Annotated in this window: 61 protein-coding genes and 3 tRNA genes (2 of these 64 running past the window's edge); 34 read left to right on the top strand and 30 right to left on the bottom strand. The window is 33.9% G+C overall.

The genetic code is table 11. From position 1 onward, the window contains the following. Together IQ05_RS11130 and IQ05_RS11125 are read right to left on the bottom strand one after the other, a co-directional pair. A protein-coding gene (locus IQ05_RS11130; protein WP_144892950.1) for an N-acetylmuramoyl-L-alanine amidase family protein crosses the window boundary here: on the bottom strand, positions 1-357 show its 5' portion. Its footprint begins 264 nt before the window's first position; the window shows 357 of its 621 coding nt (coding positions 1-357); the start codon lies at positions 355-357; its stop codon lies off the left edge, out of view. Positions 358-540: 183 nt separating this feature from the next. Further along, entirely contained in the window at positions 541-1989 is a 1449-nt protein-coding gene (locus IQ05_RS11125; protein WP_144892948.1) for a S41 family peptidase, read from the bottom strand. Positions 1990-2107: 118 nt separating this feature from the next. Between IQ05_RS11125 and IQ05_RS11120 the strand changes: the two genes are divergently transcribed. Genes IQ05_RS11120 through IQ05_RS11105 form a run of 4 tightly spaced genes read left to right on the top strand, consistent with a single transcriptional unit; the run spans position 2108 to position 4261 of the window. Further along, entirely contained in the window at positions 2108-2617 is a 510-nt protein-coding gene (locus IQ05_RS11120; protein ID WP_144892946.1) for an RNA polymerase sigma factor, read from the top strand. Next, positions 2604-3074, top strand: a complete 471-nt coding sequence (locus tag IQ05_RS11115; RefSeq protein WP_144892944.1) for a hypothetical protein — start codon at positions 2604-2606, stop codon at positions 3072-3074. The genes IQ05_RS11120 and IQ05_RS11115 overlap by 14 nt, the downstream gene beginning before the upstream one ends. A 52-nt stretch (positions 3075-3126) precedes the next feature. Continuing rightward, positions 3127-3726 (top strand): DUF4252 domain-containing protein, encoded by a 600-nt coding sequence (locus IQ05_RS11110; RefSeq protein WP_144892942.1) that lies wholly within the window; start codon positions 3127-3129, stop codon positions 3724-3726. Between the two features lies 1 nt (position 3727). Then, on the top strand, positions 3728-4261 hold the full coding sequence (locus IQ05_RS11105) for a DUF4252 domain-containing protein (RefSeq protein ID WP_144892940.1): 534 nt from the start codon (positions 3728-3730) through the stop codon (positions 4259-4261). A gap of 59 nt (positions 4262-4320) precedes the next feature. Here the strand turns inward: IQ05_RS11105 and IQ05_RS11100 are convergent, their stop codons facing one another. The 5 genes from IQ05_RS11100 to IQ05_RS15520 all read right to left on the bottom strand — a co-directional run bounded on the left by IQ05_RS11100 (position 4321) and on the right by IQ05_RS15520 (position 9492). Continuing rightward, the gene (locus IQ05_RS11100; RefSeq protein ID WP_144892938.1) at positions 4321-5925 is read right to left on the bottom strand and encodes a PepSY-associated TM helix domain-containing protein; all 1605 of its coding nucleotides are present in this window, start codon (positions 5923-5925) and stop codon (positions 4321-4323) included. Between the two features lie 100 nt (positions 5926-6025). After that, positions 6026-8173 (bottom strand): TonB-dependent receptor family protein, encoded by a 2148-nt coding sequence (locus IQ05_RS11095; protein WP_144892936.1) that lies wholly within the window; start codon positions 8171-8173, stop codon positions 6026-6028. Between the two features lie 173 nt (positions 8174-8346). Then, on the bottom strand, positions 8347-8643 hold the full coding sequence (locus IQ05_RS15530; RefSeq protein ID WP_244289563.1) for a hypothetical protein: 297 nt from the start codon (positions 8641-8643) through the stop codon (positions 8347-8349). A gap of 421 nt (positions 8644-9064) precedes the next feature. Then, on the bottom strand, positions 9065-9325 hold the full coding sequence (locus tag IQ05_RS15525) for a WCX domain-containing protein (protein ID WP_394345203.1): 261 nt from the start codon (positions 9323-9325) through the stop codon (positions 9065-9067). Positions 9326-9336: 11 nt separating this feature from the next. Beyond that, entirely contained in the window at positions 9337-9492 is a 156-nt protein-coding gene (locus IQ05_RS15520) for a hypothetical protein (protein ID WP_244289562.1), read from the bottom strand. A gap of 346 nt (positions 9493-9838) precedes the next feature. Between IQ05_RS15520 and IQ05_RS11080 the strand changes: the two genes are divergently transcribed. From IQ05_RS11080 to IQ05_RS15570, 5 genes are all read left to right on the top strand, one after another. Continuing rightward, positions 9839-11626, top strand: coding sequence for an ATP-dependent nuclease (locus IQ05_RS11080; RefSeq protein ID WP_144892934.1), 1788 nt, complete (start codon positions 9839-9841; stop codon positions 11624-11626). Beyond that, positions 11616-13679: a UvrD-helicase domain-containing protein gene (locus IQ05_RS11075; protein WP_158634587.1), complete on the top strand. Its 2064-nt coding sequence runs from the start codon at positions 11616-11618 to the stop codon at positions 13677-13679. The genes IQ05_RS11080 and IQ05_RS11075 overlap by 11 nt, the downstream gene beginning before the upstream one ends. Beyond that, positions 13676-13885, top strand: coding sequence for a hypothetical protein (locus tag IQ05_RS11070; RefSeq protein ID WP_144892930.1), 210 nt, complete (start codon positions 13676-13678; stop codon positions 13883-13885). The genes IQ05_RS11075 and IQ05_RS11070 overlap by 4 nt, the downstream gene beginning before the upstream one ends. A gap of 245 nt (positions 13886-14130) precedes the next feature. Next, positions 14131-15261, top strand: a complete 1131-nt coding sequence (locus tag IQ05_RS11065) for a DUF418 domain-containing protein (RefSeq protein WP_144892928.1) — start codon at positions 14131-14133, stop codon at positions 15259-15261. 152 nt (positions 15262-15413) lie between these two features. After that, a complete protein-coding gene (locus IQ05_RS15570) occupies positions 15414-15536 on the top strand; it encodes a hypothetical protein (protein ID WP_262711539.1) in 123 nt (40 codons plus the stop codon). 262 nt (positions 15537-15798) lie between these two features. Here the strand turns inward: IQ05_RS15570 and IQ05_RS11060 are convergent. From IQ05_RS11060 to IQ05_RS11050, 3 genes are all read right to left on the bottom strand, one after another. Further along, positions 15799-15881 (bottom strand) — tRNA-Leu (locus tag IQ05_RS11060). A gap of 42 nt (positions 15882-15923) precedes the next feature. Next, positions 15924-15996: transfer RNA gene (locus tag IQ05_RS11055), tRNA-Lys, on the bottom strand. A 39-nt stretch (positions 15997-16035) separates the two neighbouring features. After that, positions 16036-16108: transfer RNA gene (locus IQ05_RS11050), tRNA-Lys, on the bottom strand. 127 nt (positions 16109-16235) lie between these two features. Between IQ05_RS11050 and IQ05_RS11045 the strand changes: the two genes are divergently transcribed. Further along, complete coding sequence (locus IQ05_RS11045) at positions 16236-16754, top strand: shikimate kinase (RefSeq protein WP_144892926.1); 519 nt, start codon at positions 16236-16238, stop codon at positions 16752-16754. Here the strand turns inward: IQ05_RS11045 and IQ05_RS11040 are convergent. Together IQ05_RS11040 and IQ05_RS11035 are read right to left on the bottom strand one after the other, a co-directional pair. Next, the gene (locus tag IQ05_RS11040) at positions 16746-17246 is read right to left on the bottom strand and encodes a phosphoribosyltransferase family protein (protein ID WP_144892924.1); all 501 of its coding nucleotides are present in this window, start codon (positions 17244-17246) and stop codon (positions 16746-16748) included. The genes IQ05_RS11045 and IQ05_RS11040 overlap by 9 nt on opposite strands. Positions 17247-17421: 175 nt before the next feature. Continuing rightward, positions 17422-17814 (bottom strand): RNA-binding S4 domain-containing protein, encoded by a 393-nt coding sequence (locus tag IQ05_RS11035; RefSeq protein ID WP_144892922.1) that lies wholly within the window; start codon positions 17812-17814, stop codon positions 17422-17424. A gap of 78 nt (positions 17815-17892) precedes the next feature. On the opposite strand from IQ05_RS11035, the gene IQ05_RS11030 reads away from it, so the two are divergent. Further along, the gene (locus IQ05_RS11030; RefSeq protein WP_144892920.1) at positions 17893-18885 is read left to right on the top strand and encodes an FKBP-type peptidyl-prolyl cis-trans isomerase; all 993 of its coding nucleotides are present in this window, start codon (positions 17893-17895) and stop codon (positions 18883-18885) included. Positions 18886-18957: 72 nt separating this feature from the next. Here the strand turns inward: IQ05_RS11030 and IQ05_RS11025 are convergent, their stop codons facing one another. Together IQ05_RS11025 and IQ05_RS11020 are read right to left on the bottom strand one after the other, a co-directional pair. Next, entirely contained in the window at positions 18958-19911 is a 954-nt protein-coding gene (locus IQ05_RS11025) for a transketolase family protein (RefSeq protein WP_144892918.1), read from the bottom strand. A gap of 75 nt (positions 19912-19986) precedes the next feature. After that, complete coding sequence (locus IQ05_RS11020; protein WP_144892917.1) at positions 19987-20838, bottom strand: transketolase; 852 nt, start codon at positions 20836-20838, stop codon at positions 19987-19989. 150 nt (positions 20839-20988) lie between these two features. On the opposite strand from IQ05_RS11020, the gene IQ05_RS11015 reads away from it, so the two are divergent. From IQ05_RS11015 to IQ05_RS11005, 3 genes are all read left to right on the top strand, one after another. Beyond that, the gene (locus IQ05_RS11015) at positions 20989-21570 is read left to right on the top strand and encodes a Crp/Fnr family transcriptional regulator (RefSeq protein ID WP_144892915.1); all 582 of its coding nucleotides are present in this window, start codon (positions 20989-20991) and stop codon (positions 21568-21570) included. Between the two features lie 90 nt (positions 21571-21660). Further along, positions 21661-22167 (top strand): hypothetical protein, encoded by a 507-nt coding sequence (locus IQ05_RS11010; protein WP_144892913.1) that lies wholly within the window; start codon positions 21661-21663, stop codon positions 22165-22167. A gap of 18 nt (positions 22168-22185) precedes the next feature. Beyond that, positions 22186-23280: an alkene reductase gene (locus tag IQ05_RS11005; RefSeq protein WP_144892911.1), complete on the top strand. Its 1095-nt coding sequence runs from the start codon at positions 22186-22188 to the stop codon at positions 23278-23280. Positions 23281-23395: 115 nt separating this feature from the next. On the opposite strand, the gene IQ05_RS11000 is transcribed toward IQ05_RS11005, so the two are convergent. The 4 genes from IQ05_RS11000 to IQ05_RS10985 form a co-directional block, all read right to left on the bottom strand. Further along, complete coding sequence (locus IQ05_RS11000; protein ID WP_144892909.1) at positions 23396-23680, bottom strand: rhodanese-like domain-containing protein; 285 nt, start codon at positions 23678-23680, stop codon at positions 23396-23398. A gap of 135 nt (positions 23681-23815) precedes the next feature. After that, on the bottom strand, positions 23816-24223 hold the full coding sequence (gene uraH, locus IQ05_RS10995) for a hydroxyisourate hydrolase (RefSeq protein ID WP_144892907.1): 408 nt from the start codon (positions 24221-24223) through the stop codon (positions 23816-23818). 20 nt (positions 24224-24243) lie between these two features. Next, a complete protein-coding gene (locus IQ05_RS10990; RefSeq protein ID WP_144892906.1) occupies positions 24244-24786 on the bottom strand; it encodes a GlcG/HbpS family heme-binding protein in 543 nt (180 codons plus the stop codon). A 64-nt stretch (positions 24787-24850) separates the two neighbouring features. Continuing rightward, entirely contained in the window at positions 24851-25420 is a 570-nt protein-coding gene (locus IQ05_RS10985) for a Crp/Fnr family transcriptional regulator (RefSeq protein ID WP_144892904.1), read from the bottom strand. Between the two features lie 322 nt (positions 25421-25742). Here IQ05_RS10985 and IQ05_RS10980 point away from each other — a divergent pair, with 322 nt between their 5' ends. The 3 genes from IQ05_RS10980 (at position 25743) to prfA (ending at position 28785) form a co-directional block, all read left to right on the top strand. Further along, a complete protein-coding gene (locus tag IQ05_RS10980) occupies positions 25743-26120 on the top strand; it encodes a hypothetical protein (protein WP_144892902.1) in 378 nt (125 codons plus the stop codon). A gap of 151 nt (positions 26121-26271) precedes the next feature. Next, complete coding sequence (locus IQ05_RS10975) at positions 26272-27171, top strand: alpha/beta hydrolase (RefSeq protein WP_244289561.1); 900 nt, start codon at positions 26272-26274, stop codon at positions 27169-27171. A 537-nt stretch (positions 27172-27708) separates the two neighbouring features. Further along, a complete protein-coding gene (prfA, locus tag IQ05_RS10970; protein ID WP_144892900.1) occupies positions 27709-28785 on the top strand; it encodes a peptide chain release factor 1 in 1077 nt (358 codons plus the stop codon). Positions 28786-28959: 174 nt separating this feature from the next. On the opposite strand, the gene IQ05_RS10965 is transcribed toward prfA, so the two are convergent. The 7 genes from IQ05_RS10965 to IQ05_RS10935 form a co-directional block, all read right to left on the bottom strand. Next, positions 28960-29301: a hypothetical protein gene (locus tag IQ05_RS10965; RefSeq protein ID WP_144892898.1), complete on the bottom strand. Its 342-nt coding sequence runs from the start codon at positions 29299-29301 to the stop codon at positions 28960-28962. Positions 29302-29482: 181 nt separating this feature from the next. Then, positions 29483-29776 carry a YtxH domain-containing protein gene (locus IQ05_RS10960; RefSeq protein ID WP_144892896.1) on the bottom strand — a complete coding sequence of 98 codons (294 nt, stop codon included), beginning with the start codon at positions 29774-29776 and terminating at the stop codon, positions 29483-29485. A gap of 22 nt (positions 29777-29798) precedes the next feature. Continuing rightward, the gene (locus IQ05_RS10955) at positions 29799-29942 is read right to left on the bottom strand and encodes a lmo0937 family membrane protein (RefSeq protein WP_144892894.1); all 144 of its coding nucleotides are present in this window, start codon (positions 29940-29942) and stop codon (positions 29799-29801) included. Positions 29943-29957: 15 nt separating this feature from the next. Then, a complete protein-coding gene (locus IQ05_RS10950) occupies positions 29958-30596 on the bottom strand; it encodes a porin family protein (protein WP_144892892.1) in 639 nt (212 codons plus the stop codon). A gap of 250 nt (positions 30597-30846) precedes the next feature. Then, positions 30847-32511: a sensor histidine kinase gene (locus tag IQ05_RS10945; protein WP_158634586.1), complete on the bottom strand. Its 1665-nt coding sequence runs from the start codon at positions 32509-32511 to the stop codon at positions 30847-30849. A gap of 133 nt (positions 32512-32644) precedes the next feature. Then, positions 32645-33091, bottom strand: a complete 447-nt coding sequence (locus tag IQ05_RS10940; RefSeq protein ID WP_144892888.1) for a response regulator — start codon at positions 33089-33091, stop codon at positions 32645-32647. Between the two features lie 12 nt (positions 33092-33103). Beyond that, positions 33104-33664: a helix-turn-helix domain-containing protein gene (locus IQ05_RS10935; protein ID WP_144892886.1), complete on the bottom strand. Its 561-nt coding sequence runs from the start codon at positions 33662-33664 to the stop codon at positions 33104-33106. A 486-nt stretch (positions 33665-34150) separates the two neighbouring features. On the opposite strand from IQ05_RS10935, the gene pyrF reads away from it, so the two are divergent. The 3 genes from pyrF to IQ05_RS10920 all read left to right on the top strand — a co-directional run bounded on the left by pyrF (position 34151) and on the right by IQ05_RS10920 (position 36713). Beyond that, the gene (pyrF, locus tag IQ05_RS10930) at positions 34151-34969 is read left to right on the top strand and encodes an orotidine-5'-phosphate decarboxylase (protein ID WP_144892884.1); all 819 of its coding nucleotides are present in this window, start codon (positions 34151-34153) and stop codon (positions 34967-34969) included. Positions 34970-35023: 54 nt separating this feature from the next. Beyond that, entirely contained in the window at positions 35024-35827 is an 804-nt protein-coding gene (locus IQ05_RS10925; protein WP_144892882.1) for an ABC transporter substrate-binding protein, read from the top strand. Between the two features lie 100 nt (positions 35828-35927). Then, entirely contained in the window at positions 35928-36713 is a 786-nt protein-coding gene (locus tag IQ05_RS10920; protein WP_144892880.1) for an alpha/beta fold hydrolase, read from the top strand. 217 nt (positions 36714-36930) lie between these two features. Here the strand turns inward: IQ05_RS10920 and purU are convergent, their stop codons facing one another. Together purU and IQ05_RS10910 are read right to left on the bottom strand one after the other, a co-directional pair. After that, entirely contained in the window at positions 36931-37785 is an 855-nt protein-coding gene (gene purU, locus IQ05_RS10915; protein ID WP_144892878.1) for a formyltetrahydrofolate deformylase, read from the bottom strand. A 116-nt stretch (positions 37786-37901) separates the two neighbouring features. After that, on the bottom strand, positions 37902-38609 hold the full coding sequence (locus IQ05_RS10910) for a DUF4197 domain-containing protein (protein WP_144892876.1): 708 nt from the start codon (positions 38607-38609) through the stop codon (positions 37902-37904). A 279-nt stretch (positions 38610-38888) separates the two neighbouring features. Between IQ05_RS10910 and IQ05_RS10905 the strand changes: the two genes are divergently transcribed. Both IQ05_RS10905 and IQ05_RS10900 read left to right on the top strand, forming a co-directional pair. Beyond that, positions 38889-42341, top strand: coding sequence for a methylmalonyl-CoA mutase family protein (locus IQ05_RS10905; protein ID WP_144892874.1), 3453 nt, complete (start codon positions 38889-38891; stop codon positions 42339-42341). A gap of 267 nt (positions 42342-42608) precedes the next feature. Beyond that, the gene (locus tag IQ05_RS10900; protein ID WP_144892872.1) at positions 42609-43100 is read left to right on the top strand and encodes a hypothetical protein; all 492 of its coding nucleotides are present in this window, start codon (positions 42609-42611) and stop codon (positions 43098-43100) included. Between the two features lie 69 nt (positions 43101-43169). Here the strand turns inward: IQ05_RS10900 and IQ05_RS10895 are convergent, their stop codons facing one another. Both IQ05_RS10895 and IQ05_RS10890 read right to left on the bottom strand, forming a co-directional pair. Continuing rightward, the gene (locus IQ05_RS10895) at positions 43170-44117 is read right to left on the bottom strand and encodes a TerC family protein (protein ID WP_144892870.1); all 948 of its coding nucleotides are present in this window, start codon (positions 44115-44117) and stop codon (positions 43170-43172) included. A 159-nt stretch (positions 44118-44276) separates the two neighbouring features. Further along, on the bottom strand, positions 44277-45290 hold the full coding sequence (locus tag IQ05_RS10890) for a glutamine synthetase beta-grasp domain-containing protein (RefSeq protein WP_144892868.1): 1014 nt from the start codon (positions 45288-45290) through the stop codon (positions 44277-44279). Positions 45291-45553: 263 nt separating this feature from the next. Between IQ05_RS10890 and IQ05_RS10885 the strand changes: the two genes are divergently transcribed. From IQ05_RS10885 to IQ05_RS10830, 12 genes are all read left to right on the top strand, one after another. Continuing rightward, on the top strand, positions 45554-47743 hold the full coding sequence (locus tag IQ05_RS10885; RefSeq protein WP_144892866.1) for a glutamine synthetase III family protein: 2190 nt from the start codon (positions 45554-45556) through the stop codon (positions 47741-47743). A 519-nt stretch (positions 47744-48262) separates the two neighbouring features. Continuing rightward, entirely contained in the window at positions 48263-49147 is an 885-nt protein-coding gene (locus IQ05_RS10880; protein WP_144892864.1) for a hypothetical protein, read from the top strand. A 68-nt stretch (positions 49148-49215) separates the two neighbouring features. Next, positions 49216-49746 (top strand): hypothetical protein, encoded by a 531-nt coding sequence (locus tag IQ05_RS10875; protein ID WP_144892862.1) that lies wholly within the window; start codon positions 49216-49218, stop codon positions 49744-49746. A gap of 95 nt (positions 49747-49841) precedes the next feature. Further along, positions 49842-50150: a hypothetical protein gene (locus tag IQ05_RS10870; protein ID WP_244289560.1), complete on the top strand. Its 309-nt coding sequence runs from the start codon at positions 49842-49844 to the stop codon at positions 50148-50150. 5 nt (positions 50151-50155) lie between these two features. Then, the gene (locus IQ05_RS10865) at positions 50156-50476 is read left to right on the top strand and encodes a CsgE family curli-type amyloid fiber assembly protein (protein ID WP_317133641.1); all 321 of its coding nucleotides are present in this window, start codon (positions 50156-50158) and stop codon (positions 50474-50476) included. 16 nt (positions 50477-50492) lie between these two features. Next, positions 50493-50897 (top strand): curli assembly protein CsgF, encoded by a 405-nt coding sequence (locus tag IQ05_RS10860; protein WP_144892858.1) that lies wholly within the window; start codon positions 50493-50495, stop codon positions 50895-50897. 1 nt (position 50898) lies between these two features. Next, a complete protein-coding gene (locus IQ05_RS10855) occupies positions 50899-52287 on the top strand; it encodes a CsgG/HfaB family protein (RefSeq protein WP_144892856.1) in 1389 nt (462 codons plus the stop codon). Between the two features lie 43 nt (positions 52288-52330). Continuing rightward, positions 52331-53824 carry a carboxypeptidase-like regulatory domain-containing protein gene (locus IQ05_RS10850; RefSeq protein WP_144892854.1) on the top strand — a complete coding sequence of 498 codons (1494 nt, stop codon included), beginning with the start codon at positions 52331-52333 and terminating at the stop codon, positions 53822-53824. Between the two features lie 210 nt (positions 53825-54034). Continuing rightward, complete coding sequence (locus IQ05_RS10845) at positions 54035-54445, top strand: OmpA family protein (protein WP_158634585.1); 411 nt, start codon at positions 54035-54037, stop codon at positions 54443-54445. After that, complete coding sequence (locus IQ05_RS10840) at positions 54411-54836, top strand: OmpA family protein (RefSeq protein ID WP_144892850.1); 426 nt, start codon at positions 54411-54413, stop codon at positions 54834-54836. The genes IQ05_RS10845 and IQ05_RS10840 overlap by 35 nt, the downstream gene beginning before the upstream one ends. A gap of 98 nt (positions 54837-54934) precedes the next feature. Next, positions 54935-56113 (top strand): AIR synthase related protein, encoded by a 1179-nt coding sequence (locus tag IQ05_RS10835; protein WP_144892848.1) that lies wholly within the window; start codon positions 54935-54937, stop codon positions 56111-56113. Between the two features lie 9 nt (positions 56114-56122). Continuing rightward, the gene (locus tag IQ05_RS10830; protein WP_144892846.1) at positions 56123-56479 is read left to right on the top strand and encodes a hypothetical protein; all 357 of its coding nucleotides are present in this window, start codon (positions 56123-56125) and stop codon (positions 56477-56479) included. A gap of 115 nt (positions 56480-56594) precedes the next feature. Here IQ05_RS10830 and IQ05_RS10825 read toward each other — a convergent pair whose 3' ends face one another. Beyond that, positions 56595-57671 carry the 3' portion of a M16 family metallopeptidase gene (locus IQ05_RS10825; protein WP_144892844.1) on the bottom strand. The gene runs 1749 nt beyond the window's last position, so the window shows 1077 of its 2826 coding nt (coding positions 1750-2826); its start codon lies beyond the right edge, outside the window; it ends in the stop codon at positions 56595-56597.

Below are 57671 nucleotides of genomic sequence, written 5' to 3'. Positions count from 1 at the left end.
AAACTCCATTCCTGATTTTGATTCATTACGACTTTGGTTAACGTGTAAGGATATGACTAAGTTGGGTTTAATTTTATTGATGAAATCTGCACGGTCGGTTAGAGATACAAATTGGTCATCATTTCGAGTGAAATGAATAATTACATTTTCATTTTTATTTAAGAGCTTAATTTTCTGAGTTATCTGTTCTACAATTTGCTTTTCAGAACTAGTAATTGATCTGGCACCAAAATCAGTTCCGCCATGCCCAGCATCAATAACTACGTGAATTTGCTTGTTGTTCTCTACACTTGGTTTTACAAATGCTAGCGATACCATAGTAGCGCAACCTAAAAAGAAAGGAATAGCTTTTTTCATTGGTTTTCAGTTTTAGAAGTTAATCTATATAAACTTACAAAAACTACTAATTATTGCATGCTTTTAAATTATTTTACATAAAAGATTGTTTAGTAATCATTTTGTAAAATAGATAAAAATAATGCCACAAATTCAAAGGGTTGGATCTTCAAATTTGTGGCAAAAAATTAGGTTCTAAATTTTTTATTCTAATGCTTTTAGCAATCCTTCGGGAGCTTTTTCAATATACATTTGGTTCAATCCGTTTACGGCTTGTGAGCTACTGAATTCTTCATAATCAGCTCTTTGTTTTTGAGTACTGACGCGACCTGTTCCTGTAATTTTTGCAATAGCAGTTTTTAATAATGGCTCATTTTCATCTCCCAAAACGCCCATGGTACTTATAGTTTCTTTTTGCAAGAAATCAGGTTGTAAACCATTTTGATAATCTCCAAAACCAACCGAATTAACAATTTTTAAAACAATAGGTTGCATAGCATATCTGTGTTTTGGATTTCTGTTGTCTGATCCAAATCCTGGAGAGTCATACAAGGTTACTGAACCTACATTTTTCCCCACGGTAACATCACCTATTTGAATCACATTGATGTGTGGTTCTAATCCGTTAATTACTAGCTCACTTGCAGATGCTGAACTTGCACTTGTAAGAATATAAACTTTGGTTAAGTTTAAACTATTGATAGCAGCACTACCTATTTTGTCAGTAAAATAATTATATAAAGCATCAGGATTCTCTGCCTCAAAGTAATCATTTATTTCCTTATTCCATTGTTGTTTTGCAAATACCTTACCCGTAAACTGTCCTGTAATCATACTTGCTAAACGTGTTGCTGTTTGCACAGAACCTCCGCCATTGTATCGTAAATCAAGAACCAATTCTGTAATACCTTGTGCTTTTAACGTACCAAAAGCTTCGTTTAATTTGGTATCAAAATTTGCTGTAAAAGCGTTGTACATCAAATACCCAATTTTGTGAGTACCTGAAATAATTACTTTATTCACTAGAATAGGATTTTCTGTTAAGACTGTTTTTGTAAGGGCTATGTTTTTTCCATTGGTTACAAATGCGCCTCCTGATATATCAGCCATGTTAAGCGTATAATCATTATTAGCCCCAAAAAGTAAAGACTGATAATTACTTACTGTAAGTGGCGTTCCATTCACTGCTGTAAAAACATCTCCTCTTTTAATATCTTTAGTAGCAGCATTAGAACCAGGAATAATATAGCGTACAAATCCGAAAATTTCTGATGAGCCAGTTGATTTTCTGCTTAAACCAAACTCAACTCCGTTATTGTTAGTAGTTCCTTGAAATTGTCCTTCTAGTTCTAAATAATCATCTACGATCCAGCTGAATTTGTCTTTGTTTGCGTCTACACGCAGTGCTGCAAATAAATTTTCAGGAGAATCAAAATCTTTTAAGAAGTTGTTTAAACTAGCTTGATCAGCAAATCTTGTTTCATCTAAATTAGCAACTTCATCTGTCCATAGGTAGTATTGATTCATGCCTTTCCAAACAAAATCTTGTATTTCAAGTGTAGCAGGAGCTGCTACATCGTCATTGTCTTGACAGCCTTGTAGCACAAAAAGTGTAATGAGTAATAGTAGGGGAATTTTAAAGTAGGTCTTCATAGGTTTGGTTTATATCCTTATTAACGTAAAAATACTAACTTTAGTTTTAATTTAATAATTTATGTTACAAAATAACTTTTCAATCGTCTTGTATATATAAGTTGTTAGTAAAACGTGTATGAACCAAAGCGAATTTGTAGTCTTGATCTCTCCATTTAAGGACAAAGTCTTTAGGCTAGCCAAGCGATTATTGCTCAGTAAAGAGGAGGCCGAAGACGCAACGCAGGAGGTTTTGACTAAGTTGTGGTCAAAAAATGATTCTTTAAATAAGTACGGTAGCGTTGAGGCATTTGCAATGACCATGACTAAGAATTTTTGTTTGGATCAACTGAAATCAAAACGAGCTAGTAATGAGCCATTAGTTCATTCTAATTATGTAGATACTGCACCAAGTCTTGAAAAAAAATTAGAAGATCAAGATAGTCTTAAATGGGTTGATACTTGTTTAGCTCAATTGCCTGAACAGCAACGCATGATTGTTCAATTACGAGATGTAGAGCAATACGAGTTTGAAGAAATAGCTTCATTGTTACAAATGAACGAAAGCGCAGTACGAGTTTCACTTTCTAGAGCGCGAAAAATAATTAGGGAATACATTATAAAGTCACACGCCCATGGAAATCAATAAAATAGAAATACTTTTAGAAAAATACTTTGAAGGAGTAACAAGTATTGCCGAAGAGAATGAATTACGTATTTATTTTTCTTCAAGCGATGTTGCACAACATTTAATACAATACCAACATTTTTTTAAGGGTCTTGATCAGTCAAAAAAAGAGCAGTTTACCCGTATCATCCCTTTTTATGAACATAAAAGGACTGTATTATGGCTTTCCATTGCAGCTTCTGTAGTCGTTGCTGTAGGAGTGGGAAGCTATGATTTTTTAAATACTGATACTACGCCACCACAGTCAGATTTAGGAACCTATGAGGATCCCAAAGTTGCCTTTGAAGCTACACAAAAAGCCTTGTCTTTATTATCGAATAATATTAATGTTGGCATAGAAAGTGTACTATATCTAGAGGAGTATCAAATTGCAAAAAATAAAGTATTTAAAAAACCAGTAAGAAAACAAGGCAGTTAAAAAACGCAAGCCTTTTTCAGTTCACATTTAATCATTAATTACCATTTATATCATGAAATCAATCAATCAAAAGGTGCCATTGAGCACAACGAACACAAAAGCTTTTAGCACTATTCAAAAGACATTTACAAAAATTGTGGTAACACTGGCGCTTTTTTTGGCCACAAATTCACTTTTTGCACAAACAGCATTTGACAAATTTGACGGTCAAGTAGAGGTCAAGTCATTTATTGTCAACAAAAAAATGTTTGACTTAATGAGCAAAGTAAAGATGGATGCATCCGATAAAGAAATGCAGCAATACTTAGCTTTAATTAAAAAATTAGACAACTTGAGGGTTTTCACAACCAAGAGTACTCGCGTAGAAGGCGAAATGAAACTAGCAGCTGATAAGTACATTAAAACAGCGGGTTTAGAAGAGTTAATGCGAGTAAATGATAATGGTAGAAATGTAAAAATCCTTGTAAAATCAGGTGCTGGAGATACACAGATACATGAGTTGTTGATGTTTATTGAAGGAGCAAAAAATGAAGATACTGTTTTAATGTCATTGACTGGGGACTTTGATTTGAATGAAATTTCAGTGTTGACCGAAAAAATGCGTATTCCAGGTGGCGACGATTTGAAAAAAGCAAGTAAAGGTAAAAAGTAAGATGAAACTACGATACGGAATTCCCGCACTACTGGCGTTATTTTTGGTAAGTTGCAACAACGAGCCGTCTTTGCAAAAATATTTTGTTGAACATTCTGAAGATAAAAATTTTATTGCCTTAGATGTTTCTCCTGAAATATTAAATGTAGACAAGGCTAAACTTACTTTGGCGCAAACCGAGGCCTTACAATCTTTTGATAAAATGAACATCTTAGCTTTTAATGCTAATGCGACTAATAAAGCCGAATTTGAAGCGGAACGCGCAAAAGTAAATCTAATTTTAAAGGACAAAAAGTACCAGCAATTGATGAAATTTGGCTCAGGTAAAGAAGGAGCTTCAGTAAGTTTTGTGGGTACTGATGAGCATATTGAAGAGTTTATTTTTTTTGCCAATAAAAATGAAAATGGTTTTGCCGTTGTGCGTGTGACCGGTGATGACATGAATCCTACGGCTGTTATGAACATGATAAGTGTGTTACAACAATCAAATATTGATATGGCTCAATTAAAACCTTTACAACAATTGATGAAGTAGTTATAAGTTTAAAAAAAAAGGCGTCATGAACTCTTGTTGATGACGCTTTTTTTTGGCTTCTATTTTTTCTTCAGGAACAAAATTAATCCTAAAGCACTCACTATTAAAATTGCCAGTGCGGCCAAAACCATTGAAGCATCACGCACATTTTTGCCTGCCCAATCTAAAAACAAAAATTTGTGCAGAATAGCAAAGGAATAACCTTCTCTTTTGTCTGCGTTTTCTACTTTAGCGGCTAATCTTGAGGTGGCTGTTTCTATAAAATAATTAGTATTTTCAGGCGTGTTATAAGCAAGTTTCACCACAGGAAGGCGCTTATTTACAAAGCCATATTCCCGACTTTCAAACTCAGTAATAATTTTAGTTTCAACCAACTTTGCGTTTTGTAAAGAAGTTTCAGGTTCATCAGTTTCAGGAATCATTTCGCAACAAGCGGCTTTTGGTGCACCATCTGTAAAATAATGCGCTAAAAATTCAGCATATTTTACATCTAGATTAGGTGTGATTTGATTGGTTTGTGCGTTGATGTAAACTATTTCTAGTGGTTGTTTGTCTTTCTTTGCCCATTTTGATTCAGGTGCGCTGATGGCTGTGTTGGTCTTTGTTACTTGCTTGGGAAGCAGTTGGCAACGGTAGTACAAACTGTCTTGAAAAGCAACTATACTGGCATTTTCAAACCGATTCCAATCTAATTTTAAATCAGTATGTGCAGTTGTTAGTGCTTCGGTTTTAAAGCTAGGTTCGTACACCATTTGCGAGAGTGTGTACGGATCCCATTTGGTAGTGACATGGTATGCACCGCTAAAAGCAAAGGTTAAGGTAAATAATGAAATCCAAATACCGATTTGTCGGTGGTAACGGCGGATACCTTTTTTGGGGGCAAGCGCATCACTTTTTTTGAATTGTTTCCAGAAAAGGCCATAAATCAAGAGTCCGCTTATTGCTGAAAAGGAGATGACAGACAAAAGCAAAATCATGATTATGATGCGCAAACTGTTATTAGAAATCGCATCAATAAAGGACCAATTGTGAAAGGTATCGAAGAACCAAATAAAAATTTGACGCGATTTCGGGTTCAAAGTAGCTAGTTTGCTTGAGGCGGTTTCTACGTAAACATGCATTTCATCGTCACGATCAAAACTCAGTTGGTACACGGGCAAGTAGCGGTTTACGTACTTGTATTGCGTTGTAAATTCAGTGAGAATTTTGCTGTTTGAAATGCGGCTTGTGCTGTCTTGTAAAAAGTAACGCGCCAATACTTCGGCGTATTTTTGATCACCGTTTTCAAGTTTTTGAGCCGTGGTTGCGTCAAAATAGAGTAGGGCTCCTGATTCGGTTTTTACTTGATAATAGGTTTTATCGTTCAAGCTTACAAGGCGAAAGTTTTTGAACGTTTTGAGTTGGTTTTTTTGTAAGACCTCTTTTAACGTCAATGGCAATTGGCTCTGATTGATGGCAGTTTGTTGTAGTTCTTGATTGGCGATTTCGGGTTTGAAAAAATGCGCCATAAACGGATGCATGATGCCTGAAAGTGTCCAAAAGATAACGGGAACAATGGTTATTATGGCCAAAGTTCGGTGCCACGCGTAGACGTGCTGCTTGATTTTTTTGATCCATTTGGAATCTTTTTTTCGTGTAGATGTCTTTTGATTTTCTTTTTTCATTTTGTGTTTTTTTTAGCCCGGATAGGAGCGATATCCTTTTTTGAGGCCTTTTTTTGGCCTCAAAAAAGATAAAGCGTATAGCCGGATAAGCTCCTGATAATTATTTTTTTAACGATAAGTTGTACTGCAATCCCATCATGAAAATGCGAGGTGCGGCAGCGGTATACGTAGCCTGATCGATTGTGGCATTGCCTCGAGAAACATTGGTAGCATACAATTTATCGGTCAAGTTCATGATATTGGTAAAAAATTCAACTTGTTTGTAGCGGTAGCCTAATCGAGTATTAAAGAGGGAGTAACCAGCGTAGGAAACAGTGTTGATTTGGTTTTGAAACCAGCTTGATACGTACTGGCATTCTAGCGCTGCACGGAAGTTAGGGAACCATTTAGGGTAGTAATTGAGCTCAGAATTAGCAATCCATCTCGGTGCGCTCGGCATGTCAAAGCCGTCGAGTTTTTGAACCGCATCGGTGCTTCGTCTGGAAACGGTAAAGTCGATAAATTCGTGGCGCGCATAGGTTCCGCCAAGGCGAAATGCAAGCTGTGAGGACGGATTGTATTGTAGTCCAAGTTCAATTCCTCTATGGCTTGTTTTTCCAGCTGATTGGGTATCGGTTGAATTATCTGGTTGGCGAATGCTCAATAATTCGTTGTGACCATCAAGTAGATACACGGCAAAATCTAGTGTCAATTTGTTTTTTAGCAAACTGTTATAACCACCAATTTCGTAGTTTGAAAAATGCGCTGCATCCAGATCCGTGTAAAATTGTACAAGCGTAACTCCAGGTTTTGGACGGAATAAAGTTGTCACCGAAGGTGGAGAGAATCCTTGAGAATAATTGGCATAAAACCCAACGTTAGTAAGTGGATTGTAATTGATGCCCGCTTTAAAAGTCAACTGATCGTAGGTTTTGGCTCCCGAAGTAGCATTGATGTTATTAATGTAATCAATTTTGATGTAGTCGTAGCGCGCCCCTGTGGTTACCGTTACTTTTGAAAGGGGCTGAAAGTTGTATTGCACATAGCCGGAATTGTTGTAAATGGTAGCATTGTAATTTGAAATGCGTAAGTCTGGTCGAACTTCTAAAATTTGATACTTGTTTACCGTCTTTCCATCTGGATTTCGGTTGGCTTGTAGTTTAATTTGGTGCGAAAAATAATCATTTGGTGACCTATCGTAGGTAGTTCCAGCGATTAGTTTAGAGTTTAAAAACGAAAATCCTTGCGTGTGCTGTGCTACGATTCCGTAACTCTTAAAATCGTTCGAATTGATTTCGCCAGTTGCTTTGGTAGGATCGTTGGTTGCTGACGGTGTAGGATTCCATCGAATGCCGTAGCTTGGGTTTTGTCCTACTTTATTGTCTCGGTGGTAAACTGTTACAACCGTTTGACTGTTCTCATTCCACTCTTTTTCAAGTGTTAGACGGCTGCGTAAAGCCTCTGATTTTCGGTACGTAAAATCGGTTGTGCTTTTGTACGAACGATTATTAAAGTCTTGTTCGTTTACGCTGCCCGTCATGTCCGAGTAATATTGCCCATAAAAAGTACTACTAATCAAGCGGAGACTATTGGTAAAATTGTATTGGAATTTAGCGTTCAAATTGTTCTTGTTGTAATCAGAAAAGGTGAGCCAACTGTTAGTTTGGTCAGTGCTTGCGCCCGCAATGGCAAACGAAAATTTACCTACGGTAGCGCTGCCGAAGGCTTGAAGGTTGCGGTAGCCGTATTGATCTGCTTGAATCCCTACTTTAAACTCGGGGTCGCGGCTTGGTTTTACAGTAATAAAATTTACTGTTCCTCCCACAGCTTCTGGACCGTAAAGCGATGAAGCGGGGCCTTTGATTACTTCTAGATTTTGTAAATTAAACGGATTCATTTCAAGCAAAGCATTGTGGTTAAAAACCCCGAGTGGTCGAATGGGCAAGCCGTCTTCTAAATACAAATAATACGGACTCAAACCCATAGGTTGCCTGATGGACATTCCGTGTTGCTCGTTGCCAAGATTCATCATCATGACGCCAGGCGTTTTATTTACAATTTCGAAAGCAGAAGTCGCTTTGGTTTCTTGAATGAGTTTTGTAGATAGTTTAGAAATTGCCACTGGCACTTCACTTCGTTTGGCTTTGCCACGGTTGGCGGTAATTACGACTTCGTTTAGGTTTTCGACCGCAGCAGTATCTATTTGGATTTTTTGTTGCGCAAATCCAACTTGTAATGCCAAGAGCATTACAAAAAGTATATTTTTCATTTTTTTTGAATGGTAAAAAGGATCTTATTTCAGTGAAATACAAACCTGAATACTAGGCTAATACTTAGTAAATAGGTTGCAATATGGTAAGGAGCTAATAGTACAACTGCACAGTGACCCAGAACCAATAGTTCAGAGTTGTTTGTAGCAAATGCTAAAAAATAGGGCTGTCCTTATGAAATGAAATAAGCGGGAGGGCGAAAAGTGAAGGTCGAAAAGGAAGCTGTTTTTTTTGCTTCGGTGGTACTGATTTTTACAATTGGAAGCATAGGCTCCACAAGTGCATATTCATTGGAGATCAATTCGCGAACATAAACTAAATCTGTTTTTTCTTTCAGATTATTTTGCATGCGTTTCTCATTATCAGTGTAGCGTTTTAAACTTTTTTGCAGTTCGCAACGTCCGTTACAACTATTAAAAACCATTTTGCGTTGCACACAAATGGTTTTGGCAATTTCAACTTGATTCAATTTAAAGTTCACGTACGTGAGAAAGTTACCCAAGGATGGCATTAGAACAATACAAGATAATAGTATGATGCAAACTTTTTTCACTCTGTTTTTTACTACTGCAAAAGTAACGCATAAAGACAAAATAATGAAGGCTTAAACGTTAATATTTTCTTGGTGCATCAAGATGTTGTTTCAGAACTTTAACATGTAATCAAGTCAAGATGTAATACTAGTAATTTCAAAAAACATTTTTTTAAATATCACTAAAAGTGGGTATTGTGTAAGCCTTTTAATACACGTAATATTGTGCCTTAGAAAAAACAAATAATAAATTAAAACCATGAGTACTTTATTCAGTTGCAAACCCGTTCAAAAAAAAAATGAAGGTTTTTACTTTTACTTAGGAGCATTTATATTATCTGTAAAATGCGCGTTGTTGCTATCCCTTATTGTACTTTATATATTTTAATTGAGAGAGACATTGAAGAGTATTTTGGGCATAACGCTCCAGAGACTTTTGAATAACACTTTTAATTTGATTGCGGAAATATTCAGGTCGTGTCATCTCAAGACCATTGCCAAAACCTAGAAAAATACGTGCTAGTTCATAATTTGGAATCACAAATAAGTGAATAATAATGCTCCCATCTTCATTTTGTTTGATCAACCGTTGTGAATTATGCAAGGGTTTAGTAAGCACATAAGGAGCATTTATGACGTCAATCCAGAGTTCAAATCTATGGGGCGCAAACCCGTATTCACAGTCTCTCCCACAACATTTTTGTAATACCTGTCCCCATTAAAATTCTCCTCTAAATGAGGCATGTTAAAATCATAATCAATAGCAATGATTCTATCTAGTGCCACATTAGTTATGGGCTGGTTTTTCTTTCATCTTCCTATCAAGAACCATCTGTTGTTGAATTATTTCAATATAAATCCATGAAAATGAAATACCATTTCTTTCCTTAACAATCATAAGACTTTGTAGTTTAAATTGAGAAAACAGTTTGGGTTATTTTAATTACAAAAACAGGTATTTATACGCTGTTTTTGTAATTTGTTTTTATTATTTTTGAGAAATACCTTATGGAAAATAAAATAGGAGAGAAGTATTCTTGATACTCTATAGAATGTGAGTGGTTTGGGGAGTGGGAAGTGGATGGCGAAGGAGTTCGGTAGGGTTTCTAGGAATGAAATAAATAAATAATTTATGTATCTATCAGAATTAAAACTTTGGAATTTTAGAAAATATGGTTCAGAAAAGCCATTTGATTTGAATGAACCTGATTTAATTGTTCCATTCAATAAAGGATTAAACGTTTTAATTGGGGAAAATGATTCTGGTAAAACAGCAATTCTTGATGCTATTAAATTAGTTTTGAAAACACACGCTTACGAATGGATTAAAGTTGAAGAATCTGATTTTTATCGAGGTTCTGATAAATTAAGAATTGAACTTGAATTTAGAGATTTAAAACCAAATGAAGCTAAAAATTTCATTGAATGGTTGGGATGGGAAGGTATTGGAAAAGAGGCGACACCAATTTTAAGGTTGATATATCAAGTTGAAATAAAGCAGGATAGAATTCAAGTAACAGATGTTAAAGCAGGGATGGATGACACAGGTTATCCATTAAATGCTGAAGCTAGAGAATATTTGAAAACAACATATTTAAAAGCACTAAGAGATGCTGATAATGATTTAACAGCAAAAAAGAATTCAAGATTATCTCAAATTCTCAAAGAACACGAATTCTTTAAAAAGAAATCAAAAACAATTGATCATCCTTTTGAAGCCCAATTTAAAAAATTGAATGTTCAGATTGAAGATTGGTTTAAAACTGCAGGAAATGAAAAACTAAAAAAAATTATAGATGATTTTTTAGTTTCATTTACAGATAAGGATAAAATATCAACTATATCTCTAGGAGATAGCGATATTAAAAGTATTTTAGAAAAAGTTTCACTTGGAGTATTAGATCAACAAAACCTTGGCTTAGGCACAATGAATCGATTGTATATGGCTGCTGAATTGTTACATTTAAAGAAAGATAATTGGGATGGGTTAAAATTGTGTATGATTGAAGAATTAGAAGCACATTTGCATCCACAAGCACAAATGAAAATTATTGAAGCACTCCAAAAAGAAACGGAGGTTCAGTTCATATTATCTACGCATAGTCCAAATTTAGCATCAAAAGTTAAACTTCATAATTTAATACTTTGTAATAACAACTTGGCGTTGCCTTTAGGAGAAGTGCCTAATGAAGAAAACGAAAGAAGTAACAAAGATAAATACACTAAATTAGATAAATACGATTATAAGTTTTTAGAACGATTTCTAGATGTTACAAAAGCAAATTTGTTTTTTGCAAAAGGTGTTATTTTAGTTGAAGGCTGGTCTGAAGAAATTATTTTACCCATTATTGCTAAAAGACTAGGTTATGACTTAACAGAAAAAGAAATATCAATTGTCAATGTTGGTTCTACAGCTTATTTAAAATTCGCAAAAATATTTTTAAGACAAAATCCCATTGAAAAATTAAATATTCCTGTTGCAATAATAACAGATTTAGATAATAGACCGGAAGCTAAAGATAATTCATTTTGCAAAGTTAAAAAAGAAGAAAAAGAAAATAAATTAGATGAATTAGAAAAGAGTTTCAATAATACCAATGTACTTCTATCTTATACAAGTGATTGGACTTTAGAATGGTGTTTATACAAATCAGAAACACTTTCGGAAATTTTTAAAAAATCTGTTTCTGACATTCATTCAGGTACTGAAGAATTTAAAGGAGGAAAGTTTGAAGAAAACAAGTTTATATCGAAATTAAGAAAAGACAAAGGACATAGTCCAATTGATAAAGTAGAGGTTGCTTCTATTTTAGCTGAAAAAATTGAAAATGATTTGTTAATCACGAAAGAGAATATAGAGAAAGACAAGAAATTGGAATACATTGTAAAAGCTATAAAATATGCTTGCAATGAAGATTGAAATAAATAATACCCATATAAATGAAGCTGAAAAGATTTTTATAAACGGAAATGAATTTGATAAAACAGAGAGAATTCCATTTATTAAAAATCTTGAAACTTGTGATTTGTTAGCAGTTCCAGGTAGTGGAAAAACAACAGCATTAATGGCAAAACTTTATTGTTTATCTAAACAACTTCCATTTAAAGATGGTTCAGGTGTTTTGGTTTTAGCTCATACTAATTCAACAGTTGATGAAATTGAGAGAGAACTAAAAAAACATTGCCCTAATTTATTTGAGTATCCAAACTTTATAGGAACAATACAAAGTTTTGTAAATAAGTTTTTAGCCAATCCTGCAAATTTTATAAAATATGGTTCTTATATAGCTAAAAATGATGATGATATATTTAAAAAGGAAGCTTTAGATTATTATTTTTCTTTAAAATGGAAAAAAACAGAACCTAAAAACTTAGTAAATAAACTATATGGAGTTGTAAACATAGGTAAGGATATTGATTTTAAAATAGGCTGTGAAAATATTAAAGAATTTTTACGCTTTTTTGAGTTTGACATAATTAATAGAAAAATTATTTACAACGGAAAAACGATATACACATACAACGGAGCTAGTCAAAGATATTATTTAGAGATTGAACAATGGAAAGAAGGACTTTTAAAAAAAGGAATTCTTACCTATAAAGATTCCTTTAATTTATCAAAGTGGTATTTGCAAAATTTCCCGCGTATAAAAGAACAACTTCAGCATCGTTTTAAATATGTATTTATTGATGAAATGCAAGATTTGGAAGAATATCAAATTGATATCATTGATAATATTTTTTTTAATGAAGAATCACAAACAATAGTTCAAAGAATTGGAGATCCGAATCAGTCAATTTACAATAAGGTTAAAGATGAGTGTGATTGGAAACCAAGAAATATTAAATACTTAAATGGCTCTAAACGTTTAAGTCCTAAAAATGCAGAATTAATAAACTGTTTTACATATAAAAATGAAGAAGATAACTTTAAAGTCATTGGTAAGAGGAAACTTTTAAAAGATGAAAAAGAAATTCATCCTCATTTAGTTTTATTTACTAAAGAAACCAAAGAACAATTAAAAAGTAAATTTGAAGAAATAATAAAAAATTATAATCTTCATAATATTGAAGCAAAGAAAAAGGGATTTAAAATTATAGGTTGGACAGGTGAAAGAACAAACGAAGGTGATGGTAATTTATGTCTTCATACTATTTTTGGTTATAACAAATTAAGTAAAACAAGAAAAGAAGATTTTGATTCATTAAGTAAATATCTTCAACTTTTTAATCACGAAAAAGAAACTTTAGAATCAGTTCGAAAATCAATATTGAACGCTTTGATCTCAATATTGAGATTTGAAGAAAAGAAAGTAGAAAAGAAAATCAGGAATAAAAGTATTGAACGGTTTTTTACTAAAAGCGATTTAATTGAATACATTAAAAACCATTCAGATATTGAAGCTTATGAGAACTTTAAAGATAAATTATTTGGTTGGTGTTTTGATTTAGTTTCAAAAAAAAATCACATGAAAACATTCAACGCGGTTAAAGATTTCATCGAGAATGAATTTAAAGATTGGTTTGAAATAAAACTTAATCCTAAAACACAACATTTTATTTTTGAATATGTTGATGAAAAGAAAATCAAGAATAAAAAAATTGTTGAAGATGATTTAGGTATTGAAATAGCTACTGTTCATTCTGTAAAAGGTCAAACACATTGTGCAACAATGTATGTTGAAACGGCATATAAAAAGCCTATTTATGAAACTTTAAAGTTAAAAGAGGCTAGTTTAAATAAATCAATTAAGAAACAGCAATTAAAAACAATCCCATTATATAAACAAAAACAAAGTTGTGAAACTCCAACAGGTATAGAAGCATTAAAAATGATGTATGTTGGTTTTTCCCGTCCAACACATTTGTTGTGTTTTGCTGTTTTAGAAGAAAATGTGAAAGATGATTTAGATGAATATAAAAGTGCTGATTGGATAATTAATGATGATTTAGCAAAAAAAATAAAATTATGATAACAAAGGAGCAAATAGAAGATTTAGGATTTGTATTTAAACAAAAACTAATTACTAATAATATTGATTTCATAAATAGAGAAATTAAAACAATGGTAACTTTATCGTTAGATGGTACAGTTGACATTACATGTGAGAATTATAAAAAAAATTGGAGTAATATTACTTCAATTGATGAATTAAGAAAAATTATTGTAGATATTTAGAAATTAATTTCTTAATAACACTTTATAAAATTTAATACCCATTCAAAACCTCACACACCTACATCTTATCTTGGTTGAGGTAATTTCAAGAGGTAAATCTTTTGGGCTAAACACAGCAAGCTCTAACATCAATATAAAAGGCTTGCATTAGTTGCCGCTAAATGAGTTTTACAAAAAATTATAGGAAGTAGGTGGTGAAACTAAAGACAATTTATAAATTAAAAAGTTACATAGAATTTAAAACAATGATGCAAAAAGAACAAAGAGTCGAAATTATTGATATGCTTAGAGGTTGGGCACTTTTAATAGTAGTTATTTCAAATTATTTATATTATGCTTACAGCCCAGAGTGGACAATACATGGAGAGGGAATTGTAGCAACAGTAATAAATGGAGTAGAATCCATACTTTTTTCAGCTAAAGGATGGACTTTACTTTTTACTCTTTTTGGTTTTGGTTTTGGAGTTATTTATGCTAAAAAGCAGCAACAAACTTATTTTTTTCTGGTACGCCGCATGCTGGTTTTATTTGTATTCGCTTTTGTAAACAGTTTGTTTTATGATGGTGATATTTTACGGGATTATGCTTTTTTAGGCTTACTGATGTTGTTTTTTATTCATTTCTCTGCTAAAACATTATTGTACATGGCTGGTGTATTGTTTTTATTTGCGCCGTTTCTAGCAGCATACATAAATACGGTTGATACGGCATATGTTACAACGCTGACTACTGGTATTGCACCTTTAAGATATAGCACCCAATTGCTAGAGGTTTTTAAATACAATATTTTGAATTCAATTTATACTGAAGTTCTTAATTTGGCCTATTCTGTAACAGCGCATTATATCATGTTTACGTGTATGATATTGGGATTGGCGATACAAAAGAGTAAGTTCTTGGAAACTGTATTTGAAAGGAAAAGTCAAATAAAAAAATCCTTATTTTTAGTTGTAAGTATCACAATCGTTTTATGGGGAATTTTTATATTTTCTAAGATGTATAAATTACCTTATTTAAAGTATTTCTCATTTCATTACTGGATTGTTTTAACAACCATGCTTTCTACGAGTTTGTTAATCATATTGCTTTATACAAATCAAAAATTTAAAAAAACATTTAAAGCATTTTCATGGGTTGGCAGAATGACTTTTACGAATTACATAACCCAAAATTTAATTGCTTTTTTCGTATTTCAAGGAGTTGGTTTAGGCTTGTTTCATCATATGCCTTTCTATTTTTACTTTTTGTTTGCTATCACTATTTATGTACTTCAAATCGGATTTAGCTATTGGTGGTTAAAAAATCATGTTTACGGACCTTTAGAATGGCTTTGGAGACAATTAAGTGATACAAAAAATGATGTTTTTATGAAATAAATTGCAAACTATTCTATGACCATTCAAGACTTACAATCTCAAAACGGCATCCTTTGCAAAGTTATTTCGGGGAGTAGGTCATTTGGGTTAGGTATACCAACCTCTATGCAGATATAAAAGCCACAAACATAGAATACGATGACTTACTAGAAATGGCTGATGGTTTACTAGCTTCTATTGAAAAATCATATACAACATCAGCTTTACCTGAACGTCTAGATGAACGAAAGGCTACTCAGGCTTTGATACGCATTCGAGAAGAATTGTATCAATAATTATAAAACAGTAGCGCATTTGCATCATGAGGCATCAAAAAACCGCCGCTACTAGCACGATCAGATTGTTTTGCCGTAGTAAATCAGTATGGATGTTTTTTGATAGTGTTCGAGTTTTTTAGGAAGCAAAACGAAAGTTGTGTAAAAATAGATTAAACTAAAAAGGCGAACCTTAACGGATCGCCTTTTTAGTTTAAAAAAGTTACTTACAATTGCGTAGTATCTAAAAATGGGATATACTCTTGTAATTAGACTTTATTTGTGACCACGGTGGGATTTGAACCCACACGCCCTTTCGAGCACCACCCCCTCAAGATGGCAAGTCTACCGTTTCTCCACGTGGCCTAAAAAAATAAAAGGCCAAGTAATAAATTACTCGACCTTTTGTGACCCGACTGGGGCTCGAACCCAGGACCCCATCATTAAAAGTGATGTGCTCTACCAACTGAGCTATCGAGTCAATGCTTTCAAGAAAATTATGTGTTGATCACTAAAATTGTGACCCGACTGGGGCTCGAACCCAGGACCCCATCATTAAAAGTGATGTGCTCTACCAACTGAGCTATCGAGTCATATTCTTTCCTTGAATGCGGGTGCAAATATAAGAACTAATTTCGGATAATTGCAAGCATTTTTATTATAAATTTGTCTTTTTTAAAGAAAAAAACTCAACCCCTTAATTTGTAAGGTTTTATTAAGATGAAAAAAATCATATTATTAGGTTATATGGGCTGCGGGAAGTCCACTATTGCAAATATATTGTCCAAAAGTATTCAAGTCCCTTTCGTAGATTTGGACGAAATGATCGAAAAAAAACTCAATTTATCTATAAATGCTATTTTTGAAAAGCATGGGGAAATATATTTTCGCAAAATAGAACACGAAGTTTTTGCCGATTTGATGCAATCAACAGAGGAAATGATCATCGGTTTGGGCGGAGGAACGCCTTGTTATGCCAATAATCATGAATTTTTTAAAGGGGAAAACGTTTTTTCGATCTATTTAAAAGCTTCGATCGAGACTTTATTTCAAAGATTACATCAAAATAAAAGCAAAAGACCGCTTATTGCGAGTAAAAACGAAGAGGATATGAGAGAGTTTATGGCAAAACATTTGTTCGATAGAAGCTTTTATTACAATCAAGCTCAATATAAGGTAGTGGTTGATGAAAAATCTATCGAACAAACGGTTGCTGATATTATTGCTTTGTTAGCTTAAGTAAGCGTAATTGTCTCCGTTTTCGTCAAACACAACTTGTACATGCTCAAAAAGTGAAGTAGATAGTGAAATACCTTTGAAATCGGCTTTTACAGGGTACTTTTTGTGATTTCGATCCACCAAGACTGCTGTTTTAAATTTTTTCAGTGGTACATCTATAAAGTGTTTGACAGCATATATTAAAGTAGTACCTGAATTTAATACATCATCAACAAGTACTAAACCTTTATTGGTGTACTGTTCTTGGGTTATCGAGGTATGAATAGGGGACTGCGGATGTTGTTTGTTAATTTGTACCTCGCAAAGCGTAACCGTTAATGGCGATATAGTTTCTAGTACTGCTGCTATTTTTTTGGCAAAAGTAAAACCGTTGCTTGCAATTCCAGCAATGACAATTTCTTGTTCATCTACAAAGGTTTCGTAGATTTGATAGGCAATTCGTTTTATTTTATGTTCAATTTCCTGATTGTTCAAGATGATGTTTTTGCTCATTATTTGAAAATTTGTTTTCCCCTCCCCAGCCCTCCCCGAAAGGGAGGGAGCCAAGGCTGGCAAATGTTATTTGATATTTTATCTGATTTTATTTGTCACTTATTCTGCATTCAAATTTTACGGTCGGTTATTAGCTTTACAGAAGTTAACTAATGTTTTATTGTATTACTTACTACTATTCTCCCTCTTCATCATCGGTGATTATTTCATTACCAAATTCATCAATATCACGGCGGTCTTTTTTAGTTGGTCTTCCGGTTCCGTTTTTTCGGTAATGCTCTTTTGATAATTTCAAAAGTTCAAGATGTTGGTAAACTTCGGCGGGTGTATCGTTTCGGCGGTACATGTCTACTAATTTTGCACCTACGCGGTTTTCGGGCACGTCAAGCACCGTAATAATTTGCGTGATTTGATCTTTTCTAAAGGTGATTTTATCAGTAGGGAAAACTTCCTTTGAGGGTTTGGCTACTTGTCCGTTAACGGTTACGTGATTCTTTTTACAGGCTTCGGTAACCATGTTTCTGGTTTTATAATACCGGACACACCATAAATATTTATCTATTCTCATAAAATTTCTAAAATCGGAGTTAAATAGTTTACAAAAATCAATCAATATTGTATCTTGCGCACTTAAAAATTAGCAATAATGAACAAATTTAAGTATTATTTTTTTCTATTAATTACAACTGTGTCTTTATTTTCTTGTTCCAAAGACGAAGTTGCCCCTATTACCCCGCCAAGAGAATATGCGGTTCAGTATGCTACTGATATTGCGGATATTGAAGAGTATTTAAAAACATATTATATAGAGGATACAAACCCTGATGTGGTTACCAAAATCTCAAAAATTCCTACTGGAGGCAATCAGCCATCTATTTGGTCTTATTTGAACAGTTCCACTTTCCCAAAATTACTAAGCAGAGACGTACTTAGAAATGGTGTAACTTATAAGTTGTATTATGTTGTTTTAAGAGCAGGAACTGGGGTTTCACCTACCAATACTGATGGTGTTTTAACTGCCTACAGAGGAGAATATTTATCTCGAACTAAAGTAGCTGAGGTAAATACACTTGGGGCGACTTTCTTTGAGGAATCAAATAATCCACAAACTTTCTTTAACTTATCATCGACAATTGCGGGTTGGGGACAGTCGTTTCCAGAGTTTAAAACTGGAACTTATACGTCAAATCCTGACGGTACTGTTTCATACAGTGATTTTGGAGCTGGAATTCTTTTTATTCCTTCAGGTTTAGGTTACTATGCACAAGGACAAAATAGTATTCCTGCTTATGCCCCGTTAGTGTTTAGTATCAAATTGTATGAAATTAATAGAATAGATTCTGATAACGACGGGATTGCTGATTATCTTGAGGATTTAGATGGTAATAGATATATGACTAATTATAGCAATACTACAACGTATCCAACGCCACCTGCAGATGCTATTCGTTATGCAGATGATACGGATAAGGATGGTATACCTAATTTTCAAGACACAGATGACGATGCTGATGGAATAAGCACACGAACTGAAATTACAGTTAATGGAAAGCTAATTCCATTTGCAGACATACCAAGCTGTGATGGTAATACAACCAATCCAGCAAGAATAAAAAGACATTTAGTTAAATGTAACTAGAAAATAAAAGACATAAAAAAAAAACCAGACCGCCGCGGCGGTCTGGTTTTTTTATTGAATTTACTGAAAAGATTATTTTCTTTTCATTACTCTTTCTACTGCTTCCACAATAGCAAGGTCGTTCAGTTTGTATTTCTCCATTAATTGTTCTGGAGTTCCTGATTCACCAAAACTGTCATTTACCGCAACAAATTCTTGTGGAGCAGGACTGTTTAAGGCCAACACTCTTGAAACGCTTTCGCCAAGACCACCTAAAATGTTATGCTCTTCAGCGGTAACAATACATTTGGTTTTTGCCAATGATTTCAAAATCGCTTCTTCATCTAATGGTTTGATCGTGTGGATATTGATTACTTCAGCAGAGATTCCTTGTTGTTCTAAGGTTTCAGCAGCTTGTAAAGCTTCCCAAACTAAATGTCCGGTAGCTATAATTGTAACATCAGATCCCTCCGTTAAAACAATGGCTTTCCCAATTTCGAACGGTTCGTCAGCTGGCATAAAGTTAGGCACAACTGGACGGCCAAAACGCAAATATGCAGGTCCGTTATGATCTGCTAAAGCTAAAGTAGCCGCTTTGGTTTGGTTGTAATCACAAGTGTTAATTACAGTCATTCCTGGAAGCATTTTCATTAATCCGATATCTTCAAGGATTTGGTGTGTTGCACCGTCTTCTCCTAAAGTTAATCCAGCGTGTGAGGCACAAATTTTTACATTTTTCTCAGAGTACGCTACCGATTGACGAATTTGATCGTACACTCTTCCTGTAGAAAAGTTAGCAAAAGTTCCAGTAAAAGGGATTTTTCCTCCTATAGTTAACCCTGCCGCAATACCGATCATGTTCGCTTCCGCAATTCCAATTTGGAAAAAACGCTCTGGATGGTTTTTCTTAAAATCGTCAAATTTTAGAGAACCTATTAAATCGGCACAAAGTGCTACCACATTTTCGTTTTTTTGACCTAGTTCAGTCATTCCCGCTCCAAAACCTGAGCGCGTATCTTTACTTCCTGTGTTTGTATATTTTTTCATTTTCTTTAATTGAATGATTTAAAAATTGAATGATTAGGCAAAACCCTAAATTCATAATTAATATCTCATAATTCTTTAATAATCGCTTTCTGCTTCTGTATAGTTTTGCCCCAAAGCAATTTCTAGTTGCGTATCATTTGGCGCTTTTCCATGCCATGCATGGCTGTACATCATGAAATCTACACCGTTACCCATTTCTGTGTGCAACAATACGCAAACTGGTTTTCCTTTTCCAGTTCTTGATTTGGCATCGTTCATACCAGCAATAATAGCTTCGATATCGTTTCCTTTTTCGATTTCTAAAACATCCCAGTCAAAAGCTTCAAATTTAGCACGGATACTTCCCATAGCTAAAACTTCGTCAGTTGAACCATCAATTTGTTTTCCGTTTAAATCGATCGTTGCGATAAGATTGTCCACTTTTTTGGCAGACGCGTACATGATGGCTTCCCAGTTTTGACCTTCTTGTAATTCACCATCACCGTGAAGTGTGTAGATGATTTTATTGTCTCCATTTAATTTTTTAGCTTGAGCAGCACCAATCCCTACAGATAATCCTTGTCCAAGAGAACCAGATGCAATACGAACACCAGGAAGATGGTCGTGTGTAGTTGGGTGACCTTGCAATCTGGAGTTGATCAAACGGAAAGTTGCTAGTTCATCAACTGGAAAATAACCGCTTCGTGCCAAAACACTGTACAATACAGGTGAAATATGACCATTTGAAAGAAAGAAAAGATCTTCACCTATTCCGTCCATTTCAAAACCTTCTTTGCGATCCATTATATTTTGATACAATACGACAAGAAATTCAGCACAACCTAACGAACCACCTGGGTGTCCTGAGTTGACTGCGTGTACCATTCGAAGAATATCTCTTCTAACTTGGATTGTTAAATCCTTTAATTGTTGTGTGTTTGGTTTCATTTGTGTGTTAAATTAGACTCGGCAAATATAATCAGATAATTTGATTAATATCAGGTTCCATTTTTAGATTTATCATTAGTTATGAAGGGTAGTGCTGTTTTATTGACAAGATTTTTTTAGTATTATTTCGGTATTTACTATCTTGCCACTATGTTTGACCAATTGTTTAAGAGCTTTCAAGAAAAAGTGACGCTAACTCCAGCTGAAATGGAGTTGTGTAAAACGTTTTTTATTCCAAAAAAGTTACGCAAAAAACAAGTTTTGTTGCAAGAAGGAGACGTGTGTATCTACAATGCTTTTGTTGAAAAAGGAATTCTTCGTTCTTATTTTTTGGATGAAAAAGGAAACGAACATACGGTTCAATTTGCAATCGAAGGGTGGTGGATTACAGATTTGTCTAGTTTTCTCACCAACAGTCATTCCATATATACCATTGAAGCCCTTGAGGATTCGGAGCTACTGTTGTTAACCACGGAGGCCAGAGAAGCCTTGATGAATCAAATCCCCATGTTTGAGCGGTACCAACGCTTACTTTTGCAAAACGCCTACATTGCCAATCAAGCCAGAATCAATTCTACACTCACTGAAACTGCCGAAGAAAAATATATTAAATTAGGTAAAGCCTATCCCGGAATTGTACAACGTGTACCCCAACACATGCTGGCTTCGTACCTCGGATTTGCCGCTGAAACCCTTAGTAGAATTCGAAAACAATTGCGCGAAAAGGAATAAATAATTGATCTACATCAATAGAATTTCTTGCGCTACATCAAGGAATACTGCTTTCATACTGCCGTAAATTTGTACTGTAGAAAAAAAACAATGTCACCAAGAAAAATAGTTGCAGTATTAGGCGTATCAGAAACCCATAGTGTTTTTATGGCCAAGCAAATTGCCAAAACAAATGCTGTTTTGCTGTTTGACCATAATGCTGCGGTGTTGAATAGCGTTTTTTCTGAAATTCAGACAGCACATCCCAATGCAAATGTAGAAATGATGATTTGTCCCACTAACGCCAGTTGGGAGGCTGATGTAATTGTACTTTCAAATGATGCGGTTATTGATGGTAATGGTATCAATAAAATCAAAAATGTAGCTACTGGAAAGTTGGTCCTTTTTTTTGAAAACGCTTTTAGTACTGATGTTGAAAGCTATTCTTATGAGAGAGTTCAAGCTTTGTTCCCATTTTCGAAAGTTGTGCATGTTTGCGAATCAAAAGCTAATCCAAGCGATTCTTTTGACATAAGCGGAAACAATCAGGAAGCCGTGCAGACTGTTTTGAAGCTACTCACAAGCATTGGATTGAAAGCCAGTGCAAAAAAAAATTAAACTAAATAAAAAAATCAAATGAGTAAATCAATTTTATTTCAGCCCTACACTTTAGGAAACAGTACTTTAAAAAACCGAATGGTTATGGCTCCTATGACCCGAAGCCGTTCTAATAACGAAGGAAACGTTCCTACAACACTTACGGCAGAATATTATGCACAAAGAGCAACCGCAGGTTTAATTGTATCTGAGGGAACCTTTGTGAGTACAAAAGCAGTGGGTTTTATCAATGTACCTGGAATTTACAGTGAAGCACAAACCGAAGGGTGGAAGCTGGTTACAAAAGCCGTACACGAAAAAGGAGGGACGATATTTGCACAATTGTGGCATACGGGTCGATTGTCGCATCCTGATTTACATAATGGTGAATTGCCTCACGCTCCGTCAGCGTTGAATCCTTTCGCGAAAGCGTACACCAATGATGGTTTTGTAGATACGGTTGTGCCAAAAGAAATGACAATTGAAGATATCAAACAAACAGTTTTAGATTTTAAAAACGGAGCAAAAAATGCTATCGCTGCAGGATTTGATGGCGTTGAATTACATGCTGCTAACGGGTATTTATTGCAACAGTTTTTTAATGGCTATTCCAACCATCGTACGGATGAATACGGAGGTTCTATTGAAAATAAATCCCGAATCCTATTTGAGATTTTAGATGCTTTGAAAGAAGTTATTGATTTCTCAAAAGTAGGAGTGCGTTTGAATCCTTCATTACACAATGCCCAAGGAATGATGCTTGACGAAGAAACAATTCCAACCTACGAATACATTATTAACAAACTGAATGATTACGGATTAGCGTACATTCATTTAACGGAGCCTTTTACAGATGTATCTGAAGTACCTTTTGCAGTAACTGAAGTAGCGAAGCATTTTAGACCTTTTTACAAAGGAACTTTGATTATTAATAAAGGTTTCAATAAGGAAACAGGTATTAAAGTGCTTGAAGATGGAGATGCTGATTTGGTAGCTTATGGTGTTCCTTTTATTGCCAATCCTGATTTGGTAGCGCGTTATGAAACGGATGCTCCTTTGAACACTCCAGACCAAAGTACATTTTACACCGATACAGTAAAAGGATATACCGATTATCCAGCTTTGAAGGACTAAGTCCTTTTATACTTCAAAAATTTGATTGAGACGATTCAATATAGTACAAGAAAGCCCGCAAGTAGCGGGCTTTTGCATTGTATAATTTTATAGAAGGTAATGATCTTCTTAGTAATTACTCAGCTTGTGCTTGTAAAAAATTTACATCCAGCCAAGAACCGCCGTTATAACATTCGATTCCGTGCGCAGTCAGTAATACCTGTGCTTGACCGCTTCTATTACCAGAAGCACAAAATAGTACTAATGGAGTTGTGAGTTCTTGAATTTCCTGCATTCTGTGTGGTATTTCTTGGAGCGGAATATTTAAAGATCCTGCAACATGACCTCCAGTAAATTCTGCGTAAGAGCGCACATCAATTAGGGTTCCTCTTTTTTCTTTTATAATTTGAGCTATTTCCATTGGGATTATTTTTGTTTCGAATCTAGATTTTATTGATACAAAAATAAAGCTTTATGGGTAACACTTTATGCAGAAAGAAAAGTAGCGTTTGAAATTTCTAAATACTACTAAAGATATAATTCCTGCTTCTTACAATTAGTTGCCACGATATGTGGAATAACCAAAGCTAGAAAGTGTGATAGGAACGTGATAATGGTTTGCATCTTTGATTTGGAATACTACTTCAATAAAAGGATAAAAACTTGCTGTTTTTTTAGTTTTAAAATAATCGTCAACTAAAAAACGAAGTTTATAGATTCCGTTGTTGCTTTCTTTGTTCGGTAAGAAATCGGTAATACGTCCGTTTTTATCTGTAATTTTATCAGTGACATATGACCAAACTTTTGTAGGTTCATCGTATTTTTCTAATACCACAGGAACACCTACTGCGGGATTTCCTGTTGAAATATCTAAGATGTGACTAGATAGTTGATAGGTGTTATTTTGTGCGTAAGATGTAGTTGCTGCAACTAGAAATAGAAAACTAAAAAGTAAATTTTTCATTTTTTTTATTTTTATGTGAATTAATATGTAGTGATTTGAGCACTTGGTAGAGCCCCTGATTTAGCTATAAAATCGTCATTTTCTGGACTTCCTCCGCCGGCAATTCCTATGCTTCCTATGACTTGCCCATTGTGCCATAGCGGATAGCCGCCTGCCAATAATAACAGTTCAGGAAGTGTTGTTAGATTTTGTGTATCTGGGTTGGTTCTCGAGTTTCTAGAAAGGATTAATGTGGGTGTTTTAGTTGATAATGCCGTGTAGGCTTTTCGTCTTGCGGCTTCGGTATTGTGTGGCCCAACCTCTTCACCTCGGGTAATCATCAAGATTTGTCCAGAATGGTCAAGGATGGCAATAGTAACGTTCTTTTGTAATCCCGTAGCTGCTATTCTTGCATTTTCAGTAATAGCAACGGCCGCTTTAAGCGTTAACTGTGTAACTGTTTTAGTGAACTGTTGTTCCTGCTGAAAAGGCAGTTGGTTAATATTATGGTTAGTTTGTGATTTGATTTGTGCTGTTGCAAAGATTGGGATTAACAGCGCATATAAAAAAGCGGTTGTTTTCATAATTAATTTTTTGTCAAAATTAAAAATGAGAAGCGTTATAAAGATTGTCCTATGTCAACGTTTTTTAAAGTTTGGATTTAATGCGGCTCAAGGTTGATGGCGTAATCCCTAAATAGGAGGCAGCCATTTTATTGGATACTCGTAATAAAAATTGAGGTTGATTAGCAATAATCCATTGCACTTTTTCTAAAGCATTAAACCCTTGAAAGCCATATATTCGTTTTTGAGCAGTTATAAAACCTAACTCTAGAATTTCCCTATAAATCATTGCAAAAGCAGGGATGGTAGCTACTAATTGATAAAAATCAGTTCTAGAAATAACAAGTAAATCCGATTTCTCTATGGTTTGTAAGTACTCAAAAGTCGGTTTTTGATCAATAAAACTAGGCAATGCCGTTCCAAAACTTCCTTCGAAAGCAAAAAAACGAGAGGTTTCTATTCCTTCTTTATTGATGGTAAAAAGGCGAATGCATCCTTTGTTTACAAAATAATAGTGTTGGCAAATTTCGTCGTAGCGTACTAAAATTTCATTTCGTTTTGTTTTTAAAGCTGAAAAACGGGAACAAATGAAATCCAATTGTTCTTTTTCTATTGCAGCTCTGCTCTGGAAATACCGTATTAGTGAGTCGTACATCGTACAATAATTTGTTTTTTAATGAAGTAGTAAAGATACAAACAAATCCTGTTTTTGTAAAGTCTTGTTCGTAGCCGTGCTATAGAAATACATTTGAAGATATGGTATTTTGTTTGACAACTAATTAACGACTTTACGTACTAAAATTCATTTCCTATGACTATTTTTTTTGAAACTAAAAAGCTGTGCACCAATTTTTAGAGACCATAAGACTTTGTTAAATACAACTTTATTAAAAGTAGAAAGACTATCTTTATAAGAAGGATAATAATCAGTAGCATACAGCTGAAGTAGAAGGTGTTATAACTTAAACAGTAAAATCATGTCACAGAACAGTAAAAAGCAATTTGGAGTTTGGATGGATTCCCATCACGCTACCATTGTAGGAAGAGAAAATGTAGATTCCGGAGATTTTTTAGTACTAGGTCATGAAACCGTTGACGGACAAGGCTACAATACCAGCGAAAATGCCGCTAACAATGCCGAAAGAGATCAGCTGAGAAAACTTTTTAAAAGCATTACCGCTCACATGCAAAACGTAGATGAATTGCACGTAACAGGAACAGGAACTGCGCAGGAGCAATTCATAAATTATTTGAGTGAAATACCTCAATACAAGAATGTAGTAGCTACAGAATGTACTTCGAATAAAATGACGGATCAAAGTTTAGTTGATCATATAACAGCGCAATTTAATTAATTTAAAAGCTTTTAATTTGAAAATCATTTTGTTTATCAAAAGCTTCTTAAAAGCGGTTCGTATCTTTGATATTAACCGTTTTTTTTGGATTTTAAATCTACCAAAACTAAAAATGACTCTGAATTTAAAGCCCTATTTTAGAAACTTGATAATGGATACGATTTTTTTAAATAGTATATTCGTAAAAAAATACATGATGCGTTTGTTTAAAATCCCTACTGTTTTAATATCAGTTTTTCTGATAACGAGTTGTGCCTCCAAAAAGACTACTAACATTGTTTACCAATCAACTACGGTTGAAAATGCGAGCACAGCACCCAAGCTCAACATTTTTGTTCCTCGAAAAGTAAACAAAGCAGGCGCTAAAGTTTTGATTTTTGTGCATGGTGGAAATTGGAATAGCGGGCGTAAGGAAACTTATAATGTATTAGGTCGCAATTTTGCTCGAAGGGGAATTATCACCGTTATACCAGATTATACACTGAGTCCTGCGGTAAATTACGATGTTATGGCGCAGCAAATTGCAACTGTTATTGAATGGACTAAGAAAAATATTGGTCAATACAACGGCAATACAAACCAAATTTTTGTAACGGGACATTCAGCAGGCGGGCATCTTGGGGCATTGGCAGTGATGAATCCAAAATACGGAGTACAACCTACGAGTGTTGCTGGAATCATTTTAAACGATGCGGCTGGACTGGACATGAAAAACTATCTCGAAAAATATCCTCCTACTAATCAGGATGATTATTTGGCAACATGGACTTCCGATCCTGAGCAATGGAAAGCAGCTTCGCCAATTTACTATGTTAATGCACAAACCCCACCAGTTTTATTGTATGTTGGTACAAAAACATATCCCTCAATTATTGAGGGAAGCCAACGCTTTGAGAAAGCTATCAAAGCTTTTCAACCTGAAATGCAGACTATTCGTTTGAACAAAAAGCACGTTCCTATGGTGGTGCAATTTTTTAAACCTTGGAGTGCTAGATTTGAGGAAATGATCGGTTTTATGAACGAAAATTCAAAAGAGCGTTTATCAAAATAGTTTGATAAACGCTCTTCGTGGTATTGGTATGTCATTTTACATACTAATTTGCTTTTAGGACATCCATTTCTCGATTGTTTCAATTAATTTCTCTTTTGTAATGGGTTTAAGAATGTAATTTACAAATCCTAATCTCAAGAAATTTTTGTTTGCCTCCTTACATTGCATTTACGGTTTGTGCAATTACTTTGGATTTGGGTTTAGTGGCAAGTACCATTCTGGCGGCTAAAACTAACTAGTTGAGGTTTCTAGTCCGTTTTTGGCCTTAGTACTTTTAAAGGAATATCTTTAAGAATCACTTTCAAATACAGAGAATACAGATTTTAAATTGAATTTTTTCTTTAGATAAAAAATTCAATCAAAACTGAACTTACACACGTTACATTTATTAATTAAAACTATGAATATTGAAATGAAAAATGGAGTTTAATTTCAGGTGAATTCTATTCTAAGTTACTCCATTTGAATCTCTGTGATTCATCTTGCAAACTGAATACTTTTTTCGTATTTTTGCACTCCAATAAAAGGATTTATAAAATGTTAGATAGACTTCAAATAGTAAAACAACGTTTTGATGAGATTTCGGATTTGATCATTCAACCTGATGTAATATCAGATCAAAAACGTTATGTGCAATTGAATCAAGAGTACAAAAGCTTAAAAGCCCTTGCTGAGAAACGAGATGAATACGTTCTTATCATGGCAAACATAGAAGAAGCTAATGAAATTATAGCAGACAATAGTGATGCAGACATGACCGAAATGGCCAAAATGCAACTAGAGGAAGCTAAAGAACGTTTGCCACTACTTGAAGAGGAAATAAAATTCATGTTGATTCCTAAAGATCCAGAAGATGCAAAGAATGTTATGGTTGAAATTCGTGCCGGAACCGGTGGGGATGAGGCTAGTATTTTTGCAGGAGATTTATTTCGTATGTATACAAAATATTGCGAAAATCAAGGATGGCGCACTTCAGTAGTAGATATGAATGAAGGAACATCTGGTGGTTTTAAAGAGGTGATTTTTGAAGTTACAGGAGAAGATGTTTATGGGACATTAAAATTTGAAGCAGGTGTTCACCGAGTGCAAAGGGTACCACAAACGGAAACTCAAGGACGTGTACATACCTCTGCTGCTACAGTAATGGTTTTGCCAGAAGCTGAAGAATTTGATGTGCAAATTGATATGAACGATGTACGCGTTGATTTCTTTTGTTCCTCAGGACCTGGTGGACAATCTGTAAATACAACAAAATCTGCAGTGCGATTAACGCATATCCCTACAGGATTAGTAGCGCAATGTCAAGACCAAAAATCACAACATAAGAATAAAGATAAAGCTTTTGGCGTATTAAGATCTCGTTTATACGAACAAGAACTAGCTAAAAAGCAAGCTGAAGATGCTACAAAGCGAACTTCGCAAGTAAGCTCTGGTGACCGTTCGGCTAAGATCCGTACCTATAACTATGCCCAAGGGCGTGTTACAGATCACCGTGTTGGATTAACACTTTATGATCTTGGTAATATCATGAATGGCGACATTCAAAAAATTGTTGACGAACTTGCATTAGTTAACAATATGGAGAAATTAAAAGAAGCTAGCGAGGTTTTTTAAAATTAAATCTATAAATCCAAAAAAGACCTTACTAATAGCTAGTAAGGTCTTTTTTTATAGGTGCTAAATTATATTTAAAAAGAGTTGACTTCAAAAACAGAATTTTAGAATTAATAGAAAAACTAGTAAACTCAAATAAATTGCGTTTAAGTACATCAATGTAGTTTTACCTTTCTAGTCTAGGTAATGATTAATATCTGGGTCAGCATAACCTTTAAAAACTGCTTTTCTATAAATTTCAAACTTATCCGTAGCCGAATCTATCTTGCCTTCAAATTCAGATGCGCCTTCGGAACTATCTATTCTCAGATTCAATGTATTTAATTTTTTCTCAAAATCTTTTTCAATAGTTTTCCAATTTTTTTGAGCTTCTTCCTTTTTATATTCCGTTACCGAATCAACAAAATGGATATAATCATTCGTCGCAATTTCAATTCTTTTTTCACTTTTAGTCTGACACGAAAAACTCATTATTAATACAAGTAACAAGTAGAAGTGTTTCTTTAAATTTTTCATTGGGGGTATTATTAAATCTTATCTTTGAGTTGCATTTTTAGGTAAATTCTGGGGTTGTTTATTGTAGAGACGTAATGTTGTTTTGTAAAATGTAATTTTTTAGCTATAATTGTTATCTCCATACTATAAACGACAAAATCACACTGCTTTTCAACAGTGTGACGCGTTCCGATTATTAAAATTATTTGACTCTGTTTATATCGACTAAGTGGTCAAAATTTGGCTTTTCGTCAGTATTATTTTGTGTCAATACACTCAATATATTTTGAGTTTCAGATTTTAGGGTATCCATAGTTTGGGATATTTTTTCTCCCAATTGGCTAGAAGAATCCGTGATCAAATTTTTCAGATCACTTCCGTTATCTGCTATTTTTTTTCTGGTTTCGCTTCCTTTTGCAGGGGCAAATAAGATACCTATTACTGTTCCAACTGCTAATCCAGCTAGTATTCCTAATGCTACGTCACTATTTTTCATGATGGTGTTTTTATAATTTATATTATCCTTTAATTACTTTTAATAGTATTGCGATCACGGCAATAATCAATAAAAAATGAATCATACTGCCCATATTGTATACAAAAAAACCTAAAGCCCATAGTACCACAAAAAGTACAGCTGCTATATATAAGATGTTTTTCATAATGATCAGTTGAAATTAAAATTTTATTGCTGCATAAATGCTCAATACACTGTTTTTAGAGTCAGGGAAGTTGTATGTTACCCCTCCAGAGGTGCGTTCTTTACCCACGGTACTTAAACCGTAATTGTATCTGGCGCCAATGCCAAAATTGTCAAAATCAAATCCTATACCAGCGGCCAACCCATAATCAAACGTGTTTAGATCTTCTTTATTAATATCTTGTTCAAAGTTGAAAGTATTGTTTGCAGTTTCATTCGTAATTTTTGAGTCCACTAAAAAAGCGGCATATGGTCCAAAATGTACATTGAAATTTTTAGTCAAATTTGCCTTTATCAAAACTGGAATTTCAATGTAATTCAATCTAAACTTCCCCGTTCCAGAGGCAAAAAAAGTATCGTACTGTAGCTCAGCACCTTTTGTAGTGTAATTTATTTCTGGTTGAATAGCCAAACTAGAGCTTATAGGTAATTGAGCAAATAAACCGATATTAAATCCAGTTAAAAGATTGTTGTCATCTACATCCTCAGTGTATAAGTTAGACATATTCAAACCTCCTTTTATTCCTATCGATGCATTATTTTCTTGTGCTTGCAAAGTACTTGTAGCTCCCATTGCAAATACTACTAATGTGAAAATTTTATTTAATTTTTTCATTGTCACTGATTTTTAAAGTTATTTTTCGTTTACAAAGATGCGAAGACCTTTCACAAACTATGTTATATTACTTTTCGGAATTGTTACAGAATTTTTATGTTGAGAGCTTTGAATAGTATAATTCTATAAATAGAAAGGTTACACTGTTGTTGAAATAGCCTTTTTAAAAAAATAAATAACAAAGATTTTTAGGCATAAAAAAAGGTCGTTCTTAAAAAAAAACGACCTTTTATTCAGTTTTCAAATGTATTTATGACACGACAGGAAAGTAAACTGTAAACCTAGCTCCTTCATTTACAATTGCATTTGCGATAATAAAGCCGCGATGATTTTCAACAATTTTTTTACAAATGGCTAAGCCAATACCAGTTCCTGAATATTCATTTTTATTATGTAATCTATTGAAGAGAATAAAAATTTTACTTGCATATTCTTGATCAAAACCTATCCCGTTGTCTTGAAATACTATTTTATAATACAAATTAGAACCTATAATAGTATCAGGAATATTTTCTTCATTCTCAGCAGTGCAAGTAGTAGCGGTAATTTTTATTTCAACTGCACTATTTTCTTTGCTGTATTTCAGAGAATTGCTAATGAGATTGGTAAATAATTGTTGTATTTGAAAAGGTATTGCATCAAATGTAGGCAATACATCACTAGTTATAAGTGCTTTTTTATCCTCTATAGTTGGTGCCAATTCTTGTAAAACATTAGAAAGAACAATGTTTAAATCTGTTTTTTCAAATATTTTTTCACCCTTATTGGTTCTAGAAAACTGTAATAAATCATCTATAAGAACGCGCATTCTTTTTGCAGAAGATTGTATACTAGATACATATTGCTGCCCAGATTGGGATAAATTTGAATAATCTTTAGTCACTAATCGGGATAAAAAAGTTTCTATTTTTCGTAATGGTTCTTGTAAATCATGACTTGCAATATAATTAAAAGCCATAAGTTCTTTATTGCTGCTTTCTAAGTCTCTATTCCGAAGCTCTATCATTTGTTTGGCTTCTACTTCGGCAGTAACATCACTGGTTGTACCTATGTATGTACGCTCACCCGATGATACGGTAACAACTCTACCTAATGCTCTAAAATATCTTATTTCACCATCTTTGCGAATGATTCTATAGGTAAATGGAGCTAGATTAACTTCAGATTGGATATTAATAGAATTCTCCCGAACATAGTTTACATCATCAGGATGAACAAATTTATAAAAAGACTCACTACTTGCAATAAATGATTGCGGTTCACAACCTAATAAACGGTATTCATTGTCAGAAAAAGTAAAAGTTTGTTTGTCAAGATTGTATTGCCAACTACCAAAACCCCCTACAATTTCAGCTAAATTGCTAGCTTCATTAGCAACGGTTAAAGTATTGATAGTTTTTTTTAACAAGACTAAATCTCTATTCATTTTTATAAAAGCTATTGTAATGAGTAATAGTGTTACAATAAGCGTTAAATAAATTAACAATGGCGTATAATTCATGGTCGAAATATACTCTTGCTGTCTGTAGTTTAATAAAACCTTTTCAGTAATCATCATTTCCTCTATCTGAGAGCGAATAGAATCCATAGTTTTTCTACCAATGACTAAATTTTTAGCTAGTTCATTTTTGTCATAATTTTTATCTTCTGTCAAATAAATCGATTTGGATAAATAATTCTGCCTTTTGTTGATGTAGAAAAGTAGTTTCTTTAAGTTGGCTTGTTGGGCTCTACTATTTTCAGTGAGTTTAGAAACTTTATTGAAGGATTTCTTGACAGCGTTTTTAGATTCTAAATAAGGCTTTAAAAAACTTTCATCTCTCGTCAATAAATACCCTCTTTGTCCTGTTTCAGCATCTTTTACAAATGAAATTAAGCGTTCCAGTTCGGTATTAACATCGTGGCTTTTACTCACAAAGTCAGACGATTTTTTTAAAACCGTTATGTGTTTAAAAGTAACTCCACCGATAAAAAATATTATTGCAATTGAAATAATAAAAATTATTTTGAGAAAAAGAGGTGATTTATGTAATTGAATATACCTCATATTACATTCTCATTAAAAAATTATCTTTATTTAAACCTGAGGTATGATACTGCCAGTTAAGAGTGACAACCTCCGAAAGGATTTTTTTTAGTCTCTCAAAATCATTTGGTTTTTTAATATAAATGTTAGCGCCATTGATAAAGGTAAGCTCAATATCCTCCTCAGATGATGAAGTAGAATAAATAGCAACAGCGATATCATTGAATTTTTCATCCTTTTTTATTTCTAGTAAACACTCTTGGCCATTTTTTTTGGGCATGTTCAAATCTAGAAACAAAACATTAGGTAAAATAGAATCGGGATGGTGTAAAAAATCCATTAACTCTACACCGTCATTAAAGGTGCTTACTTTAGTGTTTATTTTTAATTCATCAAACGCATCAGTAAAAAACAATCTATCGTCTTCATCATCATCCGCAAGGCAAATATTTATAAAATCGGTGTTCATATTTATACTTTTTTAATTGTTTTTTTGGGCTACTTCTCTTCTTTTTTGAATGATTTTTTGAAATGCCGATGGCGTCATTCCTGTTGTGTTTTTGAATTGTGTGCTTAAATGTGCCACACTGGAATAATTTAATTGAATCGAAATTTCGGTTAAGTTAAGTGCGGTTTTTATCATCAGGTTCTTTGCTAATTCTATTTTTTGAATAATAATAAAATTCTCAATAGAGGTATAGGTTACTTCTGAAAAAACATTCGATAAATAGGTGTAATTCAAATTTAATTTTTCAGCAATATATACCGAGCTTTTTATATTCAAAGCCTTATCCGTATGAACCATCTCTACAATAGCATCTTTTATTTTTTGTACCAGTACACTTTTTTGATTTTCAACAATATCAATACCGTATTCATTAAAAATGGCGGTAAGCTCTTCCATTTTTGCCAAAGGTACTTTTTCTAAAAAATTAAATTCACCAAAACCTATGATATTGAACTTGTAACCCAAATCAGTTAGTTTTTCTTGGATGATTTTTTTTGTTAATTGTGCGTAATCAAACTTCAAATGTATTTTCATAAACTGTCAATTTAAAGTAAAGATATAAAAAGGAACATTTGTTTTTTTAATACACGGTTTTCAAGATGTTTTTTTAGGTTTTTTTTTAGATCAAATAATATTTATTAATAACATTTTTTCTTAGCTAATGGTATGGTTTTTAAAATATTGGTATGGATGGTAACGACATCTTTATTATTTTAAGTCCATTCTTTTAGATTGAACAATCGTTAATTTTATTTTTTATTTTGTAGGAAATTATTTTATTTAACACAAAGAAATGAAGCAATTATATATTTTTTTCAAAATTAAATTTACCCTTTTATCTCGCAAAACATCTAGTTGTAAAAGAGTAAATTGAGTTTTGTTAACGCTTATTACTTTTGACTTTCCTCTCCATGATTAATTTATAGATTCATCAGTTAAAGATTAAAATTTAATTTTTATTCGAGGGTATGACATTAATTAATATGGATGTTTGTAATTTTGCCACACAACTACTATAATATGACAACACAGCAATTAATCGATCAAATTAGAATTAAAAAATCATTCCTTTGCGTAGGGCTTGATGTAGATTTAGATAAAATTCCAAAACATTTACTTACTCTTGAAGATCCTATTTTTGAGTTCAATAAAGCTATTATTGATGCAACTTATGATTTAGTAGTGTCTTACAAGCCAAATACAGCTTTTTATGAGGCTTATGGTTTAAAGGGTTGGACTTCATTACAAAAAACGATTGACTACATCAATGAAAAATACCCGGATATTTTTACAATTGCCGATGCAAAACGTGGCGATATAGGAAATACATCTTCTATGTATGCTAAGGCCTTCTTTGAAGACTTAAAATTTGATAGTGTAACTGTTGCTCCGTATATGGGTAAAGATTCTGTTGAGCCTTTTCTAGCTTTTGAGAATAAGCATACTATAATGTTAGCACTTACATCAAATGAGGGTGCGTTTGATTTTCAAACGCTACAAACAAACCAGCAAGAATTGTACAAGCAGGTACTGGAAACTTCAAAAACTTGGAAAAATAGTTCTAATTTAATGTATGTGGTAGGCGCTACTAAAGCCGAATACTTTACTGAAGTTAGAAAGATTGTGCCGTATAGTTTTTTGCTCGTGCCTGGAGTTGGTGCGCAGGGTGGAAGCTTATCAGAGGTTTGTAAATACGGAATGAATGACTCCATTGGACTACTCATTAACTCTTCTCGAGGGATTATTTATGCTTCAAACGGAACTGATTTTGCCCTAAAAGCACGCGAAGAAGCTTTAAAAATGCAACAAGAGATGAATGCAATTCTTGATTTAAAGTAGTTAAGGATTGCGTTTGCTTGCTTTTATTCTATTCCATTTTACAAGAATCCATTCATGAAAACATACATTGACCAACTTGGTCGTTCCCATACGTTTGAGTCAGCTCCAAAACGCATTATTTCACTAGTTCCGTCACAAACAGAATTGCTGTATGATTTAGGTCTCGAGGAGAGAATAGTTGGTATTACAAAGTTTTGCGTGCATCCCTATCATTTCAAATTGACTAAGAAATCAGTAGGAGGCACTAAAAAAGTGCATTATGAAAAAATCCGATTGCTGGAACCGGATATTATCATTTGCAATAAAGAGGAAAACACTCAGGAAATGGTAGCCGAGTTGCAAAAAATTGCTCCCGTTTGGGTGACGGATATAATTACCATTGAAGACAATATCCAAATGATTAAAGATTTTGGACAGCTGTTTAACTGCCGTACCGAAGCTCAAAAATGGAGTGACAAATTGATTTTTGCATGGAGCGATTTTAAAAAATTCATAGCCGATAAACCCGTTTTAAGAGTGGCCTATTTTATTTGGAAAAACCCTTATATGGTAGCAGGTTCTGGAACTTTTATTGATGAATTATTACAATTGAATCACTTTGAAAATATATACTCAAACAAAGAGCGATACCCCGAAGTGGATATTACAAAAATTCGTTCTGAGGGTGATCCCCAACTTGTTTTTCTGTCCTCGGAACCGTTTCCTTTTACAGAGGAGCATGCTTTTGAAATAGGAATTCACACCCATCACGGCAAAACAATTTTTGTGGATGGCGAAATGTTTTCATGGCATGGAAGCAGATTAGTCAAAGCTTTTGATTATTTCAAAAAAATCCATAATTCAATAGCAACAGTATAGGCATTAGGTTTATTTTGATTTTACAAACCTATATTAATCAGGTTAGCAGCAAACGGTGTTGAAATTTTAAATTAAAGTTCTATTTTTACAAAAAAAATACGTGATCAATTACACCATTTACGAGAATAAAAATACCGATCAGTGGGTTACTTTTGTCCACGGAGCAGGCGGAAGCTCGTCTATTTGGTTCAAACAAATTCGAGATTTCAAAAAGCAATACAATGTTTTGCTACTCGATTTGCGAGGTCATGGTGAATCAAAAACGACTTTAAAAACCGCTTTCAAACAAAAATATACTTTTTCGGCTTTGGCCAATGATATTCTCGAAGTCTTAGATCATTTGCACATAAAAAAATCCCATTTTGTAGGCATTTCATTAGGAACAATTTTAATCAGGCAATTGGCTGAAATGTATCCAGAACGGGTCCAAAGTATGATTTTGGGTGGTGCCATTCTCAAAATGAATTTTCGCTCGCAAGTGTTAATGCGCTTGGGAAATATGTTTAAATACGTGTTGCCTTATTTGGTTTTATACAAGTTCTTTGCATTTGTAATCATGCCAAAGAAAAGTCACAAACAATCTCGCTTACTATTTATCAACGAAGCTAAAAAGTTATACCAAAAAGAATTCATTAAGTGGTTCAAGCTTACAGCCGAAATCAATCCGGTTCTCAAATGGTTTCGTCAAGTTGAATTGAATATCCCTACTTTATATGTAATGGGTGAGGAAGATTATATGTTTTTACCATCAGTTCGTAAAGTGGTCGAGAGTCATTACAAATCCTCAAAACTTTTTGTTGTTGAAAATTCAGGTCATGTTGTTAATGTCGAGCAACCTAATGTTTTTAATGAGGCTGTTCTTTCTTTCCTAAAAAATAAAAGGTAAAAAAAATGCCCGTACAAGTGTACGAGCAATTCTTTAACTAACCAAAACCAAAATAATAAATAACCAGTTTATTACTCTACAAAGGTCGTGAAGAACTCAAGATATCGTTGTTAAGATTTTGTTATTACTTTGTTGGACTTTAGTTAAGATTTTGGTAATCCAAAAGTATGATTTTTTAAAATGTAAAAATTTGAAAATCAGTATTTTATTACTTTTTTTACACAAACACAATCGTCTTATTATTATACACCATTGTTTTGCGTTCCGCGTGCAATTTTATGGCTCTGGCCAACACCGTTCGTTCTAGGTCACGCCCCTTCATTATATAATCATCAATAGAATGACTGTGAGAAACTCGTGCTATGTCTTGTTCAATAATAGGGCCTTCGTCTAATTCTTCGGTTACATAATGACTTGTAGCACCAATGATTTTTACACCTCGTTTAAAAGCGGAGTGATACGGTTTAGCACCCGGAAAAGCGGGTAAAAAAGAATGATGAATGTTGATGATCTGATTTTTAAATTGTGCAATAAGATTTGGAGTGATAATTTGCATGTAGCGAGCCAAAACAATAAAATCAATTTGGTTTTGAAGGAGCAATTCCAATTGTTGTTTTTCGCCTATATCTTTTATTTCTTTCGTAAAAGGAATATGATAAAAAGGAATTCCAAATTGATGTGCTACTGCTTCTAAATCGTTATGATTACTGATAATTATTGCGATTTCAAGAGGTAATTCGCCCGCTCGATAACGACCCAAAATATCATACAAGCAATGGTCGTATTTGGACACAAACAAAGCCATTTTAGGTTTGTCAGTTTGCAGGTGCATTTCCCATGACATTTGGAATGGTGTAGCTATAACAGTTTGAAAATCGGATTTTATAGCTTCAAGATTCCAATTTTCAGCTTTAAATTCACATTCAATACGCATGAAAAAAACATCTTCATCAGCATCTACATGCTGGTCTAAATAAACGATATTACCATCAATGGCGGCAATATAATTAGTAACAGAGGCAATAATTGCTTTTTGATCTGGGCAGTGAATTAGTATTGTAATTTTTTGCATTCATTTTTCTTTTTAGGCCTTTGAAAAGTAGAGGGCTATTAACTCAAAACTAATGGTATTTGCTGATATAAAAAAATAGGATTTGGCTGTTTCTGTGATATAAAACAGCCAAATTTTTATTTTTTATCCTGCATAGCAAAAACTTTTTGCAGCAATACAGATGTTCTGGAACTCAAATTAGTTCTAATATTCTTTTCCTCTACGGCAACCATTTTAAAAACACCCGTCAGCGCTTGCTTGGTCACATAATCGGTCAAGTCAGGATTTACTTTATTCACCAGCGGAATGCTGTTGTATTTGGTTATAATGTTGGCCCACACTTTATCCGCGCCGACTTTTGTAAATGAGTTTTTAATTACAGGATTAAATTTTCCGTACAAAGCCGTTGATGTACTGTTTTGTAAATATGATGTTGCCGCATTTTGATTGCCTAACAAAATAGTTTTGGCATCCGTAATAGTCATATTTCTCACGGCGTCTACAAATATGGGTGTGGCTTCTTTTACAGCATCTTCGGCAGCGCGATTCAATACTTTCAAACCTTCGTCAGCAAGGGAACTAAGTCCTATTTTGCGCAAACCAGTATCTACTTTTCGCAATTCCTCTGGCAATAAAATTTTTACAGCCTCATTGCGATAAAAACCATCAGTAGCCGTTAGTTTTGTAACTTGTTTCGAAATTCCGTTGTTTAAAGCTTCCTTTAAACCACCAGCAATATCAATGCCTCCAATGCCTTGTGTTTGCGGGAATTGATTCATCACTTGTTGCATTTCGGCACAACCAGAAAGGGAAATCGCCGCGATCAGTACTACAATCTTTTTCATCTTAAATAGGGTATTCGTTAGTGCGCCATTTGGCATTTGTAAAAATACGACTTATTCAAAAATAAAGCCAAACTTTTCATTAGGAGCACCCATTTTGTGCATTCATGAAAATTTGTCCCGCTTTTCGCTGTATCCTCGCTCAAAAAAAGCGAGGGATGCCACTGCAATCGGGGCTAGATTAGAAAATTCTTCTATATATGTGAATAACATCGGTTAACTTCAAATAGCTTTTTTAAAATAAAATTGTAAATTGCAGGCTTAAATTATCATATTCATAAAATGGAACAACAAATACCATATATCCCTAACAATAAAGTAAGAATTGTAACAGCAGCAGCTCTTTTTGACGGTCACGATGCAGCAATCAACATCATGCGTAGGATTATTCAATCTACAGGTGTTGAGGTAATTCACTTAGGTCATGACCGAAGTGTAGAAGAAGTTGTAAATACAGCAATTCAAGAAGATGCTAATGCTATTGCCATCACTTCTTATCAAGGTGGTCATAATGAGTACTTTAAATATATGTATGATTTGCTTCAAGAAAAAGGAGCGGGTCAAATAAAAATTTTTGGTGGTGGAGGCGGAGTGATTTTGCCTACTGAAATTGCTGAACTGCAAGCTTACGGTATTACCCGCATTTACGCTCCAGATGATGGACGCGCGATGGGATTACAAGGAATGATTAACGACTTGGTTCAACAATCTGATTTTCCTACTGGAGATAAATTGACTAATGAAGTAGAGCAATTAGAGGCTAAAAATCCAACAGCTCTAGCCCGAATCATATCTGCAGCAGAAAATTTCCCTGATGTTGCTGCTAAAACATTGGAACTGATCCAAAAAAAGAATGAAAATTGTAAAACACCAGTACTGGGAATTACGGGTACAGGTGGTGCTGGAAAATCATCTTTAGTTGATGAATTAGTACGTCGTTTCTTGATTGATTTTCCTGAAAAAACAATCGGATTAATCTCTGTAGATCCATCTAAAAGAAAAACGGGTGGAGCACTTCTGGGTGATAGAATCCGAATGAATGCCATCAATAATCCTCGTGTATACATGCGTTCATTGGCAACACGTCAGTCCAATTTAGCATTGTCAAAATATGTTGCTGATGCCATTCAAGTAATCAAAGCGGCAAACTATGATATTATTATTTTAGAAACTTCAGGAATCGGTCAGTCTGATACTGAGATTATGGACCACTCTGATGTTTCTTTGTACGTAATGACTCCAGAGTTTGGTGCGGCAACCCAATTGGAAAAAATTGACATGCTTGATTTTGCGGATTTGGTAGCAATAAACAAATTCGACAAACGCGGTTCTCTTGATGCTTTGAGAGACGTGAAAAAACAATACCAGCGCAATCATAACCTCTGGGATGCTGATTTGGATACACTACCTGTTTTCGGGACAATTGCTTCGCAGTTTAATGATCCAGGAATGAATACGCTGTACAAAGCGATTATGGATAAAGTCCATGAAAAAACAAATTCTGATTTGCAATCTACGTTCCAAATCACGCGTGAAATGAGTGAGAAAATCTTTGTAATTCCACCACACAGAACCCGTTATTTATCTGAAATTGCAGAGAGTAACCGCAAATATGATGTGACTGCGTTGAGCCAAGAACAAGTAGCTCAAAAATTATACGGCATTTACAAAACCATTGAAACGGTTGCTAATAAAACACCAGAGTTGAATAAAGCAGGGATCAATGATGATTCCGTTTTGCCAACTGCTATAGAACTTGAAAAAGCAGGTGCTGCCGAAAATAAAATATTCTTAAATCTTTTACTAAATCAGTTTGAAAAAGTAAAAATGGATTTAGATCCCTACAACTGGGAGATTATTTTAAATTGGGACGAAAAAGTAAACAAGTATAAAAATCCGGTTTATACTTTTAAAGTACGTGATCGCGAAATTAAAATGGCTACCCATACCGAGTCATTATCGCATTCTCAAATCCCGAAAATTGCTTTGCCAAAGTACAAAGCATGGGGTGATATTTTACGCTGGTGTTTACAGGAAAATGTTCCTGGAGAATTTCCTTTTACGGCAGGTTTATATCCTTTCAAGCGTGAAGGAGAAGATCCTTCTAGAATGTTTGCTGGTGAAGGTGGGCCAGAAAGAACTAACAAACGTTTTCATTATGTAAGTGCTGGATTGCCAGCCAAACGATTGTCAACAGCATTTGACAGTGTGACCTTATACGGTAATGATCCGCATGTGCGTCCAGATATTTATGGAAAAATTGGTAATGCCGGAGTTTCTATTTGTTGTCTAGATGATGCTAAAAAATTGTACTCAGGTTTTGATTTGGTACATGCAATGACTTCTGTTAGTATGACAATCAACGGACCAGCTCCTATGCTGCTTGGGTTTTTTATGAATGCTGCAATCGATCAACAGTGCGAAATTTACATCAAAGAAAATAATCTTGAAGCTGAAGTTGCTGCTCAAATCAAAGCTATTTACAAGCAAAAAGGGGTAGAAAGACCACAATACCAAGGTGATTTACCTGCAGGAAATAATGGTTTAGGGTTACTTCTTTTGGGAGTTACAGGAGATCAGGTTTTGCCTATGGAAATTTACAATGATATTAAAGCAAGAACCTTATCACAAGTGCGTGGAACGGTTCAGGCTGATATTTTAAAAGAAGATCAAGCTCAAAATACGTGTATTTTCTCTACTGAATTTGCGTTGCGATTGATGGGTGACGTACAGGAATATTTTATTACAAAGAATGTTAGAAACTTCTATTCGGTTTCTATCTCAGGATATCATATTGCCGAGGCTGGTGCAAACCCAATTACACAATTGGCTTTTACCCTTTCTAATGGATTCACTTACGTGGAATATTATTTGAGCCGTGGCATGAACATCAATGATTTTGGACCTAATTTATCGTTCTTCTTTTCGAATGGAGTAGATCCAGAATACGCTGTAATAGGTAGAGTAGCGCGTAAAATTTGGGCGAAAGCCATGAAAACAAAATATGGTGCCAATGAAAGAGCGCAAATGTTGAAATACCACATTCAAACTTCTGGTCGTTCGTTGCATGCACAAGAAATTGATTTCAATGATATTCGTACCACTTTGCAAGCTTTATACGCTATTTATGACAACTGTAACTCATTACATACCAATGCGTATGACGAAGCTATTACGACACCTACGGAAGAAAGTGTGCGTCGTGCCATGGCGATTCAGTTGATTATCAATAAGGAATTAGGTCTAGCTAAAAATGAAAACCCAATTCAAGGTGCTTTTATTATCGAAGAATTAACAGATCTTGTGGAAGCTGCGGTATTACTAGAATTTGATAGAATTACCGAGCGTGGAGGAGTTTTAGGTGCTATGGAAACAATGTATCAGCGTAGTAAAATTCAAGAAGAAAGTTTGTATTATGAAACCTTAAAACATACCGGTGAATTCCCAATTGTGGGTGTGAACACCTTCTTGAGTTCTAAAGGATCGCCAACCGTAATTCCAGCTGAAGTAATTCGTGCTACCGAAGAAGAGAAACAATACCAGATTGATATGTTGAATAATCTTCACCAATCTAATCAAGATAAGGTGAATGCACAACTGAATAGCATTCAAGAAGCGGCTATTAAAAATGAAAATCTATTTGAACACTTGATGGAAGCAACAAAGGTTTGTTCTTTAGGACAAATTACGGCGGCTTTATTTGAAGTGGGTGGTCAATACAGACGAAATATGTAAGTTTTAATTTTTATTATAATGAAAAAGACCTTTCTACGGAAAGGTCTTTTTTTATGGTGTTAAATTATTATAGTGGATTTCACTTGTGGTCTAAGTTTTTTTTAAATTTTATGTCACTAATCGCACAATAAATTAATTTATAAAATATTGTTTTTTAGTTATTTGTATTTTTTTTTAGAAGTGTATTTAAAACTATTTCATTTGTATAATAAATTTTGGCACAGTTCATGAATAGAATTTAAAATAACAACTAAAATTTATATAACTATGAAAAATATTACTCTATTTTTAGCATTCATCGGGATGATGACACTACAAAGTTGCGAAGTTACAGAAGTATATGACGAAGGTCCAAGAACAGAAGTTTTTGAAGTCACAACTTCTTTTGGTCCAGGTAATGGATATAGTAAAATAGTAGATTTTGATCCGCCAATAGGATCATTTGATTCTGTATTAGTGTACCATTTGTTTGATGTAGTTAATGGTCAAGATATCTGGAGATTGATGCCACAGACTTATTATCTGGACAATGGTAGAGAGCTGGATTATAATTTTGATTATACCAGATTTAATGTCGATTTGTTTTTAACTGCTAATTTTAGTTTGAATACCTTATCATCTGATTGGACTCAAAACCAAACGTTTAAAATAGTTATTGTTCCAGATGGTTTTGCAAAAACAGTCAATAAGAATGATATAAATGCAGTGATGTCAGCTTTAAAAGTTCAACAAAGCGATGTTAAAAAGATCACTTTGTAATTTAAATTATATTCATAAAAAAAAGGAAATCGTGAGATTTCCTTTTTTTTGTGGTATAAAATGAATGCTTTACTCTTCAGAATTTTTACTTTTAAATAATGAAACTCCAATACCAAGTAGAAGCGCAACTGCAATAAAAGCAAGTGAAGCCCATTCTGGTAATTTAATAAAGTCGTGCAGTAACATTTTGAGTCCTACAAAGCTTAAAATAGCAATAAGACTGTATTCTAGATAGCTGAATTTAGCTAACATGTTGGCTAAGAAAAAGTACATAGATCGCAATCCTAATATAGCAAAAATGTTAGAACTAAAAACTAGAAAAGGATCATTTGTAATGGCAAGAATAGCAGGTACGCTATCTATTGCAAAAACAACGTCCATAACTTCAATAACAATAAGTGCCACAAACAAGGGGGTTGCAGCAGTAATATGTCTTCTTTTCACAAAAAAATGTTCTTTGTCTATGTGATTAGAAATTGGTATAACTTTTTTTAAAGCCTTGTAAACAAAAGATTTTTTGGGTTGAAATTGTTCGTCCTCACCGCTAAACAACATCTTCATTGCGGTATAAATTAGGAATGCACCAAAAATATAGGTCATCCATGAAAATTTATTAATCAGCATCACACCAAAAAAGATCATCAAGCCTCTAAAAATAATAGCGCCTAAGATACCCCAAAACAAAACGCGGTGTTGGTATTTTTGAGGGATTTTGAAAGCTGCAAAAATAATTGCAATTACAAAAATGTTGTCAATACTTAATGACAACTCTATTAAGTAACCCGTAATAAATTTCATTGCAGCAGCACTTGGTTTTAATGCGTCCGGATTTGCTATGTAATTTGTTGAGTACAACCAGTACACTACTCCAGAAAACAAAAACGACAATGTAACCCATATTGCGGTCCATTTCCCAGCTTCTTTTGAGCTAATGATATGTGGGTTTTTATTAAATACTCCCAAGTCAAATGCTAGAAAAATTAGAACTGCTACTAAGAAAGAGATCCAAACAATCATAAAAGTTATTTTAAAATGTAGCGCAAAGATACTTCTAGAATCTTGAATCAAGAAGATTATTGAAAATAAAGTTGAGGGCAGTAACTCTTTGAAATTGGTGTAAAAAAAATGCCTTCGTTAAGGAAGGCATTTTGATTCAAAAAAATATAGTATTCAAAATTACAAAGCAGAGTTTACTGTTTGTATAATTCTAGCAGCAATTTTATATGGGTCACCGTTTGAAGCTGGTCTGCGATCTTCAAGCCAACCTTTCCATCCTTTTTGAACAGTCATTAAAGGAATACGTATTGAGCAACCTCTATCAGACACTCCGTAAGAGAAATCGTGAATTGAAGCTGTTTCGTGCTTACCTGTTAAACGCAAGTCATTGTAAGCGCCATATACTGCAATGTGTTCAGCTGTTACAGGTCTAAAAGCTTCACATATTTTTTCATAAATTTCTTGAGAACCACATGTTCTTAAAACTTCATTAGAAAAGTTAGCATGCATTCCAGAACCATTCCAATCTGTATCTCCAAGCGGTTTTGGGTGGTATTCAATATAGTACCCGTATTTTTCAGTCAAACGATCCAGTAAGTAACGTGCTACCCAAATTTCGTCTCCTGCTTTTTTAGCACCTTGAGCAAACAATTGAAATTCCCATTGGCCACAAGCCACTTCTTGATTGATTCCCTCAAAGTTGATTCCAGCTGCTATACAAAGGTCTGCATGTTCTTCAACAAGTGCTCTTCCGTGTGTGTTTTTTCCACCTACTGAACAATAGTACATTCCTTGTGGTGCAGGATAACCTCCAATTGGGAAACCCAAAGGCAATAAAGTTTTGGTATCCATGATAAAGTACTCTTGTTCAAAACCAAACCAAAAATCACCATCGTCATCTATAGTTGCTCTTCCGTTTGAAGCATGAGGCGTGCCGTCAGCATTCATAACTTCGGTCATAACAAGATATCCATTAATACGAGTAGGATCAGGATAGATTGCTACTGGTACCAATAAACAATCAGACGAACCACCTTCGGCTTGTCTTGTAGAGGAACCGTCAAATGACCAGTTTCCTATTTCTGCAAGAGTTCCTTGAAAATTTTCGTGCTCTTCAACTTTAGTTTTACTTCTAAGGTTTTGTGTTGGTTCATATCCATCTAACCAAATGTACTCTAATTTAATTTTTGCCATGTCTTTATAGATTTACTTCGTAAAATTGCTGGCACAAAAGTAAAATATTTTTTTAAATACTGTAAAAATGGGGGTGTTTTTTATTTTAAATGGTATAATATTTTTCAAAACGGTATTTTTATAGGGGGTGAATTAAAAAATACGTATTTTTGCAGGGCTTAATTATGTAAATTCATAAAGTACTTCCTTTTATTTTTTATGCAATTATTGAGTATATTTGATTTTGATCTATTGGATTTAAACTAATTTTAAAAAAACGAAACATGCCAACATTACGTTTTCAAGCTTTGAGAGAAGCATCGACTAGAAAGCCCGTTCAATTTGATGAAACAGGTAGAAAATCAATAATTTTTGGTTCAAATGTCTTTAATGAAAAGGCAATGAAGCAATACCTAACTTCGGATGCTTTAAAAGGAATTCAAAGTGCGGTACAACACGGAACCAAAATTGACCGTAAATTAGCAGATTACATTGCGATGGGTATGAAAGAATGGGCACTTGCAAAAGGAGTAACCCATTATACACATTGGTTTCAGCCGCTTACAGGAACAACTGCTGAAAAACACGACGCTTTTTTTGAAACATCTCATGACGGGAGTGATCCTGTTGAAAAATTTGGTGGTGCACAATTAGTTCAACAAGAACCTGATGCTTCTAGTTTTCCAAATGGAGGAATTAGAAATACTTTTGAAGCCAGAGGTTACACGGCTTGGGATCCTACATCACCGGCATTTATCTTTGGAACAACTCTTTGCATACCTACTGTTTTTATTTCGTACACGGGTGAAGCTTTAGATTATAAAACACCACTTTTGCGTGCCCTTATGGTTATGGATGAAGCAGCGACAGAAGTTTGTAAATATTTTGATAAAAATGTGAAAAAAGTGACCGCCACTTTGGGTTGGGAACAAGAATATTTTTTGGTTGATAGTGCATTAGCTAATTCTCGTCCTGATTTAATCATGACCGGAAGAACACTTCTTGGACATACTTCCGCAAAAGGACAACAACTAGATGATCACTATTTTGGATCCATTCCTACACGTGCGCTTACCTATATGAGAGACTTGGAGCAAGAGTGTATGCTCCTTGGAATTCCAGTAAAAACACGTCATAATGAAGTTGCTCCTAATCAATTTGAATTGGCACCAATTTTTGAAGAAACCAACTTAGCAGTTGATCATAATTGTTTGTTGATGGATGTGATGCAAAAAGTAGCCGAACGCCATGACTTAAAAGTATTGTTTCATGAAAAACCTTTTAAAGGAGTAAATGGATCTGGCAAGCACAATAACTGGTCTTTGGCAACAGATACTGGGGTTAACTTGTTGAGTCCAAGTAAAACTCCTATGAGTAATTTACAGTTTTTAACCTTTTTTATCAATACTATTAAAGCCGTTAATGATAATGAGTCTTTACTAAGAGCTGCCATTGCATCGGCTAGTAATGATCATAGGCTTGGTGCCAATGAAGCTCCTCCGGCCATTATATCGGTATTTATTGGAGAACAACTTACAAAAGTATTAGCAGAACTAGAAGGCGTAACAGCAGGAAAATTATCACCAGAGGAAAAAACAGATTTGAAATTGAACGTAGTAGGGAAAATTCCAGACGTACTTCTTGACAATACAGATCGAAATAGAACCTCGCCTTTTGCTTTTACAGGAAATAAATTTGAATTTAGAGCTGTAGGGTCAACAGCCAATTGCTCTAATGCCATGACAACATTAAACGCTATTGTTGCTAAACAATTGAGAGATTTTAAAGTTGAGGTTGATGCCTTAATCGATTCTAAGGATATGAAGAAGGACGATGCAATCTTTAATGTATTGAGAGAATACATTAAGCAATCTAAAAAAATCCTTTTTGAGGGTGATGGTTATAGCGAAGAATGGGAAGTTGAAGCAAAAAAACGCGGTTTAAGTAATTTTAAAACTACGCCTGAAGCTTTAAAAGCTAGAATTTCTAAGCAGTCTTTAGATTTGTTCTCAGAGTTGAATATCATGAATCATGTAGAAGTGGAGGCACGATATGAAATTGAATTAGAGGAATACACTAAAAAAATACAAATAGAAGGTAGAGTTCTAGGAGATATATCTAAGAATCATGTTATACCAACCGCTATTAAGTACCAAAATACGTTGATTGCCAATGTAAAAGGGTTGAAAGATATTTTTGGAGCTGATTTTGAAACGATTGCAAAAGAACAAATTAATCTTATCAAAGAAATTTCGGGACATATTGAAGGGATAAATTCAAAAGTTGAAGAAATGACAGATGAAAGAAGAAAAGCAAATACTCTAACAAATGCTCAAGAAATGGCCGAAGCCTATTGTAATAAAGTAAAACCTTATTTTGAGATTATTAGAAACCACTGTGATAAACTAGAGTTACTAGTTGATAACGAAATTTGGACCTTGACTAAATATCGAGAATTGTTATTTACAAAGTAAATTAAAGTATAGTTTATAACATATTCTTAATTGCAAAGTAAGTACACATTATAAGAAAATGCCTCTCTGTTTTAGAGAGGCATTTTTTTATTCATATGAGGCATAAACCTTTGATATTTTTTTTTCAAGCTGATAATGAAAGAATACAATCAAAAAAGCATTAATTTTTGTTTATGAATAAATTACGATAAATATACTTTTAAATATGTCTATTTCATTTTTTTTAAATTTTGAAACATAAAAAAAAATAATTTTTCAAAAATATCTATGTGTTCTTTTTTAATTGGTGTATTTCATCGATTTATATGAACCCTTAATCGGATTTGTGTTTAAACGTCTGTAAAACAGGTGTTTATACGTGGGTTGATTTTAAAATGCTTCTCTATCTTTGAAATGTGGAAATCAAAAAGTAAAAAAAAGTTTTGAAATTACATTTGATTTCTAAAAAAAGAAGATCCCAAATCACTTTTTTGAACCTACATAATAATTTGTATTAACAACCAATTAAATATATTTATTATGAAAAAAGTAGTTTTAAGCATCTCCGCGATGCTATTAGTAGGAGCAGCATCTTATGCGCAACCAGGTCCAGTAGCTGGAGCTAATTCAAGTTTGGTAGGTCAAACTGGAACTTCTCAAAGTGCGGTAGTACATCAAATTGGAACATCACAAAGTTCTAAAATTAAGCAAGCGACAAGCAACAATGATGCTTTTGTTTATCAAGGAGTACTTCCAGGGCAAATGTTTGTGTCTTCTGCTAACGCTTCAGCAAAGAACATCGCTGATGTTGATCAAAAAGGGGACGACAACCGTGCTTACATCTCTCAAAACAATTGGGATAACAGAGCTACCCAAAAACAAGTTGGAGATAAAAACGATGCCACGATTTGGCAAGATGAAGTTCAAGTAGCAACAGGCTCATTATTTGGGGATGATGATGCTACCCAAACACAAACAGGTAATAATAACAAAGCCACTATTGATCAAGGGACTTCAGGAAATAATCCTATTCCTGCCGTTGGGACTTTTTCACTTATGGTGCCACTTACGTCAGCTATACCAATGACTCCACATGGAGACAACGAAGCTACTCAAACTCAAAACGGCAACTTCAATCTAGCCTATACGAGTCAAGGTGGTGACAAAAACAAATCAACTATTACCCAAAACAGTGTTGGTAAAGCTACGTCTTTAACCGAAAGAAATGTGGCTAATCATTATCAATATGGTAAAGAAAACATTGCGTTAACTACACAAAATGGATTCAAAAATCTAGATAATATTTTGCAAGAGGGAAAATCAAATACCTCTACAACAATGCAAACAGGATTTAGTTCAGGAAACATCAATACCGTTTCTCAGCAAGGGAATTACAATGTATCTAGTGTAACTCAAAGTAACTAATAGATCAATCATGAAGATTGGAGCAGCTTTGTAGCTGCTCCATCTTTTTTTAATTTAAAAGCAATAGTATGAAAATTCGAGTACTGTGTTTTGTCATTGCTGTGTTATTTTCGTTGCAGCTCATTTCTGCTCAAGGAACAGAAACTTCACCAGGTAAAAACTTAGATATAGCTATAATGGGGGATAAAGAAGGTTCTTTATATCTATCTACAACTAACTTATCAGGAAATACAACTGCTAAGCAACAAGCTTTTGATAATACTGTGCAAATGCAACAGATTGGGGAGTATAATACTTTTAATGCGGTATTAAGATCAAATACTACTGCTGTATCAGTGTTTCAAAAAGGAAATAATAATACGATCTTGTTGAATAGTCAAGCGCTCTCAATTGAAAAAAAAGTACTACAGCAAGGTGATAATAATACCATTTACGATTTTGCTTCCTACAGTAGATATGATGTCAAAAATGAATTTGTGCAAAAAGGGAATAATCTAACTATCAATAGTTTTGGTTCCAATTCAATCTCACGAGATTTAAAAATTATTCAGTCAGGAAATGGTGCTACCGTACTATTGATCAATAATTCAAAATTATGAAAATAGTACTCTCTAATTTCTCATTATATATTTTTTTGTTTTTGGGTTGTACATCTTATTCCCAAACAACAAACACAGTTGTAAAAGCAAAAATAGTGATAGATAAAACGGAAACCAATATAAAAATAACTGGCACTGCCGAAAATTTATCGGATGGTGTACAGAGCTTATCCTATAAATTATCAGTAATTAAAAAAAATACTGTAAATGATAATCAATCAAATAATGTTCAAGAAGGATTTTTTTCTTTAAATCCAAGTGAAAATAAAAATCTGTCAACAACAGAAGTTAATTTGGGCAATACAGATGAGGTTATTGTTTTGTTACTTTTTTATAATGAAAATAAGCAGTTAATAGGAAAGGATCGAGTAGTTCTAAATGCTCAAAAAAAAAAGACAACGTAGCTAATATTCCTGCCGACGGTTTTGAAATAATAGGAATTATTTCAAATGAAACGAAGACTAAAGTAGGTAAAGATTTTTACGATTTATATTTTTATCTCTATAATGAGTATAAAATTAATGCCAAGAAAATTGTCGTTTTAACAGAGGAATTTAGTTTTGGTAGAAATACCAAGATAGTAATCACGATAGAGAATGATATTATATATGAATTTTTAGCACGTCCAGATGAAGAATATTTAAATGTAATGGGTGAACAAGCTATTTATGCCACGTATTTACACCTTAAGAATTTAGAAAAACAAAACAAATATTTTACTCAGTATTAATTTTATCTACAAACTTATGAGATTATTATATGTCTTAACAATCGTTTTTTTTGGTTTTCAATCCGTAATAGCACAGGATTTAGTATACAAACCTAAAAATCCTGCTTTTGGGGGTGATACATTTAATTATCAATGGCTGGCAAGTTCGGCGGAGTCCCAAAATAAGTTTACAGACAAATCAATTTCGCAACCTGCTCAAACTGAACTTGAGCGGTTTACATCAAGCTTAAACTCGCTACTTTTAAGTCAAGTTTCGAGCTCCTTGTTTAAGCAACAGTTTGGTAATGATGGTATTAAAATAGGTTCCTACACTTTTGGTAGTCTTTCTGTAGAGGTGTATCCTTCGTCTGGAGGATTAACGGTAGATATCTTAGATACTAAAACAGGTGAACAAACACAAGTAATCATCCCAAATCGATAATATGAATACATTAAAATGCGTACCCTTACTTATTTTTTTTTTAATTTCCAGTTGTGGAGCATATTACAATCAACCTACTGGTGTAGAAAAGGCGGTAATTGGAGAAAATACTCCAGCAACAACACTCTTGAAAGAGTTGCCCAAGCCTAAAGAGCCCATAGTAGTTGGGCTTTATAAATTTCGAGACCAAACTGGACAGTACAAAGCCACTGAAAATGGTAGCAATTTTAGTACAGCCGTAACCCAAGGGGCTACATCAATTTTAATTAAAGCGCTTGAAGATTCAAAATGGTTTATTCCCATCGAAAGAGAAAATATTGGTAATTTATTGCAAGAACGTAATCTTATTCGGTCTACACGGCAAGAATATTCCAAAGATGTTGATCCTAATGTACCGCAAATTACACCTTTATTATACGCGGGTGTTCTACTGGAAGGTGGAATTATTTCCTATGACTCTAATATAATTACTGGCGGGTTTGGAGCGCGTTATTTCGGTACTGGTGGATCTATTAAATACAGACAAGATCGTGTAACTGTTTATTTAAGAATGGTATCTACCGCAAATGGTAAGATTTTAAAATCAGTTTACATTTCAAAAACAATTTTATCGCAAGCAATCGATCAAAGTCTTTTTAAGTATGTCAATTTCAAAAGATTATTAGAAGTAGAAACGGGATATACAACAAACGAGCCTGTGCAAATGGCCGTTACAGAGGCTATTGAAAAAGCAGTTGCGACTTTAGTCTTAGAAGGAATCAAAGAAAAAATTTGGGAATCTGATGTACCTAAACCAGAAGTTGACGCAATCCTAACTAAGTATGAAAAAGAAAATTCAGATGCTGCTACTACGGCAATTTATGGCAGGAAATTACAAGAAAGAAGATCTCGTTTCGCAATGGAATTAACTGGAGGTGTTGCACTAATAGATGGAGATTATCCTAACGCCATGTTTCGCCCAATGGGTCGTGGTGCCTTAAAATATTATTTTACTCCTTCGTTCAATGTCAGTGCTTCTACTAATGTGATGAAATTAGCTAATAAAGATCTTTTAGATGTAGGTTATGCAACATTTGATCTTAATCTTGAATTTATGGTTTTGCCAAAGGATAAGTTTTCACCCTATCTATTTGCGGGTGGTGGCTATGGTGCAAACAAAAAAATTGAAAACAACCATACTAAAGCTCAATATGGACTGGGATTAGAATATATGGTTTCAAATGCCATAGGAATCAAACTTTATGGCGAACATAATCTAAACTTTAGTGACAATATTGACTATCAAATAAGAGGAGTGCGTGATGATTTTTATTATCGTTTTGGTTTTGGACTCACATATTATTTTTTAAATAGCAAAAAAAATACTTTTTCAAAAAAAATAACGAAATAAGAAGATTACTATGAGCTATTCATTCAACTATAATACCTTAACAATGAAAATTAACCATCTTATAAAAGCTCTTTTTTTTGTGTTTTTTTTGAGTTCATGCAGTGAAGAAAAATTAGCTGGAGACGAATTCGGGACTATCGAAGGGAAAATTGTCAATGCCATTGATTTTAAACCTTTAGCTAATGTCAAAGTGTTTTCTAGTCCCAGTACAAGTATCGTTTTTACAGATGAAGCAGGTAAATTTGTTCTTACAAATGTAAAGGTGGGAGATTATTCTCTAGAAGCGCAAAAGGAAGGTTATTTGGCAAAATTTGAACCTGCAACGGTTAACAGGGATCAGATAATAAATATTGTATTTGAGCTAAAGCTATCAACATCCAACAATAAACCTCCAACTGCTGCGGTGTTAACTTCGCCCTTGGATAATGCTGTAGATCAGCCTATAGAATTAAATTTAAATTTCTCAGCTACAGATCTGGATAAAGACGTTCTGAAGTATGAAATTATATTAAGGAAGAACACGAGCAATGAGGTTACGGTATACAAAGACATTACAACTAGTACTTACTTGCTTAAGGATCTAGCGTACAACACGAAGTATTTTTGGCAAGTTGCAGTATCCGATGGAATTAATCCTCCAGTACTAAGTCCGGTCCAAACTTTTACAACGATTGGCTTTCCAAACGCAAGGTTTTTATTTGTTAGAAAAATAAGTGACAATAACGTGATTTTTTCTGGCGATGAGACCGGGAAAAGCGTCCAAATTACAACATCGAATACTAATAGTTGGAGACCAAGAAAAAATATTCCATCAAATAAAATTGCTTTTATACGATCTAGTGGCGCGCAAAATCACTTGTATACTATGAATCCAGATGGATCTGGAATACTTAAAGTCACTAACTCTATTCCTATTGCTGGATTTAACTCGGACTTTATCAATTTCTCATGGAACGCCTCAGGCAGTCAATTAATCTATCCTTATTTTGACAAATTGTATAAAATTAATGCTGATGGCAGTGGCTTGACCAAAATTTATCAAACAACAAATGGAAAATTCATTTCAGAATGTGATTGGAGCAACGACGGAACAAAAATTGCCTTGAAAGTAAATGACGCAAGCGGTTACAATACAGAAATCTTTGTTATCAATGCCATAGGTACAGTTATAAATCAAGTGCTATCTGGTACACAAGGTGCCACTGGAGGGTTGAATTTCTCTATAAATGGGCAGCGATTACTCTTTACCAGAGATGTTTCAGGGTTTGAAGATGCGAATTACAGACAACTGGATACAAAAGTTTTTCAGTGTACATTAAGTTCAAATCTAATAACAGACATTGGTCTAGAAAAACCAATTGGAACCTTAGATTTAGATGTCAGATACGCCCCCAATGAAGCAGAGTTAATTTTGATGAATACCTCAAACGATGGTTTATCGATTAAAAATATTATAAAATATACACCTGCAACAAATAATGTAGGAGGATCTCGAATGCTTTTATTTTCTAATGCAAGTATGCCTGATTGGGAATAAATAAAATTAATGATTTAAAAAAAGCATCTAATTAGTACGAATTAGATGCTTTTTTGCGTTTATTTATAAGTTTTTTAAATCACGTATTTTATTACATTAAAAAAAAATTATCATGAAAACTAGAATCAAAAAGGGTTGCATAAATAGGTATCAAATATTTAACAAAGAATAATGAGGAGTATTGTACTTTTTTTATTGCTGTGTTTCAAAATGAATTCTCAGGAGAAATTTATACTGTATTTTGATTTAGACCAAGATCAACCTAATGTTCATTCGCAAAGAGTTTTTCAAAAATGGTTGGATGAAAATAAAGAAGTAAATGTGATTAAAATTGAAGGATATTGTGACAGTACTGCATCAAATCATTACAATAAGCAATTAGCACTTAGGCGCGCTGTAAACGTGCAAAAGCACTTAATATGCAACAATTTTTTATTAGATAGTACTCTAGTTATTGATAATATTGGAGAAGATTTTATAAGAGCAACACAAGAATTTATCAATAGGAAAGTAATTGTATATTATCAAAAAAAATCTAATTCTAAAATTCAAGAAGTATTCGTAAGTAAATTAAATCAAAGTGGGGTTGCAGATCTATCTAAATCCCCAAAAAAACAATAATGATAACAACACCTTAATTTCACAAATTCAACAAGCTAAAGTAGGTGATTTTGTTACTTTACGAAATATAAATTTTAAATTTAACTCAGAGGTTATGGTCAATTCCTCAATGGTGAATTTGGATGAGCTGTTACAAATTATGAGGAGACAACTCAGTTTAAATATTGAAATTCACGGTCATATTTGTTGTAATCCAGATCCAAATGATGTGAAGTTATCCAATCGTCGCGCAAAAGCGATTCATGATTATTTAATTAAAAACGGAATTCAACAAAGGAGATTGGCATACAAAGGTTATGGTAGCAATAAACCTATCTTTACATTACCAGAAAAAAACGAAATACAACGTGCAGCTAATAGAAGAGTAGAGATTTTAATCCTTCAAAAATAGTGCAATAAATCCTAAAATCAAGTTCCTTATTCCTAAATCAAATTAGTATCTTTGCGCCACAACTAACTGCCTAAAAGCAGGCTTCACAACTAAATTAAATGAGTTCAGATACTTCAAAAAGGTATGCACTTCGCGGTGTTTCGGCATCCAAAGAAGATGTGCACAACGCCATTAAAAACATTGATAAAGGCTTATTTCCACAAGCTTTCTGCAAAATTGTACCCGATTATTTAACACAAGACAAGGACTATTGCCTGATTATGCATGCTGATGGAGCAGGTACTAAATCTTCATTGGCCTACATGTATTGGAAAGAAACCAGTGATCTTTCTGTATGGAAAGGAATTGCTCAAGATGCATTAATAATGAATATTGATGACTTATTGTGTGTAGGAGCAACTGATAATATTTTACTTTCATCAACCATTGGAAGAAATAAAAATCTAATTCCAGCCGAAGTAATTTCAGCAATTATTAATGGTACCGAGGAGTTAATAAAAGAGCTTGATTCTTATGGTGTAACTATTCATTCTACAGGTGGTGAAACGGCTGACGTGGGTGATATTGTTCGCACTATAATTGTAGATTCAACGGTTACAGCGCGCATGAAGCGTTCAAAAGTAATTGATAATGCCAATATTAAAGCAGGCGATGTTATTGTAGGTTTAGCTTCTTTTGGTCAAGCAACTTATGAAAAAAGTTACAATGGCGGAATGGGAAGTAACGGACTTACATCAGCTCGTCATGATGTTTTCGAAAAATACTTAGCGACAAAATATCCTGAAAGTTTTGATGCTGCAGTTCCAGAAGAGCTGATTTATTCGGGTCAAGTTAAATTAACAGATGCAGTTGCAAATTCGCCTATAGATGCAGGACAGTTAGTGCTTTCGCCTACGCGAACGTATGCGCCTATTATCAAGAAAATTTTAGATACATATTCGTCAAATGAAATACATGGTATGGTACACTGCAGCGGTGGTGCCCAAACCAAGATTTTACATTTTGTAGAAAATCTACACATTATAAAGGATAATTTATTTCCTGTACCACCATTGTTTCAATTAATTCAGGAACAATCAAAAACAGATTGGAAAGAGATGTATCAGGTTTTCAACTGCGGCCATCGAATGGAGCTTTATGTTCCTGAGGCAGTTGCACAAGATATTATTGCGATTTCAAAATCGTTCCATGTTGATGCACAAATTGTAGGTAGAGTAGAAGAGTCTGAAACAAAAAAGCTTACCATAAAGAGTGAATATGGAACTTTTGAATATTAAAAATAATTTATGTACGAATTAATCTTTTGGAAATATCAAGAAGGAATTTATTTAAACCACCATTTAGTTTACGAGGCATTGCTTGAGGAGCAATTTGTTGAAGGACTAGAGGAATTGCCTGTGCCTGTAATTTGGAATAGATTGTCATCCGTTTTTTCAGGTTGGGAAAAAGTAGACGAAAACAGCTGGAAGAATCCAAATGGAAAAGGTGCGTTTCAAGTAAAATCAACTTCTCAAAGTATTTTAATTGATTGCTATGGTACCGATGGGAAAACTATGAACTTACTCTCAGACACATTGGAGGAATTTAAATGTTCTTTGTATGACCCACAAGTTCCTGTACGTTATGATGAAATGAATGAGTAGAGAAACCTTTTAGTCTCACCTGATATAAAAATAATTTTTCTGATTCGAAATGCTACTTTTACTTAGCTGGTGAATCAGAAAAATTATTTTTTTGTTTTGTAATACAGCTGATTTATTAATTTGGTTTTGGGCTGTTTATTAATTTGGGTGCGCCAAAACCTAATTGTTCTAATTTTTTCAATTGCGTTTCAGCATCTCCTACAATGAGATAAATCATTTTATTTGGATCTAAATATTTTTTCGCAAGCGTTTTTATATCATCTATTGTAATATTTTTTACAATGTTCTCCTGTTTTTTTGCGTAATCATCCGTGTAATTGTAATTACTAATGTCATAGAGCATTTCAAGTTTTGATGATAATGTTTCAAAAGCTCTAGCATTACTTTTGATCAAATAACTTTTTGTAACATCTAGATCATTTGCATTGAAATTAGCACCATATTTTTGTAATATATCTTTAACTAATGCAACAGATTCAAAAGTAACATTAGAACGAACACCACTCGAAACGGCAAAAAATCCTTTATTTACAGATCCCATAAACATGGAGCTAATACCATATGTGTATCCTTTTCCTTCACGTAATTCTTGTGTTAATTGTGATGCAAAACTTCCTCCTCCCAAACGGTAATTTAAAATTTGAGCTGGATAATAGTCCGTATCTGTAGCTGCAAGAGCGGGATAACCAATTCTTATTACAGATTGTTTAGCTCCTGGAACATCATAAAAATAGACTTGTGAGCTTGAAAAAGCTATTGTATTGGCATTAGTTGGAATAACAATATTTTTAGTACTCCAATTTTTACTTATTATTTTTAAGGAGTTTGAAACACTGTTTTTATTCACGGCCCCAACTACATGAAAATTAACATTTGAAGGAGACATATTCGTAGTGAAATAGTTTTTCAAGTCATCAATGGTGATTGAAATAACGGTTTTTTCAGTTCCAATTCGATTATTAGATAAAATAGATGTGCCAAAAAGTAATTTTTTAAACTCAATTCTCGCAATACTATTAGGATCTGCTTTTTGCTGCATTATTTGACTCAGTGTACTTTGTTTTATAAGTTCAAATTCTTTGGTATCCCATCGTGGTTGCAATAAAATTTCTTGTACTAATGCCATAGTAGCGGTATAGTTTTTTGCTAGTGTGGTACCGTAAATTGAAATAGCTTCATCACTTGCTGTTGC

The sequence above is a fragment of the Flavobacterium tiangeerense genome (genome assembly GCF_007830355.1).
GTDB lineage: Bacteria > Bacteroidota > Bacteroidia > Flavobacteriales > Flavobacteriaceae > Flavobacterium > Flavobacterium tiangeerense.
Note: the sequence above shows the minus strand (reverse complement) of the source record. Positions and strands in the feature narration are given on the sequence as shown.

What these genes read in the sequence shown, in the direction of transcription:
- IQ05_RS11065 (WP_144892928.1), top strand. Translation starts at nt 14,131, where the DNA reads ATGATGCAAAAAGAACAAAGAGTCGAAATTATTGATATGCTTAGAGGT.
- IQ05_RS11000 (WP_144892909.1), bottom strand. Translation starts at nt 23,680, where the DNA reads ATGGAAATAGCTCAAATTATAAAAGAAAAAAGAGGAACCCTAATTGAT.
- IQ05_RS11110 (WP_144892942.1), top strand. Translation starts at nt 3,127, where the DNA reads ATGAAATCAATCAATCAAAAGGTGCCATTGAGCACAACGAACACAAAA.
- IQ05_RS11120 (WP_144892946.1), top strand. Translation starts at nt 2,108, where the DNA reads ATGAACCAAAGCGAATTTGTAGTCTTGATCTCTCCATTTAAGGACAAA.
- IQ05_RS11010 (WP_144892913.1), top strand. Translation starts at nt 21,661, where the DNA reads ATGTCACCAAGAAAAATAGTTGCAGTATTAGGCGTATCAGAAACCCAT.
- IQ05_RS15570 (WP_262711539.1), top strand. Translation starts at nt 15,414, where the DNA reads ATGGCTGATGGTTTACTAGCTTCTATTGAAAAATCATATACAACATCA.
- IQ05_RS11030 (WP_144892920.1), top strand. Translation starts at nt 17,893, where the DNA reads ATGAACAAATTTAAGTATTATTTTTTTCTATTAATTACAACTGTGTCT.
- IQ05_RS10990 (WP_144892906.1), bottom strand. Translation starts at nt 24,786, where the DNA reads ATGAAAACAACCGCTTTTTTATATGCGCTGTTAATCCCAATCTTTGCA.
- IQ05_RS10835 (WP_144892848.1), top strand. Translation starts at nt 54,935, where the DNA reads ATGAGTTCAGATACTTCAAAAAGGTATGCACTTCGCGGTGTTTCGGCA.
- IQ05_RS11045 (WP_144892926.1), top strand. Translation starts at nt 16,236, where the DNA reads ATGAAAAAAATCATATTATTAGGTTATATGGGCTGCGGGAAGTCCACT.
- IQ05_RS10875 (WP_144892862.1), top strand. Translation starts at nt 49,216, where the DNA reads ATGAAAATTCGAGTACTGTGTTTTGTCATTGCTGTGTTATTTTCGTTG.
- IQ05_RS11100 (WP_144892938.1), bottom strand. Translation starts at nt 5,925, where the DNA reads ATGAAAAAAGAAAATCAAAAGACATCTACACGAAAAAAAGATTCCAAA.
- IQ05_RS10980 (WP_144892902.1), top strand. Translation starts at nt 25,743, where the DNA reads ATGTCACAGAACAGTAAAAAGCAATTTGGAGTTTGGATGGATTCCCAT.
- IQ05_RS10830 (WP_144892846.1), top strand. Translation starts at nt 56,123, where the DNA reads ATGTACGAATTAATCTTTTGGAAATATCAAGAAGGAATTTATTTAAAC.
- pyrF (WP_144892884.1), top strand. Translation starts at nt 34,151, where the DNA reads ATGACAACACAGCAATTAATCGATCAAATTAGAATTAAAAAATCATTC.
- IQ05_RS10960 (WP_144892896.1), bottom strand. Translation starts at nt 29,776, where the DNA reads ATGAAAAATAGTGACGTAGCATTAGGAATACTAGCTGGATTAGCAGTT.
- IQ05_RS11035 (WP_144892922.1), bottom strand. Translation starts at nt 17,814, where the DNA reads ATGAGAATAGATAAATATTTATGGTGTGTCCGGTATTATAAAACCAGA.
- purU (WP_144892878.1), bottom strand. Translation starts at nt 37,785, where the DNA reads ATGCAAAAAATTACAATACTAATTCACTGCCCAGATCAAAAAGCAATT.
- IQ05_RS10950 (WP_144892892.1), bottom strand. Translation starts at nt 30,596, where the DNA reads ATGAAAAAATTAAATAAAATTTTCACATTAGTAGTATTTGCAATGGGA.
- IQ05_RS11115 (WP_144892944.1), top strand. Translation starts at nt 2,604, where the DNA reads ATGGAAATCAATAAAATAGAAATACTTTTAGAAAAATACTTTGAAGGA.
- IQ05_RS10925 (WP_144892882.1), top strand. Translation starts at nt 35,024, where the DNA reads ATGAAAACATACATTGACCAACTTGGTCGTTCCCATACGTTTGAGTCA.
- uraH (WP_144892907.1), bottom strand. Translation starts at nt 24,223, where the DNA reads ATGAAAAATTTACTTTTTAGTTTTCTATTTCTAGTTGCAGCAACTACA.
- IQ05_RS10910 (WP_144892876.1), bottom strand. Translation starts at nt 38,609, where the DNA reads ATGAAAAAGATTGTAGTACTGATCGCGGCGATTTCCCTTTCTGGTTGT.
- IQ05_RS10940 (WP_144892888.1), bottom strand. Translation starts at nt 33,091, where the DNA reads ATGAACACCGATTTTATAAATATTTGCCTTGCGGATGATGATGAAGAC.
- IQ05_RS10855 (WP_144892856.1), top strand. Translation starts at nt 50,899, where the DNA reads ATGAATACATTAAAATGCGTACCCTTACTTATTTTTTTTTTAATTTCC.
- IQ05_RS10850 (WP_144892854.1), top strand. Translation starts at nt 52,331, where the DNA reads ATGAAAATTAACCATCTTATAAAAGCTCTTTTTTTTGTGTTTTTTTTG.
- IQ05_RS11075 (WP_158634587.1), top strand. Translation starts at nt 11,616, where the DNA reads ATGAAGATTGAAATAAATAATACCCATATAAATGAAGCTGAAAAGATT.
- IQ05_RS10965 (WP_144892898.1), bottom strand. Translation starts at nt 29,301, where the DNA reads ATGAAAAATTTAAAGAAACACTTCTACTTGTTACTTGTATTAATAATG.
- prfA (WP_144892900.1), top strand. Translation starts at nt 27,709, where the DNA reads ATGTTAGATAGACTTCAAATAGTAAAACAACGTTTTGATGAGATTTCG.
- IQ05_RS10880 (WP_144892864.1), top strand. Translation starts at nt 48,263, where the DNA reads ATGAAAAAAGTAGTTTTAAGCATCTCCGCGATGCTATTAGTAGGAGCA.
- IQ05_RS11080 (WP_144892934.1), top strand. Translation starts at nt 9,839, where the DNA reads ATGTATCTATCAGAATTAAAACTTTGGAATTTTAGAAAATATGGTTCA.
- IQ05_RS10905 (WP_144892874.1), top strand. Translation starts at nt 38,889, where the DNA reads ATGGAACAACAAATACCATATATCCCTAACAATAAAGTAAGAATTGTA.
- IQ05_RS10955 (WP_144892894.1), bottom strand. Translation starts at nt 29,942, where the DNA reads ATGAAAAACATCTTATATATAGCAGCTGTACTTTTTGTGGTACTATGG.
- IQ05_RS11025 (WP_144892918.1), bottom strand. Translation starts at nt 19,911, where the DNA reads ATGAAAAAATATACAAACACAGGAAGTAAAGATACGCGCTCAGGTTTT.
- IQ05_RS10845 (WP_158634585.1), top strand. Translation starts at nt 54,035, where the DNA reads ATGAATTCTCAGGAGAAATTTATACTGTATTTTGATTTAGACCAAGAT.
- IQ05_RS10885 (WP_144892866.1), top strand. Translation starts at nt 45,554, where the DNA reads ATGCCAACATTACGTTTTCAAGCTTTGAGAGAAGCATCGACTAGAAAG.
- IQ05_RS11125 (WP_144892948.1), bottom strand. Translation starts at nt 1,989, where the DNA reads ATGAAGACCTACTTTAAAATTCCCCTACTATTACTCATTACACTTTTT.
- IQ05_RS11070 (WP_144892930.1), top strand. Translation starts at nt 13,676, where the DNA reads ATGATAACAAAGGAGCAAATAGAAGATTTAGGATTTGTATTTAAACAA.
- IQ05_RS11095 (WP_144892936.1), bottom strand. Translation starts at nt 8,173, where the DNA reads ATGAAAAATATACTTTTTGTAATGCTCTTGGCATTACAAGTTGGATTT.
- IQ05_RS11005 (WP_144892911.1), top strand. Translation starts at nt 22,186, where the DNA reads ATGAGTAAATCAATTTTATTTCAGCCCTACACTTTAGGAAACAGTACT.
- IQ05_RS10895 (WP_144892870.1), bottom strand. Translation starts at nt 44,117, where the DNA reads ATGATTGTTTGGATCTCTTTCTTAGTAGCAGTTCTAATTTTTCTAGCA.
- IQ05_RS10900 (WP_144892872.1), top strand. Translation starts at nt 42,609, where the DNA reads ATGAAAAATATTACTCTATTTTTAGCATTCATCGGGATGATGACACTA.
- IQ05_RS10860 (WP_144892858.1), top strand. Translation starts at nt 50,493, where the DNA reads ATGAGATTATTATATGTCTTAACAATCGTTTTTTTTGGTTTTCAATCC.
- IQ05_RS10935 (WP_144892886.1), bottom strand. Translation starts at nt 33,664, where the DNA reads ATGAAAATACATTTGAAGTTTGATTACGCACAATTAACAAAAAAAATC.
- IQ05_RS11020 (WP_144892917.1), bottom strand. Translation starts at nt 20,838, where the DNA reads ATGAAACCAAACACACAACAATTAAAGGATTTAACAATCCAAGTTAGA.
- IQ05_RS11015 (WP_144892915.1), top strand. Translation starts at nt 20,989, where the DNA reads ATGTTTGACCAATTGTTTAAGAGCTTTCAAGAAAAAGTGACGCTAACT.
- IQ05_RS11040 (WP_144892924.1), bottom strand. Translation starts at nt 17,246, where the DNA reads ATGAGCAAAAACATCATCTTGAACAATCAGGAAATTGAACATAAAATA.
- IQ05_RS10985 (WP_144892904.1), bottom strand. Translation starts at nt 25,420, where the DNA reads ATGTACGACTCACTAATACGGTATTTCCAGAGCAGAGCTGCAATAGAA.
- IQ05_RS10890 (WP_144892868.1), bottom strand. Translation starts at nt 45,290, where the DNA reads ATGGCAAAAATTAAATTAGAGTACATTTGGTTAGATGGATATGAACCA.
- IQ05_RS10975 (WP_244289561.1), top strand. Translation starts at nt 26,272, where the DNA reads ATGGATACGATTTTTTTAAATAGTATATTCGTAAAAAAATACATGATG.
- IQ05_RS11105 (WP_144892940.1), top strand. Translation starts at nt 3,728, where the DNA reads ATGAAACTACGATACGGAATTCCCGCACTACTGGCGTTATTTTTGGTA.